We start from the raw sequence: 57671 nt of genomic DNA on the forward strand, positions 1-57671 counted from the left end.
GCCTATTTTAATTTAGCAACATGTAGTGATTATTGGTCAAGTTATGCTGAGGTATTTAACCCTGATACTCATCGCTCTGTGGGTAAACATACAGGCTTAACTAACCATGTTGAGCGATTCAATGCGACATTAAGGAATCGCTTGGGACGTTTTACACGGAAAACTTTAAGCTTTTCGAAGAAGAAAGAAAATCATGAAGCTGTCTTGCATATGTTTTTATTAAAATACAATCAAGACATGAAAAAGAAATGGCTAACACGTCATATTTGAGCACTACCAAATAATTTAGATATTCATGTTCAATCAGAAGAAGTATCTAGCTCTTCAACTTACGATCAAGAGAAGTTTGATTGGGATATATTTTTTGAAAAATATACAAATTCAGTCCAAAGCGTCGATTTCGATTCTGCTTTTAATGATTTTCAAGAATTAGAAAATAAGTATTGGATTAAAAGAGCCTTTTATTCACAGCTTTTTCAAAGAATAAGCGCTTCACAAGCGATACCATTGATCAATTGGTGGTTCGATGATCCTAGAAATGGAATGTATGACTTAGGTGATATCTTACAAGCTATACCTCATCGGTTTAAACAGAGAATGTCGTTTAGAAATGTTTTAGATACAAGATTAAAAAAATTTCTAAAAATACATTATGCTGATTTTTATATAGATACTTATGGAAGTAATCTAAAATTAGATGTTTTAAGCGAATTAACAGGAAAATCCAAGACTGATTATCTTAAATGCCTACTAGAGGGAATGAGCGAAAGCTTTGTTAGCTTAGAAAGTGAAAGTTTATTTAGGATAGCTCATTTACTCACACCTATGATTGAACCATCTCGATCCGTCGAGATTTTAGAGTATGGCTTAGACTTACTAGAAAGCGATCTAGGAAATGATATAGCTGATGGACAATGGCATGATGAATTAACACCACCTGAGAATATGATAGAGTCTATCGCTGGTTATATTTGGTCTAGTCTAGCATCTCCTTTTAATACTGTTAAATGGCAAGCTGCTCATGCCGTTAAGTTGCTTTGTGATTTTGATCAAAGAGAATTGTTGTCTAATCTAATTAACTTTATTAATTATAAAAATTACCGAAGTTTTTATGACCATAAATTTGAATTTTATCAATACTCTGCTACACAATGGTTACTTAATGCTTTATTAAAAGTATCATATAGCCCTAATAATTTCTTGAATGAATATGTTGAAACATTTAAGCAGTTAGCAGATCCAAATCGACCGCATTTGATGATTCGACTTCTAGCTTCAAAAATCCTTCTAAATTTATTTAGTTTAAAGATTATAGAGCTAAATGAAGAAGAAATTACAGTCTATCAAGGAGTTGGTAAATCCACTTTTAGTAAAGTCAAAAGAGAAACTGTGGATCTATCAAATTACTCAAATATCAATCAAGAAGATGTTGATTCGTTTGGTATTGATTTTGGTCCTTATTGGCTTGATCCATTAGGGGAAATGTTTGGACTACATCCCTCACATATTTATTTTGAGACGACGCAAACTTTAAGGAATGAAATTGGTTTTGCTGAGAAGAATCGTAGACTCAATGATATGCGTCAAAAAATGAAAATTTATAACTGGAAGCAGACAAATCATGATCATGGATCTAGCCCTAAAGTCGAAGATTTAGATTTTTATCTGTCTTACCATGCAATGATGATTACAGCTGATAAGTTACTGCAAACAAGACCATTACTTGTAAATGAAGATTGCTGGAGAGATTTTGATGAATGGATTAAACGACATGATTTATCCTGTATAGAACCCTATTGGTTAAGTGATTTTAGAGATCCATGTCCTCGAATAACTACAGAATGGCTTCCAAGAGATAGAAAGAATCCTTCAAATTGGTCTTACAGTTGCTCCCTAATTGATTATCAAGATGCAATACATCTCAGCGATATAGAACTTTGTTTATGGGGAGGATGGTCAGAAGTGCATAACTCTGATCAAGCAAAAGATATTCATATCCGTTCAAGTTTAGTGAGTCCGGAAACATCTAATGCTCTTTGGAGAAGTTTACAATGTGCTGAATCAAGCTACTCTTATCATTTACCTAGTGCTAATGATGAAAGGCTTGAATTTGAAATAGATAATTTCAACTTAAAAGGATGGATTGTTGAACAGGAAATTGATCTATCAAATTTTGATGAGGATTTATGGGGAGCATCTTTGAGATATGATGCAACTAAACCATCAAAAGAGATTATTTCCTTAATGAATTTACATTCTGATTTTTTGGGTAAAAATTGGTTTTGTGAAAATGAAAAAGTTTTAAACCTCACTCTTTGGGGGGAATATAAAAATGAAAATTATGAGTATTCAAATGGTTACAAGTTAAAAGTGAATAAAAAATTTATTCTCGATCTTCTTGGTAAAATTAACATGGATATGGTTATCTCTGTTGATATTGATCGTAGATATAAATATGGTAGTTACCAATCAAAAGAAGATTCAAAAGGACTTGACGAGTATTTACCTAGCAGCAAAAGAATTTATTTAATGAAAAATAACGGAGATATGTATGTCTACTGAAAGTCTTATTGAACTAGGGAAAAAACTAGTACAGGAATTCAATTTAGAGGATAGAACCGATACATTATCTCAATGGTTACTGCACTACTTAGCAGAATTATTTGAACAATATAATTTATCGACTTCTCCTGAAGAAAAGCGTATAGCAGCTTTAGAAATCAAAGATACAATTTTTAAGCTATGGGAATTTCGCTATAAGCATTCTCATCCAAAAAGTAGCTTTAAGAATATTGAATTACTTATTTCAACATTAAAGAAATTAAATTTAGATAATGATGATGTGTTCTACACAGGACTAAGTAATTTTAGAAATGCAGAAAAAACCACAGATCAGACTAGTCCACAATATTGGTATAACTACGCTCTTAAAATTGATAAAACATCAAGACTTTTGATAAGGAATTGCATACTTAAAGGTTATGAACTTAATGAAACTGATAATCAAGAAATTGCTGAACTTATCAGGAAAATTGAGGGATTTGATGCTTATGAAAATTTGTTCAATAAATTTTATGGTGATCAATCTAGCCAAGATCACGAGCATGAGACCATCAAAAATAATATTTCAAAAATAGATGAATTAATTAGTGCTTTAACAGAATTAAAAAATGCTTATGAGGAAAAGCTAAAGTCATAGTTTTAAAGTATCCAAGTAGGATAAGAATAGATATTTAATTATTTACGAGATTACCTATTTAAATTCATAAGAATAAGCAATTAATGAACTACCGAACTTTATTTTAAGGATGATGGAATTATATGGGTATTAAATGTAGTTTGGCTGTGCTGCATTGTAGGTATGAATTTATTGAGTATGTATAAAAAATAAATAATGATGTAAAAAATAAGTGAATAAAGTTTTTAGCTATAGCTTTATAATTTAAGTTGTAATAATTTACATTTTCTTCATAATTTTATAATTTGGGGGCGACTATAGTCGCCCTTCTTTTATTCGTGCTTCCTTCGCTTTTTCAAAGCAATCCATCATAATTGATATAATATCATATTCATGTTTATTACCTTTAACTTCTGCATAATCCATGGCATTAACTAATATAAACTCCTTATTTTTAATAGCAAAATCTGTTAAATCATCAAAGTATTCTTTACTAATATTATGATTTCTTTGACGAGCCTTAGGATTTTTTCTGATGTAATCATCATAATGTTTGGCTATACCACCAACACCAAGCTCAAGCTCTGCTAATCTTTCAAAATAATGGTAATCAATTATTACACTTTCAGCTGTAAGATAGTCCCTAATTGCCGTATGTATTTGGCACATTGGTAAAAATCGAATGATATCACTTTCACTACTTCCGCTAACGTGCATTCCCATTAATTTAGATTCGCACGAGAAACCAACATATAAAATCAGCCCACCCGACATTCCATTTGTGCATTTTATCGAAGCTGTATTTAATTTCTCGAAATAATACCCAAGTTCATCTTTATTAAGCTGCCCACCAATATAATCTCTATGAAGAATAGTACTGCTTGTATATACATTTTCATCGTATGGATGAACTTCATTGTTTGCTTCATGGAAATATGGATTACTTTCCTCAGAAAATCCAATATCGGCTAATATATTTTCTTTGAAGATACTTTCATATTCACTTAATTCCAAAATTTTCATTTCATTAAAATTAATACAATGATCAACCATTTGACCAAATTCTAGATTAAATAACTCTACTAAGACTACGTCTTCAAAATTATAATGTTCGTGTGGAGGAATTATTTCGCCTATTTTCCAGATTTTTTTAGGATAAAGGAAGTCGTCTATATTATCAAAGCCTTTAGAGCTATGGCTAGTTATTCGAAACGGGGATGTATTGGGAAGTTTCTCTGTTTCAAGGTAGTCTTTTAAAACATGCTTCGCAGTTAACAGAAAATACTTCATACCTATTTTAATTAATGTGCCTGACCCCCATTGACCAAAATATAAATCTTTAAAATCCCATTTTTCATCTCTGGTCACATCTGTAAAAATATGAAAAATGCGTCTGGTAGATAAAATATTATGTTGGTGTCTGGCTTCATTAATAGTTATTTCATCTGGATTAAAATTAATTCCAAGTTGTTTTAGTCTTTCTAGCATAGGTAAGGTAGTTCTATAAAATTCTTGATTATAATAACTATTTTAGTAGAAAAAAGTATTAGTTTATATTTTGGAATAGATAAAATAAATTAATTTTGTTAGTTAAGATGTTGATGTTGATGTTGATGTTGATGTTGATGTTGATGTTGATGTTGATGTTGATGTTGATGTTGATATATAAATAAAAGACGATGTGTTTGAATTTAAAAATGATATTTTTGATCCATTCTATAGCCAGTCAAAATTTCAGACAGGTTTGTTGCTATAGAGATGAGTTGTTAGAAAAAACCGAATTACTTTAATGTACCTGTGTAGTTATATCAATAGGAGATGGGTATTTTATCAAAATTGATTCATCTCCTATTATTTAGAGCTTGTTAAACTGAAGTAATGTTTTCAGACCACGTAATATCACCTCTATAAATCTCTTGTGTCTTAGCAATTTCCCAAGCTTCAATCCAGAGGCTAAGCATTTTATTATAGGGAGGAAATTTGATGCCTGAACCTCCCTCATAATTATTTGTGATTCGGCAATGCCAACAGCTTGTATCACTTGCAAAACCATATTTGTCGTCTTTGTACCAAAAAACTGCTTCTTCTACTTGTGAGAAAATTTCAAATCTATCTAGCCATCTACTTCTTTCAACAAGCCATCCTAATCGTGGACCTTGATGAATATCGCATTTTTTATAAATGTCACTCCCTAATAGTAAAACTTCATCAAACTGATATTCTGTGTTGATTAATGATCTATCATATTTTGTCTCATATAATTCTTTAAATTCCTGAAAAGTTGTAAATGGCTTGACCTCAACCAAAATGCGTTTATTACCATATCCTTTGATAAGGAAATCAGGAAACCATACTGCTTCAGTGTTCTTTACACCAAATGGCTCATATTCCCATTCCCAACCTAACATATCAAAAAAGATTGCCCACCTTGTTTCCAGTGTTGATCGAAACTTGATCGTCTTATAAATGCGCTGTATTGGAACTATAGCTTCATCTTCAAGGTTTTCTAGTTGGTTTTGTTCTGGCATATACTTGCTTTGAATGATTGAAAACTATGAATTATATATGAAGAGAATTGTGTAACCACGGAAATAGAGATCAATTACTAATAAATCACATTAATTCGAAATTGAACTTATATTGCCGTCTATTAATCTTGAGTTGTATGATATTTCTTAGAGACTATTAGTTGAGGCAAGCATTAGGAATGCTATCTGTAGAACATTCAACAGGAGTATGATATTTATTTAAAAACGAAATGTATTGTTTGAACAATCAAGCTAAAATTTACATCGTCAGTTATATGGGCATGTTACCCAATCAACATCCATGAGTATTTTGCATTGTTTAATGTTTGTTGAAACGCTGCTGATAAAAAAGAACCTTTGCCTAACCAAGCTTTTATTGAGTTTGTATTAAAGGGGATGTTTGAGACCATCAATAACTTGCATGATCAAAGTAATGGCTTGATTAGCTTTCTTTAAGTTTTGATTAAGAGGACATCACTTAATAATGCTTTAATAAATTTAGATATTAAAAAGTTGTTGAATTTAATTTTGAGCTTTATAGTAAGATTATTTTAATTGTAATTATTTATAAATCTTATATTTGTTATCTTATGAATTTTAGAGGGAAACTATGATAGAAAGCTTATGTACTCTAGCTGAAATACAGTTAGATCAACATAATTTTAAGGTTCTAGAATTAAAGGACGAAAATTTTGATGCCTTAAAAAATATATTAGTTTCAGAATTTCCTGAAACTTATTTGTCGAAATCTTCTTTTGAACGAACAATGAGCTTATTAGGCCAACAAGCAGCATATAGCAAATTAAAATCAAAATTCCCCAAGGGAAAAAAACTTCGTTCGGGTGATGTTGGTGAAGTAATATCAAGAACCTATATTGAAAAACATTTAGATTACGTTGTACCAATAAAAAAACTTCAATGGCGCGATCATCGTGAAATGGCTATGAGGGGAGATGATGTTATAGCAATAAAAATCGATGGTGATGATATAAATTTTATTAAATGTGAAGCTAAATCAGTACAAAGTCTGAATAAAAAGACTTTATTGGAAGCTAGGAAAGAACTAGACCAGCATGACGGTAAACCATCACCACATTCTCTAGACTTTATAATTGAGCGTCTGTATGAAATAAAAAATGATGAATTAGCAGAAAAATTAGAAACTCACAAATATCATAAAAGAATTAGAAAACAGGATTTTAGTCATCTACTTTTTGTATTTACAAAGTCTAACCCTAACTCGCTCCAAAAAGATGCTTTTGAAGCTTATAAAGGTGATTTTTGTCAAATTTCAGTTGGATTAAAAACAGCAAAACATCAAGAACTTGTCACATCAGTATTTGAAGAGTTAAATAGTCAATATGAATAAAGAGCTAATAGAAGAATTAATCAAAAATCATTTAAAACCAGAATTTAGAGGGAGATTGATTGACAGAGGGTTATCTCGGTCAATGATTTGGGATAATGGTATTTTGCCTGAAAATTCCTCTGATTTCTCAGATGAACTGACGTATGATTTATTATCTTATGGCTATTCATTGTTATCTCTTGCAATTAAAAGTATCGACAATGATGTTAATGAAACGCTAAAAAATCAGGCATTTGAAAAAGCTGCTACAGCTTTAATGACTGTAATTTATAATGGTTCGACTAACTATAGTAAATATTCATTTCATACATTGATGTGTGCTGGTGCATATCATTTAGCTCATTTTTCAGCAAAAAGTTATAGCCTACTAAATAGAGTAGAAGAACACCTTAGTAATAACATTTTAGAAAAAAGCTTGAGCCTACTTTTAACTAGGGATTTTGATAGGCTATTAGATATTATTCCTGTTTGGAAATTTGATTTAAAGAATGATTTAGATTCTTTAGTTAATAAAGATATCCATAATGAGTTAGACGAAACTTCAGTACATTTAACCTATTTGAATAGTGTTTTAGTTAATAGATATTTAGAAGTAATTTATGAGTATTTGGATCTTCTCAAAGTTGGAAATTCTAGCCGATTAGAGTCTATTAATAAAATATTAAACGAAAATATCTCAATTAGTTTGAAGTACAATTTTATTGAGGATTGGTGGATTTATAGAATAACCCTCTATCTTTTGAATGACTTATGGGATCGCACATATCACAACATTCTACCAATTGAGAAAAATAATCCTGAATGGAATGGTTATAGAACTAAATTTATTGAGCATTTAATGAATAAGGATAATGCTGAAATTGACTTATGGCCTTCACAAATTGAGGGGGCAAATAGAGCTATATATGATCTCGAAAATTTAGTGATATCCCTACCAACTAGCGCAGGAAAAACTAGAATTGCTGAACTATGCATTTTAAGAGCATTATCAAAAAAAAAGAAAGTAATTTTCATCACTCCACTTAGAGCCTTATCAATTCAGACTGAAATTACTTTGATGAACACCTTTACATATTTAGGTAATACAGTATCTTCATTGTATGGTGGAATGAGCTTATACGGTTATCAAAGAGAACAATTTTCAGATAGTGATATATTGATTGGTACACCAGAGAAGCTTGATTTTTTAATCAAACATGATCCAGAACTCTTAAACGATGTTGGCCTAATCATAATGGATGAGGGGCATATGATAGGTCCGGCTGAAAGAGAGGTTAAGTTTGAAGTACTAATACAATGCTTATTAAATAGAGAGGATTCAGATTCAAGAAGAATAGTTTGTTTATCCGCTATTTTGCCAAGTGGTCAAGAACTAGATAATTTTGTAAGTTGGATAAGTTATGATAGACAAGGTCAAGCTATTACCTCCTCTTGGAGGCCTACTGATCTAAGATTTGGAATTATTTATCCAAACAACTCAGATACAGGCTTTAGACTAGATTACGTAATAGGTGCACAAAAACCATTTATACCAAACTTTATTCCTAAGATTGTAAATAATAGATCAAAATATCCTAATTCTCAGCAAGAACTATGCTTATCCATAGCTGAGAAATTTGTTCATGATGGTCAGAATGTCCTTATTTATTGTCCAATGCAAAAATCTGTAAATGCTTTGGCCAAAAAATTAGTTCAAATGACTAGGAGCCGTAAATTAGATTTCAAAAATTTAAATATTGACTCAGAATATTTCCATAATGCTGTAAGAGTGGCCGATGAACTATTCGGTTCAAATCACTATATTGTTGAATGTTTGAAATTAGGGATAGTTGTTCATCATGGAAAACTACCAAAAGAATATCGTACAGCTTTAGAGTTATTGATTAAAAACTGTAAAGTAGGTCTTATTATTTCCTCACCTACTTTAGCACAAGGTCTTAATTTACAGGTTAATGTTGTTCTATTTCAGTCTATATATCGGATGCGAGATACAATACCACAAACTGAGTTTAAGAATGTAATTGGACGAGCAGGAAGGTCATTTGTAGATCTACAAGGAATAGTTCTATATGCAAATTATGATAATAGTAGCTATAAAGCCCAAACTTGGGAAAAATTAACCAAAGGCGAAGAACAGCTCCCTTTGGTGAGTGGTCTCAAAGATATCGTATTAAATTTACTAATAACACTAATAAAATCTCAAACAGAAAAGGATATTGAGAAAATTTATGAGCACATAGTAAACAGTAGTTTTAAGTTTGATTTTTCTTTGGATAATTCCAAAAATCAACTAAGTGAGAAAGAATTAGAAAAATGGAGTGAACGACTAAATTTACTCGACTATTCAATAATTAATCTTGTGGGTGATAAAGATTTCGATATTCTAGAGTTAGCTGAACAGATAGACATCGCTCTACAACACTCACTTTTTTACAAGCAAATTCAAGAATATAGCACTGATGAACAGTTAATGTTTAAAAAATTTGTTCAAAAAAGAGCTGAGTATTTATGGAATAAAACAACTGAAAGTACAAGAAAACAATTATATCTTTCAGGTGTTAGTTTTGACACTATAGAAAATCATGACCCTATAATTGAAGAGATATTTGAAATTATAAAAAATATTGAATCTATTTTAACGGGGTCAAATATAGATAAAGATAAAATAATTTTGAACATAAATGAATTGGCTGATAAGTTGTTTTCTATAAATGAGTTTTCGCCTAATGATTTACCTGAAAAACATGCTGATATATTAACTAATTGGTTAAGTGGTAAAAAATACTTAATGAATGATGATATTGATAAGATAGTTGGTTTTATTGAAAATGATGTTTCTTATAAACTGGTTTGGGCTTTAGAGTTTTTAAAATCTAGACATAATATTTGTGCTAAAACTGAAATTGAGGTTGAAACTTTTGATTATATTAGTCAAGCACTCGAATATGGTTTAATAGATAAATGTGCAATGACTTTGATGCAACTAGGGATTGGGTCACGTTTACAAGTTCAAGAATTAACTGATTATTTAGATTTCATAGACCCTAAGCACGTCATTAAATGGTTATCTGAGCTTAACCTTGATGATATACAAAATCAATTCAGTACGGGATTGATTAATTCATTAAGAAAGCTTCGTACAAAAATAAATCCTTTTGATAAGAAGAAGATAATAACGACTCTTACTGAAGAACCAGTAATATGGTTAATTGATGATCCAGAAAGCTATATGTTTTCAAATTTAAAATTGATAAACATAAATTTGGAAACTTTTATATTATCCAATAAGGCTGAAGCTATTGGTAAGCTTAAAGAATTTATCGAGCTAAGTTCAATGAAGATTTTACATATCTATATTGAAGATTCTACAGTAGACATCAAATATGAGTATTTTGAGTAGTAGCTTGTCTTCTTCAGAAGCTTTAGATATATAAAATTTCTTAGATTAAGATTCGAGCTGGTACTCTTATCTTATTGTCCTTATAGACAGCTCTATTTTTAACAGCAGAGTTGTCTTGTCTACTTCTTAAAGATGTTTAACTGTCCAACTAAATGGAGAATAGGTGTCTATGTTTGCTATCCACTCAGTGTTCACTTAATTAAGAATATGCACTAGACGGTTTGATTGTTGTAGGCGATTAAATTTAGATCGTAATGCGCCTACTAAAATGTGAGTAATGAACTAATTAGCAAGCTTTATTTTGTATCATGGTGTGTATCATATGAAAATATTTTATAAATAATTCATTTTAAATCAATGTTTTAATATTTTTTTTGGTATTGGATATACCTACCAAAATTCACTGATATATCAGTAACTTAAAAACCGCCGTAATTGGCGGTTTTTTATTTGGGGGTTAATTGGGGGTATTTTGGGGGAACTCATTCACGTTCTAATGTTGATAAGTATAAAAAATAATCAAATTTAGAGTTTAAAAATTAGCGAAAACTAACCCTTTGCGGCTTCGGTTCTTCATGCCCCTGTAGGTAGTGATCAGTCATTTTTTCAGTTGCATGTCCAGCCAATGCCTGAGCATAAGGTTTTTCATATTTCTCGGTAATATTAAAATACCCAACGCTCGCAGATCATGAAATGATGGTCTTTGTCTCGGCTCTAAATGATCACATGCACCAGATAAATCACGATACTTTTGGAACTGCTTTGTTAAATGATCCTCGGTAACTGCGTAAGGATGTAACTTAGTAATCCTATTTTGTTCGGTAAGCTGCGTATATGCTCGCTACGCCGTGGCTCGAAACAGATCGGACAATACAACCAATCACTGAGTACGGTAGTGTTAAATATTTTGAAAAGTATGATTCAGGATCTTTAGCCAAACGTCTTGGCAATATCCAAGCCCTAGATGGTGATGGTTTTAAATATAGCGGTCGTGGCTATATACAAATCACTGGTACTGATAACTATAAGCGAGTAGGTAAGGCATTAGGCGTTGATTTATTCAACAATCCAAACTTGGCGTTAAAGCCTGAAATTGCTGCAAAGATAATGGTGTATTGCATGAGGAATGGGGTATTCACTGGTAAGAAACTTTCTGATTATATCAATTCAAAAACTCAAAAGTATCTCTCAGTTAGACGGATCATCAACGGCACAGATAGAGCGGAAGATATTGCATGCTTTGCAAAAGTATTTGAGAAAGCTTTGAGGTGTCCTTGATATGAAAATTCATTATTGCAAACGCTCATTATCTTCACTGATAGTGAGCGTTTTCTTTATTATTTTGCCCAATTACATTGATCATATGGCTAGTCTAATTACACAAGTGTACCGCTGCAGTCGTTATTATTCTAATAAATTGACATATTATGATTCTGACTTGGTATAGCAATGTCAAAAAAAAAATAAAAAAAGAAATTACTATCCCTGTAATAAATATCTTATAGGGATAGCAGTTTTAGCAATAAAAACTTGCTAACCATCAGTTTTAAGGACGGGAGCTTATGCATTTTTCATTACCAACTAGAATTACCAATAGTATTGATCGTTCGGGATTAATAAATAGCAATCCTTTTGATCCGAATACTTCGTTGAGTATTCCGCAAGGTAAATATACCTGTGTTCATTATGGAATCATGATTCCGAACCTACCCGAACCATTTAATTTTCTGAATTTAATTGTTGTAGTGGGGCAGCCTTTAGTTAAATTGTTTAGAAATGATCATTTGATTAAAACTAGTGCAATAGATACAGCAAATGTTTTAATTGGTACAGCCACAGGAACGCCAGAGCATTTTAATGGCTATAGCGTAGAAAAAGACTGCACTTTAGTAAGTAATGGTAGTTACTTAAAGTTTGGTAATGACTTAGTTATTGAAGGGAAATATCCAGACTTTCATGCATATCGAGTAGGTCATAATTTTAATTTTGATTTAAAACTTCGCGCCACTGACAAAATTGCTCATTTCGTCAAGATGATGGGCGGAATGTATGAACATTGGGCTTTACTATGTGAGTATGAGGGATTTGTAGAGCAGGCTGGTGTGAAAATTGAAATTAAGGGGTTATGTACTTACGAATATGCCCGTGGAATCAATGTGAATGTTCCAATAGGCTTTTTTACTTATCAAATTTTAAATATCGATGATAAAATCCAAGTGCTATTTGTTGATACGTTTGGACCCTTAGGTGTAACACTACAAAGCAGAGTGTATGTGCGTTCCGTAGACGATCATGGGGGTATTTATTCTAAGGGTTTTAAATCTATTGTTCATGAATATGAGCCAGAAAGAGTAACGAATCCAGATGGTATTAGTATGCGTTTACCTCATAAATTTAGTTGGCAAGTAAATGATGATAAGGGAAATCTTCTTATTCAAATTCAAGGTATTACTAATCGTGACTTCAAATATGGCATGGCTGGTGGGTATGCAGGAAGTTATCAATACAATGGGATATTTCGAGGTAAAACAATAGAAGGTAAAGGTTATATCGAATACATTGATCCACAATGATTTTAATGCGCCCTGGTTTTATTAAAATCTGGGCGATTTACTGAAATTACATCTCAACGTATTGGAAGCCTCAAATTCATGACTGGAATTTAAGAAAAATTTTATTGTAAACTAAGTAAGAGGGTAATTTACGCAGCCTTTACTTCGTTTTCGATAAATGTTGGTAGTCATGGGTATGTCTTTAAAAGAATCAAAAATTCGTAGTGATGCTGGAGTTTTTCCTTGGCTAACTTATCTGGCTATGAAAGATATGGGATTAGATACTGATGCTATATTCTCCAGCGTGAATTTTTTAGAGCATTCACTAAATATCCCAAATAAAAATGTAAGATATGACAATCATATTCAGGAAAAATTTTGGGCTACTGCCGAAAAGGTTAGTGCTAATAAAGATATTGGTCTAGTAGTAGGTGGACTAATGCCTGTGCTACGTGGTGATTTGTTTGGATATGTATTTTTAAGTAGCTCAACTTTTGGTCAGGCTTTAAATACAACGATAAAATATTATCAATTATTTACTAGCGCTTTTGATGTTTTAAAGCTTGAAATAAAGGGTGAAGAGGCTTATCTCATAGGCTTAGAGCACCCAGTTAGACATTATTTGGAATGTGCTATCTCGGTTTTATTATCTTATTTAAAACATGTCTCTAATGAAAAATTTAAGCCCTTGGAAGTTTGGCTAACATATTGTGAAGGTGCTGATACTCAGAAGTATCATGAGATATGGGGCTGTCCCGTATATTTTAATATGCCTGAAGGATGCATCAAGTTTAATGCTGATATTTTAAATGATTCTTCTGCTACAGCTAATAAGATATTAAATAAAATCCATGAGACGACTATAGAGGAGTCTTTAACTATAATTGAAAAACATGAACTAGTTTTTAAAATTGAGAATATTCTGGAAGATCAATTAAAAGTAGGAAAATTTAAAATAAATGATATAGCTAAAATACTAAGAATATCATCAAAAACCTTAAGAGCTGACCTAAAAGAAGTTGGTACTGGGTATGAAAAAATTTTAAATGAGTATCGTCAGAAACGCGCCCGAGACTTATTGGAAAACAAAAAATTAAAAACTGATGAAGTGGTCTACTTATTAGGGTTTTCTGAGCCTTCAGCTTTTTCTAGGGCTTTTAAATATTGGACTGGTGAAACTCCTTCACAATTTCGTAAACGTAAAAGAGAAGTTGAATAAATTAGGGGCTTATGAAGTTAAGCATATTAAACAGTATGGTAACTTCCTTTTTAACTTCCTTTTTAACTTCCTTTTTAACTTCCTAAGCCCCTACCTATATTTTTATCTTGTGAGATTGATACTTGCAATCCTATTTGTAAAGCTTTACAGCTAGATTCTGGTTATTTATCCGCGTGTTATTTAGATGGAGAAAATAGATGGAAGCTAATGAGTTAGTAGAAAAAGCAAAAAATATTGCTAATCAGGATAATCCAGATAATGAGCAAGCTTATAAATTGTTATTAAATGCTTATGAAAAAGGTTCGCCAGAGGCAACCTATGCAATAGCTACATGGTATTTACATGGTTACTATGTAGAGAGAGATTTAAAATTAGCTTTTTTATTTTTAAAAGAAGCTGCTGGTAAAAGTTGGCCTGATGCTTTATTTGATTTGGCATTTAGCTATGAAGAAGGTATATATGTAAAGAAAAATAGAAAAAAGCTTTTTATCTGTATCTACAGGCGGCTATAAGAGGAGATTCCGATGCTATATCAGAGGTAGCAAAATGCTATTACTATGGGATAGGAACTAGGAAAAATCGCAAAATAGCTGAAATTTGGTATGATAGAGCAGAAGAATTAGGAAGTATTCGTACAGATTAAATTAAAAAATTAGAATAGAGCAATAAAAGGTCGTGGTCTTTACCCTATTGACCAAACTTTTTATTGGTGCTAATGTAAACAGTAAGGAAGTCATATACTATTTGGGATTTAAGAGAAATCTTGCCTAAATGAACAAAGATATGACAACCTGAACACAAAGCTAACAAGGAACGAAACGATTCAGATCGTTTTTAAAAATGTTCAAGGTTGTAGAAAAGCCCGTTAATCGGGCTTTTTTAATGCCCATCATTTTTAAATCAAATTTACGTTATAGTTTGTCATAAGGATTGGGGTAGCAATAGGGAATTGTGATGCTGATATTTATTATTGTAGTGATTATTATTGGTTTGATTTTATTGTTCTTTTTTGCCAAGAAAACTGATTCTACACAAGATAATTCTGATTATAGCCAGCCGTATTCTTCAACAACCTACTCGTGTGATTCTTCTCAGGATAATGATGCTAGACGTTCTGATGAATGTAGTTCAAATGAGGACTCAAACTCAGACTCAAGTAGTTGTGATAGTGGTAGCAATAATGATTAAAAAGCTTGTACCCCCTGAGGGGCAAGGGATACAAGATAAACCGAGTTTAAGGTAGGTCAAACCAAATCATTTGGCTGGCTTGTAATGCAGTAATCGTTGCAGTCTCATCAAACACTAAAGCATCACCCGCTTTAACCAAATGATCGGCAATCATTACTTCGCCTGAAATCACATGTACATAGTTTACTTTTTTCTGTGCTGTAATCTCTAAATGTTGATCTTTCTCAATGACTGCAGTTTTCACTTCAGCATTTTGACGTATTGACATTGGTGCAGATTCATCACCCGCGATTAAGTGCCATTGGTTTGGATGATCTTTCGGATTCAGCTGAATTTGCTGATAGGTTGGCTCAGCATCTTGTACATTCGGTTGAATCCAAATCTGTAATAGATGCACCGCTTGATCATGTTTGTTCATTTCACTGTGGGTGACCCCAGTTCCAGCACTCATCAATTGCCATTCACCCGCATTGATCTGACCTTCATTCCCCATACTGTCTTTATGAGAAATGGTGCCATCAAGTACACAGGTTAGAATTTCCATGTTGTCATGGGGATGTGTGCCGAAACCATTGTGCGCGGCAACCGTATCATCATTGATCACGCGAAGGGCACTAACCCCCATATATTTCGGGTTGTACCAACTACCAAATGAAAAGCTATGATAGGTGTCTAACCAACCTGCTTTGACATGACCACGGTTTTCACTACGATGTAGATAAGCATTCATCTTTCATCTCCCAATTATTATGTTTTGCTTGATGCTTATATTATCGATTCATAATAGAGATAAATAGTCTTTTATTGCGACATATTGTCCTAAAAATGAAATGATTGAGTATTTAACTTTTTATTTCAAATAATAAAAAAAGGCTGAATCAAATATTCAGCCTTTTCAAGTTGGTAAACGAATTTACCAATCTTTTATTTTGATTTATTTTCTAGCTGTGGAATTGCAGAGCCTTGGCCAACTGCAAGTAAACCTGTTTCAGTATAGATACCCAATTTTGCACGGGTATCGGTAATGTCGAGGTTACGCATGGTTAATTGACCGATACGATCCATTGGCGTAAATACAGAATCACCTTTCTCCATAGTTAAACGCTCAGCTTCATACGTGAGGTTAGGAGATTCAGTGTTCATGATGGTGTAGTCATTGCCACGACGTAATTCTAAAGTCACAGTACCTGTAATGGCTTTAGCCACCCAACGTTGTGCAGTTTCACGTAACATAAGTGCTTGTGAATCGAACCAACGACCTTGGTACAGTAAACGACCTAAACGTAAACCGTTAATGCGGTATTGTTCAATCGTATCTTCGTTATGAATACCAGTCACCAAACGCTCATAAGCGATATGTAACAAAGCCATACCCGGTGCTTCATAGATACCACGAGATTTCGCTTCGATGATACGGTTTTCAATTTGGTCAGACATACCAAGACCATGACGACCGCCGATACGGTTCGCTTCTAAAATGAATTCAACTGGATCTTCGATACGTTGACCATTCAGCGCAACTGGCATACCTTGTTCAAAAGTAATGCTGACTTGTTCTGGTTGGATTTCAACTTCTTCTTTCCAGAATGCAACGCCCATGATTGGATCTACGATTTTAATACCTGCATTGAGGTATTCTAAATCTTTGGCTTCGTGGGTTGCACCCAACATATTTGAGTCGGTTGAATACGCTTTTTCTTTTGACATTTTATAGTCAAAACCGTTGTCGATGAGGAATTGCGACATTTCGGCACGACCGCCTAACTCATCAATAAAGGTTTGGTCTAACCAAGGCTTGTAGATTTTAAGCGCAGGGTTAGTCAATAAACCATAACGATAGAAACGCTCAATATCGTTACCTTTATAAGTCGAGCCATCACCCCAGATATTTACATCATCTTCTTTCATCGCAGTTACAAGCATCGTACCTGTAACTGCGCGACCTAATGGCGTGGTATTGAAATAAGGAACACCACCAGTGCTGATGTGGAATGCGCCACATTGAATCGCTGCAATACCTTCAAGGGCAAGTTGTAAACGACAATCGATTAATCGAGCTTTGACTGCACCGTATTGTTCAGCTTTTTTTGGAATCGCATCATAGTCATCTTCATCAGGCTGACCTAAGTTTGCAGTATATGCATAAGGCTCTGCACCTTTTTGCTTCATCCACAATAAAGCTGCTGAAGTATCGAGACCACCAGAAAAGGCAATCCCAACTTTTTTGCCTACAGGTACGTGCTGCAAGATAGTTGCATTATCAGTCATTGCTTGTCCTAACGTTTATTAGTAAAGACCCCTAGTCGGTAGTCTTGGAGAATAAAAAATCGGAACTATTGTAACACTTTTCATTGAGCTTGTTTTCTTCAAAGAAAAACTAAGCAGAAAAATTATGCTCTAATGCATTTGTTTTTAATTTTTAAGCTGAAAAACATATTCGTTACATTAGTCTTGACTTTAGTGTCAGCATTTTCTCAAAAAGAGTCATAAACTCATATAAAAATTCAGTTAAAGTACTATGCAACAAGTTGCAAAGCCAAAAATATAGAAGGAATACCATGACTAGCTATGCAAATATCTTAAAACCATTACATTTAGGGTTTACGACAATTAAAAACCGTGTGGTAATGGGTTCGATGCACACCGGTTTAGAAGATCGTTTTTTTCATTATCCTAAACTTGCAGCTTATTTTGAAGAAAGAGCGAAGGGTGGTGTTGGTTTAATCATCACGGGTGGTATTTCTCCAAATCGTCAAGGTTGGTTATTACCCGCTGGCGGTACAATGAATAGTTTGGTTGATATTCCGCATCATCGTTTAGTAACCCATTCGGTTCATAAGCATGGTGCAAAAATTTTAATGCAAATCTTGCATTCGGGGCGCTATGGTTATCAACCTTTTGTTGTTTCTTCGAGTGCAGTAAAATCGCCAATTTCACCATTTAAACCGCGTGAAATGAGCAATCAAAATATTTTGGATACCATTCAAGATTATGCACGTTGTGCAAGCATTGCGAAGAAAGCAGGCTATGATGGTGTTGAAATCATGGGTTCAGAAGGGTATTTGCTGAATCAGTTTTTAAGTCGTCATGTCAATCAACGTACTGACCGTTGGGGTGGTGACATTGAAAATCGTATGCGTTTTACTGTTGAAATTGTAAAAGCGATTCGTGCCAAAGTAGGTGAAAAATTTATTATTTGTTTCCGTCTGTCTTTACTTGATTTAGTTCATGACGGAAATACCATGCAAGAAGTGACGATTATTGCGAAAGCATTGGAAAAAGCGGGTGTCACTTTATTAAATACAGGGATTGGTTGGCATGAAGCGCGTGTTCCGACCATTGTGACTTCTGTTCCACGTGCTGCATTTGCGGACTATACCGCATTTGTAAAGCAGCATGTTTCTATTCCTGTGATTGCCTCAAACCGTATTAATATGCCAGATGTTGCCGAAGAGATTATTGCTTCTGGCAAAGCTGATATGGTGCAAATGGCACGTCCATTTTTAGCTGATCCATATTGGGTCAATAAAACTGCAACTAATCGTGTAGATGAAATTAATACGTGTATCGCATGTAACCAAGCATGTTTGGATCATAGTTTTAAGAATCAACGTGCAACCTGTCTTGTAAATCCACGTGCAGCATTTGAAACTGAATTGGTTTATATCAAGACCAAAAAACCAAAACGTATTGCTGTAGTTGGTGGTGGTGTTGCGGGTATGTCAGCTGCAACAGTTGCTGCAAGCCGTGGTCATGCCGTCACTTTATTTGAAGCAAGTACTGATGTTGGTGGTCAGTTTAATTTAGCGAAAGTCGTTCCTGGGAAAGAAGAATTCCATGAAACCATTCGTTATTTTAAAGTGCAAATTAAACAGACTGGCGTAGATTTACGTTTGAATACGCGTGTAAGCCGAGAACAGCTTGAGCGTGAAGGTTTTGATGAAGTTATTGTGGCTACAGGTGTCGTTCCTCGTGCATTAAAAATTCAGGGCAGTACTGCACCACAAGTATTATCTTATGCTGAAGTGTTACGTGGCGCTAAAGTTGGACAAAAAGTTGCTGTGATTGGCGCGGGTGGTATTGGTTTTGATGTGTCTGAGTTTTTATTAAAACCACCACATCAACCTCAGCCACAACCTTTAGCAGACTGGCAGCGTGAATGGGGTGTTGATCCAGATCCTAACTATATCTCTGAAGGTGGGATGCAACGCCCAGAAGTGGAAATGCCAATTCGCCAGATCTATTTATTACAACGCAAAACCACACCACTAGGTATTGGTTTGGGTAAGACATCAGGCTGGGTACATCGTGCACAATTGAAAAAGCACGCTGTTCGTATGCTTCGTGGTGTGCAGTATAAAGCGGTGACTGATGAAGGATTATGGGTTGAGCATAATGGTCACGATCAGTTATTGCGTGTAGACACAATTGTTGTGTGCGCTGGGCAAGAGTCTGTAAAAGATTTAATGCCTAAAGATGGTGAAAATACTTTAGCGAACTATCATATTATTGGTGGTGCGAAGCTCGCTGCTGAGTTAGATGCGAAACGTGCAATCCGTGAAGGCGCTGAATTAGCCGCTAAACTCTAATAATTGATGAAACATTATGCATTTGAATACATTGCAGTTAAATTTCTCTTGAATAAAGAGAGTAAGCTTTGTATTCTTACGCACATGGAAGCGTGGCAGAGCGGTTTAATGCACCGGTCTTGAAAACCGACGAGGGTGTGAGTCCTCCGTGAGTTCGAATCTCACCGCTTCCGCCAAATTCAAATTTCTGACACTGTTTAACACTGTATAAGTTTTTGATTTATAAGGTTAAAGTTGGGAATTTACAATATGACAAGCCGTGACGCACTATACCAATCGGCAGTTATAAAGTAGTAAAAAATGCAGTAAGATTATTTCTTACTGCATTTTTTTATGTCTGAATTATGGCAACTCGTGGAATCAATAAACTTAGTGCTTTACAAGTTAAGAAAGCCAAACCTGATCCTGATAAGATGTATAAGCTGTCAGATGGGGGAAATCTGTATCTGCGTATTGACCAAAGCGGTAGCAAGTACTGGATATTCAATTACACACGCCCATTCTTAGGCAAGCGTAACGATTTATCTTTGGGTACTTATCCTGAAGTTTCACTGGATGATGCTCGCACTATACGTGATGAATATAAAAAACTCATCAAGCAGGGCATGGACCCAGCAATGGAGCGGATTGAAACCAAGTCTCAGAAACAGAAAGAAGCAGAAAATACCTTTCGTATTGTTGCTGAAGCATGGTTATATAAACGTGAGTTGGAACAAAAGCAGGATGACGAAACGATCCGTCGCTTAAAGCATGATGTTTATCCTTATATTGGTGATTTAATCTTTCCACAACTTACCCTTGAAGTACTTGAGGCTAAAGTCTTTAAACGGATTATTGATCGTGGGTCTTTATCTGTTGCCAAGCGTCTTAAATCAGACCTCAACCAGATTTTTAAATCGGCACGTAAAAAGAAGCTGATTCAATATAACCCGATTGAGGATATTGACCTACCTAAACCGCAAGGTGGTAATTTTGCAGCAGTGACAGAGGAACAAGACCTAGCACCGATGCTGAATAAAGTCTGGAATTACTCACAGATACATGCACGCTGTTTGCTCACCACACAGGTGGCGTTAAAAATCTCTGTGCTGACCTTTCAGCGACCTGGCGAAATACGTCAGCTTAAAAAAGAGTATTACTACCCTCAAGAACGCTGTTTTAAATTTACTGCCAGTAAAACCAAGCAGCTCCATATTGTTCCCCTGTCAGATCAGGCATTTGATTTGATTGAATCAATTATTGATCTACACCCTTATAGTGAATATATCTTTGTTGGTCGGGATGGTAAAACCTGTATTTCTGATAATACAGTCAATTCAGCTCTGAAACGATTAGGCTATGGTGGGCAGCAAACTGCACATGGATTGAGGGCAACCGCACGTACCATGCTGGATGAGATTCTGGAGCAGCGTGTGGACTTTATTGAACATCAACTGGCGCATAAGGTAAAAGACAACAATGGTACAGCTTACAACCGAACCAAGTTTCTGAATAAACGCCAAGAGATGATGCAGGAATGGGCTGATTATTTGGAGTCCCTGCTTGAGCCTATATGATAATCAGCAAGAAGAAAGCCTGTCATGTGAGACAGGCTATTTCAATTTATGCAGCTTTCAATGTCTTTTGTTCAAGCCAAGCATTGATTTGGCTTTCCGTCCACGTTGGCATACTGGCGGTTAAGTATGTCGGTTCAGGAAAATCACCCCGACGGATCATCTTCCAGAAAGTTGATTCCGCAACATTCAGCAAGCCTTTGGTTGCAGGCTTATGAGACAACCGACGTCTGCGACCACTACGATCTACATAGTCCTTTGCTGGACGTTCAGGATAATTCACCAAATCCTTGACACGATAGCGAGCTTCTAACATTTTAATCTCCCTCGTCCGTGTATTATTCTTTAGGCTTGGTTGATTTTTGCACGGCTGATTTAAAGCTCTGATGATTTTTTAGATAAATTTCATCTATAGCTCTAGCCAATTCGTGTATCTCCACAAAAAAATGACCTTTTTGACTGCCTTCATCAATCCGAAAGCATGTGAAAGGCAATTGCTGCTGACGAGCTTTTTCTTTCATTTTCTCTGGGCATAAATGTGAGTAATACACAGTTCTGATGTCCTCCAGTTTGATATGGATTGATCGGAACTGTAAAAATAAATAATCGATTGTGTTTAGGTGATTCATAGCGACTCCATTAAATTTGATTTGAGACAAACCTAAGCAAGACGAAAAAAATGCAGCAGGTGCAGCCTGACACTTTTCTGTGTTGCTTTGTCAGAGGGGATTGTAATGCGGCATGTGGTATGTAAAAATGCAAAAAACAAGGGGACTTTTTTTTGCAAATGCCAAGAATAACCGATACCCAAACTGCTGTACTCAATATCATGGATTACCTATTTATTCAGGATGTTGAGTCTCTTGCATCTTTTAATGATGCCAAAAATACTTTCAACGCTGATCTATCGGCTATAATTAAGCGTATCAATTCAGTTAGACGAAATGAGGGAAAAATAGCGCAGTTGTATAAACACTATGTATTATGTGGTCTTGAGATGATGTTAAATCTTCCATTTGAAATAGAAGACCCAATTGAACAAGAACAATTAGATAAATCCAATTATGTTTTAGATAGAATCATTTATAACGTTTTATTAAATGATTTTTATGATGATGAATTTTTAGATGATATGAAGAATTTATTTAACTATTTTCAAGAATTAAGGTTAGATAAAGGAACGATTTTTAAAGTAGTGAGACAAAGTCTTTATTTTGATTATGACAATGTTTCCATTGTGGCATATAAAAGATTTATAGATTTGGGCATACTTACTACTGAACAGTATGACTGTGATCTATCAACAATAGATGAAGATTTTCTTGAAAATTCATTCATTAGATCAATGTTGTTTATTGAATTTGATATTTTAAAAAGACAGTTTGATACTGAAAAAAAGTTTAAAGATAAGAAAATAGAAATAGATTTAAATAACTCACTAGAAGAAATAGAGCGTATTTTTTTAGCGATTCGGTCAGTAAAAAAAATGCAGCTTAAAGAAAAATTTGGTTTTATCAGTATATTAGATATTGATATAAATAATAAAAAAGATGTAGGGCGATATATAGTGAACCTAAGTGAGGTTTTGGGTCACGAAACCTCATTTTTAAAAAAAATTCCAGACTGCATTGGCTTCATAGGTTGTTGGTATTTAATTCACTCTAAAGAGCTTAACCCAGATAGCCCAACGTATTATGAGCTATATGATGACCAAGCTGTTAAGTCACGGCATAAGAAACCTTGTGATAATAAGGCACTAGAAGAAATATTGAAATATGGTTTTGAATTAAAGAACAGAACTTTACATTCACGCTATATTGATTTATATAGTTTTTATGACAGGATGAGAATGTCATTAAACTTTTAAATAATTAGTTGGGTTGTATTGAAATATTAATACAACCCTAAGTGGAATTATGCAAAACTAATTGTTAAACGGAATATAAGTATTTTTCATTTATAATGATACCTTCCTCAATTGCACATTTATTAATTAAATGTTCAATCATTCTATCTTCAGTTTTCTTATGTTTTGCTGCAAGTATTATTAGTAATTTTTTCGTTTTATCTGTTAGGAAATAATGATGTTCTCTTCCTTTCCTATTTTTTTGATAAGATTTTTGATACCAAGCATTAGACAATTGTTTCTTTAAGTTGATATAAGCATGTTGATTTGCATAGTACATAATATCAAAAATTGAATTAACCCAAATGCCAAAGTCAGCATCTTGTAAAGGCGTAAATTCGATCTGATTAAAATCCCTAAAGTCTGATGTATTTTTGTCGATGTAAGTTTTTGCCCATTTATAGAACTCAGGATGATCATAATTTTTAAAGTGCAAAGATTTTGCACTAATAATTTCGCTATGCTTTCTTTCTATTCGTTCAAGTTCTCGACTGCTTCTATAATATTTTCTATAGGTGAAAATAATATAAAGGAATCGAACATAGGTGTTTGCGATAGATTGGTTTTGGCGATAAATATCACGATTATCAAATGATATTTTATAAAGTGCAAAACTCAATAATCGCCTATCTGTTTTATATTTTGAAAAATCACGACTTCTAATCATGAGCGATTCTTTATAACTGTTAATCAAGTCCATGAAAATTTCAGAAGTAGTCTCTGTTTTATCCTTTAGCTCATAAATTAAATGGCTTTTCAACTCATTAAGGTCTTTGATTGAGTTTAATTTATCAATGTCCTTATCCATTAATTGTGGATCATGTTCATCCTCTATATCCATGCGTGATTCAAACTCAATAGCGTCCTTATTGATCACATGAAGTAACCAGACACTATCTTCTGTATTCAACTCTTTAACCAGTTTGATTAGATCATCATTGCGTGATGTGTAGCTCATGGTGCTTTCCTTTACTAAGATTTATATAAACTTTATTAAAGGTGAGTATGAGTTTCAACGAGTTTTTCTGTATGTTTTCCCACGATTTAGCGTGATTTTTTAATAATTTTTTTATAGCCCATAGAGAGCATGCCAAAGCACAATTTTGTACCCACTACCTCCAATGACACATCACGAAATCCTGTATCATTTGGCTTTGTCATTCAGATGATGGAAGTGACAAAATTGAAGTTATACAAAAGGCGTTTCTGCAATAGTTCACGACCAGATATTGTAGATAACCACAATAATAGGTCTCTAATATTGGCGAGACAATAAAAGAATACTGATGAATGATACCAGATTTTTGATATATTTACCATCGGATAACTTTAACTGGATTTATCTTGTTTTATTTTAAGGCTGACTATGCTAAAAGCCTTGATATTATTGTGTTTGGATGGTGCTTTAATATATTTTAATTTGATTTTTTAGTTATGTGTAATGACTTTGTTTATAAATATATAATCAACTTATTAAACTATTCATTAAAAGAACTTAATTTAATAATCTCTAATCTTAAATTTAATTATTAAAATAATTGTCACTTCATATAGTTCTAAACTATAGGTAAGTGACCATGAAGTTTGAAAACACCTCATCAAGTAAAATATGTGAAGCAAATCTATCTATTGAGATAGAAGATTTTATAAAATCCAGTTTATATGCAACAAGACAGCCTCGCTCTTTTTATAAAAACTTTTGTGAATTACTCCTTGATTTTGATCAAGTCTATAATCCTGATTTTAGTTATTCAAGTTTATTGCAGTTATTTTGTAATTTATTATATGAGTATCATCTTGATTTAGATTCACCAACAGACTTATTGAGATGTTTAAAGCGCAGATCATTTGATGAATGGCAAAGATATTTCAATACAATGAAAAGTGCTCATTTAAACGAAAGACGACAACACCGTTATAATGAAAGCCTACATGCTGAAAACCTAGATGGGCGATTGACTGAATTAACCAAAAGCTATAAAGCTCTATTGGTTGTCAGTATCGAGTTAAGTTATATCACCAATGTTAATATCCAGAGAGTACAAGATGATCTGGAGCGTTTCCTTAGAAAAGTAAACCGCTCTAAATATGGAGATGATGTATTACTACTGGTATGGGCTTTGGAACAAGGCAGTAAGAGCAAAGGCTATCATTACCATGTTGTATTTATTTTTGATGAACGAGACCGTATAGGGGCATGGACGATTGCGAATGATATGGGTGAATTATGGCAAGATATTACAGATGGGGATGGATGTTATTTTAATTGCCATGATCGTCGTTATTTAAAGCAATATGAAGAAAATGGAATGGTAGGGATTGGTATTATTTACAGTAATTTAAAGTACCAAGTGGATAGGATGCGTGCGGTTTTATTATATTTAGCCCGACCCAAGAAAGAACAATATCTCAGGATTAAAGCCACCAAGAAGATGAAGACCTTTGGTATGTCACAACGTTGATCCCAAAAAATCACAGATATATATCATTAACATGAAGATTGAATGTTTCTTTTATCCCTTACATTCAAAAACACAGGCTTGCCGATTGGTAAGCCTTTTTTCATTTAATGAGGATTATCTTATGAATATTACATGTCCATATTGCTATTCAGCCAATGTTAGCCGTGCAACTACACAGCCATCAGGCAATAACAGTTTTTCTTCAATGGCAGGTGCAGGGATTGGTGCAAGCCTTGCCAAGAGTTTCCCTACGCCATTTTCACCATTACTGGGTGGGCTTGCAGGTGCAGTGGTTGGTGGTTTGCTGGATAGTCTGGTTCAACCCTCACAGCCACAGCAGCCTACCGCTTATTTCCATTGCAACAATTGCCAGCACAATTTCAACTAAGGACAGGAGAAATCATCATGGCACATCAACTTGAACAAATGGCGTACGTCGGTGAAACCCCGTGGCATGGTCTGGGTAATCAACTCAGTCCACATCAACCGATTGAAGTCTGGGCGCAGCAGGCAGGCATGGACTGGCGGATTGAATCATCCGATGTCAGTTACATGGCAAAGAATGATCGGGGACAATCTATTATTCTTCCTTATGAGGAACAGCGTGTTTTATACCGTTCTGATACCCATGCACCTTTATCGGTAGTCAGCCAGCGTTTTCAGGAAGTTCAGCCCAAAGAAATCCTTGAGTTTGTGTGACATGAGGTTGTTTGAGTAATTGTTCCAACGAGGAAACTTGTTGAGGAACCTGATGTTCCGTCATCAGTAGCCTACTGGCACATGCAGGATTGGTAACGATTCTGTGTGAAACTGCTGGGACAATGTAGCTGGGCTTAAAGCCCATATCGATGCTGTGAAGCAAAGGTATGACCTGCGAGCATCAATGCGGGTACAGCGCTAGGCTAGATGGTATGACCAACATAAGTGAACTGCTGATAAACATCGTTAGGATTAACAAGCCAAAGATGCTGATAGGCTTGAACCAAAAGGTATGCGACTGGTTATTCCTTTGAATTCTAGGAATACACGGACAATAAGGTCGCCGGTGGAAAGGCAGGGTCTAACCCATTTCGTTACTCAAATGAAACATGGTAAGCCCGTATCATTGCCTTAATTAGGGCAGGCAAACTGTAAAGGATGCTGTTGGTGGTGCGGGTAAAGGAATGTGGAGAAAGCGAATGCCACTCGGTAATGGAGAGGATAGGGATTGAGTGATTTAGCAATATTATCCCACGCGAAAGCGGGCAGACTTCCACAAGGTCTTTCTTTACGAGAGAACTTTATTAACCTTCTAAAAGAGGGAATAGCAGATGACTACGCAACAAATGATTTGCGCGGGTGCACCCTCACACCAAGTGATAGCATGGTCCAATATTAATTGGGCAAAATGTCATCAGGAAGTGCGAAGGCTCCAAGCGCGTATCGTAAAGGCAACACAGGAAAGGAAACATAACAAGGTCAAAACTTTGCAATGGATTCTTACCCACTCGTTCAGTGGCAAAGCATTAGCCATTAAGCGAGTTACTGAAAATCAAGGCAAGCAAACCTCAGGGGTAGATGGTGTTATATGGTCTACTCCTGAATCCAAATCTCAAGCAATCCTGTCACTCAAGCGGCGAGGGTATCAGCCTAAGCCGCTTAGGCGTGTCTATATTCCCAAAGCCAATGGGAAGAAAAGACCGCTTGGAATACCAACCATGCACGATAGAGCAATGCAGGCACTTTATCTACTTGCGCTTGAACCCGTGGCGGAAACGACTGGGGATCATCGTTCATTTGGTTTTCGAACCAAGAGATCCACTGCGGATGCAATTGAACAATGCTTCATCGTATTGTCCAGAAAACATGGTGCTCAATGGGTACTCGAAGGTGATATCAAAGGTTGCTTTGATAATATCAGCCATAACTGGCTATTGAATCATATTCAAACGGATCGCATGATTTTGAAGAAATGGTTGAAAGCTGGTTATATGGAAGACAAACAACTTTTTCCAACTGAGGCAGGCACTCCACAAGGTGGGATTATTTCACCTACGTTGGCGAATCTTGTCTTAGATGGGTTGGAAGCTAAATTAGAGGCTGCTTTTAAACAAAAGCGGTACGCTAATAGAATCCAGACTCGTCTGAAGGTCAATTATGTACGTTATGCGGATGATTTTATTGTAACAGGTTGCTCGAAAGAGTTGCTGGAACAAGAAGTCAAACCAATCATTGAGGACTTTATGAGAGAGCGTGGACTTATGCTTTCGCCAGAAAAGACCAAGATTACGCATATAGATGAAGGTTTCGATTTTCTAGGTCAAAACCTACGTAAGTACAATGGAAAACTATTGACTAAACCCTCCAAGGGAAATGTGGCAACATTTCTGGAAAAGGTTCGTAAAGTCATCAAAGGGAATAAGACACTGGATCAAGAACATCTGATTTATAAACTTAACCCAATGATCCAAGGCTGGTCAAATTATCATAGGCACATCGTAGCGAAAGAAACATTTGCTCGCGTAGACCATGAGATTTGGTGTGCTTTATGGCAATGGGCACTTCGTCGCCATCCTCAAAAAGGAAAAGGCTGGGTTAGAAACCGTTATTTCCATACTGTGGATACTCGTAATTGGGTATTTGCAGAAGCGACAGGAGAACGATTTCCAGATGGAAACCCGATTCTGAAATCACTGAGGAAAATGGTTGATACTCCTATTCGAAGACACCATCCGATTAGATTAGAAGCTAATCCTTTTGATCCTACATGGAATGGGTATTTTGAGGAGCGTATGAATCTCAAAATGCAGCATTCGTTGAGAGGGAGGAAGCGGCTTAATTATATCTGGTCAAAACAGGATGGTTGTTGCCCAATTTGTCGAAAACTGATTAACAATGAATCTGGGTGGAAGTTGCATCGCAAATCTTTACCCTTTCAAGGTCAGCAACACGGATTCACTGATACCATTATGGTGCATCCTCACTGCTCTAATCAGATCAATGCCTTAGATTTAAAAGTTGTGAAGCCGGTTCGCGAAAGTGGACTTAGGAAGGCTTGAGCCGTATGCGGGGAAACTCGCACGTACGGTTCTTAGGGGGGAATGGTGTAGTAATACAGTGTTCCTACCCGACTATCGTGATCTGACCGAACAATCAGGCTTTGAACTGGAAACCGCAGGCGTATTGAAAGGTGGCAAGAAATTCTGGGCATTGGCACGGACAGGACAAAGCACCACTCTCAAAGGTAAGGATGTCAGCAATGGCTATATTCTTCTCGCAACAGCATGTGATGGCACACTGGCAACCACAGCACAATTTACCTCTATCCGTGTGGTGTGTAATAACACTTTGGCGATTGCCTTACGTAATGGCAGTACCAGTGCAGGCGTAGTGAAAGTTCCACACAGTACCCGATTTGATGCGGAAAAGGTCAAACAGCAACTGGGTATTTCCGTTCGTGCATGGGATGAGCATATGTATGAAATGAAACAACTGAGTCAGCGTAAAGTCACCCAGCAGGAAGCGGCAGCCTATTTTGATGCGGTATTTAACAATACCAGTCTCAGCATTGCTGAACAGGATGACAGCATTATCCAGTTCTACCGTAATGTGGCAAATGAAGCCCAAAACGCTGCGACCAATAAAACTGAACCGAATGGACGAGCCATGTCGAAAGTCATGGATATGTTTAATGGTCAGGGACGGGGTGCAGAACTCAGTTCAGCCAAAGGTACAGCCTATGGTTTACTGTGTAGCATCACTGAGTTTGTTGATCACGAACGTCGAGCCATGAGTACCGATCACCGACTGGATTCAGCATGGTTTGGTACAGGTGCAGCCATGAAACAGCGAGGACTGGAACAGGCACTCAGAATGGTGGTCTAACTTTGGCTGGATTTAGAACCAGTCAAATTAGCCTAAGGAATATACCGATTGCTTAAATCCTTTGTTTCCCTCTACCCAAAACTCCCTTTTGCCACATCGCCCTGATGTGGCTTTTTTTATGCCGCAATTTTAATTTTTACAGACATGGAGTATCTAATGAACCATATTGTTGAACCACAAACCAGTAAATCCACAGCCTCAGCATATTTAGCATCACTCCCACAATCTGCTAAACCACACCGTTCCCATGCCAAACGTCTTGCTAAAACCAAAGGTATGAGCCGTGAACAATGGCTACAAGTCAGAAAACAGGGGATTGGCAGTAGTGATGCCGCAGCAGCCTGTGGGCTTAATCCCCACATGAGTATGCTGGAACTATGGATGATTAAAACAGGTCGGATGCAGACACAGCCTGATCAACCCACCCAAAACAGTTATTCACCCTTATATTGGGGCAATCAGCTTGAACCTCTGATTGCCAATTATTACCAGCACAAGACAGGTCATAAAGTGCGTAAGGTCAATGCAGTGTTACAGCATCCTGATCCTGACAAACACTTTATGTTAGCCAATTTGGACTATGCCGTTGTGGGCTGTGATGAAGTGCAGGTATTGGAATGTAAATCTGTCGGTGAATGGGGAACCAAACTCTGGCGTGATGGTGTGCCTTTATACGTGATTATTCAGGTACAGCATCAACTGGCAGTCACAGGCAAACAGGCAGCGCATATCTGTGTCTTGATCTGTGGACATGAAGCCAAGATTTTTAAGGTTGAACGCAATGAAATTGTGATTGACCAAATCATGACTTCTGAACGGATATTCTGGAACTGTGTTGAAAATGACATACCACCGAGTGTTGATGCCAGTGAATCAGCCGCCAAAGCCCTGCAACTGCTTTACCCCCAACATACACCTTTGCAGAGTGTTGATTTCTCTATGTTAGAGGGAGTCGATCAACTGTTTACCGACCTACTGCATGAGGAAAAACAACTCACCGACCATCAAACCAAGTATGACTATCTCAAGCATCGGATTCAGGCATTAATGAAAGATGCCGAAAAAGCCATATTTACTCAAGGCAGTGTGACATGGAAGAAGTCCAAAGACAGTGTGGTGCTGGATCAAAAGGCATTGTTACAGGCACAGCCTGAGCTATTGCAACAGTACCCACAATCCCGTCAGGGTAGCAGACGATTTAATGTTTATTCTGCAACGGCATAAACCACCTGTCTTGATCTGCTTCTACCACATCAATCTATTTTTCATTCCCTAAATTTGTAATAAGGACAATCACCATGATTAAAGGTCTCGCAATTACACCACCCGTTTTAGGACGTATCAGTATTGGCAAAATTGTCGAAAAGAATGGCAAACGACTCCCTGAAAAAGATGACCAGTTTACCATTACCAGCCAAATCCAAAACAAGGATGGATGGGTGAAACATCCACTGGATGAGCAACTACGTGCCAAAGCACCTAATCAAAACCAAAAGCTGAGAAGCATTCCAGTTCGTATGATTTTTAATGATCCTGAGTTGAACCTACGGGCAGAGTACAGCTTATTTGACCGACAAACAGGGCGTTTAATCTGCTCAGGCAATGGAGAAACTTGTCAGCGACTCGGACAAAACGGTATTGAACAACATCCATGTCCATCACCTGATTTATGTCCATTGGCGCAAGGTGGACTGTGTAAACCCTACGGACGGCTGTATGTGAATCTAGATGAATCGGATGAGTTTGGCACATTCATCTTTAGAACCACAGGCTTTAATAGCATTCGTACCTTGGCAGCACGGCTTCGTTACTATCATGCGGCATCGGGTGACTTGCTTTCATGTTTACCATTGCAACTAACGCTAAGAGGAAAGAGTACCACTCAAAGCTACCGTACCCCGATCTATTACGTGGATTTAACTTTACGTGATGGTGTGAATTTGCAGGAGGCAATTACGTCAGCCAAACAGATCGATGAACAGAGCAAGGCAGCAGGGTTTTATCAGGAGGCTTTGGATCATGTGGCACGACAAGGTTATGGCAATGCCAGCTTTGAGGTGGGAGGTGAGGAGGGGCTGGATATTGTTGAGGAGTTTTATAATTCAAATGAGAAAGAGGAGCCTCACCAATGTGGTGCTTTATTGGGTGTAACGACAATGGGACAAGAGTTAGCTCGTAGTGTTAAAGCACTAAATTAATAGCTAAGGGAACTTTTAGGTTCCCTTAGCAACTAGCTCAAGCTAAATTTTTTAATACGCCACATTTATCAGCAGTACATAAACCGTCACAGGTTTTCCGAATTTCTAACAACTGCTCGATGAGTTTCTGTTGGTTTTTAATACTATCTTGTACATCTCTAATATGAGAATCAATAAGTTCGTTTACTTCAGAACAATTTTGGGCAGGCGTATCTTTATAAGTTAATAATTTCTTGATTTCACTAAGATTCATGTTCAATGTTCGACAATTGACAATAAATTTTAATCTATCAATATAGTTTTCAGAATACAGTCGATAGTTACCCTGATTTCTTTCGGGTGGTGGGATTAAACCTTCTTTTTCATAGAACCTGATTGTTAATACTGAACAAGAGGTTTTCTCAGATAACTCACCTATTTTTAAGAACATGGTAATCAACAAAAACTAGCTTGACTCTATAGTAGCTATAGGGATTTTAATATGCAATAAGTAAAGATATGACTATAGGCACATCAATGAGTGGTTGCGGTTGTAATAAAGAAAGTTCTTGCGACGATACCAAGCAAAAACAAAATGAATCAGAAACAGATTCTTGTAAAGGTAAAGATTCAGCTACTGAAGTAAGTAAAAGCTCTTGTTGTGGTAATGAGTTACAGCAAGGAGCTAACTCTGATGAAAAAGATACTTGCGGTAGTAACCAGCCGTGTTCTACGCAGTCGAATTCATGTTGTGGTTCGGATTCGATAACTTCACCTGAAACGATTCGGGGGAGTGAAGATACAGCGACTTTCATCAGTGACTATAACATCCCGAAAATGGATTGCTCCGCAGAGGAACAAATGGTTCGGATGACTTTATCTTCATTAGTAGATGTTAAGAGGCTGGTATTTGATTTGCCAAACCGAAACCTAAAAGTTCTGCATAATGGTGAAAATAATGAAATCACTGCAAAACTTGAAGCTCTTGGATTTGGAGCAAAATTAAATAAAACTGAAGCTTATGAAAATAAAGAGCACACACAAGAAGCCAGTACTTTTCTGATTCCAAAGATGGATTGTTCGGCAGAAGAGCAAATGGTCAGAATGGCTCTTTCTCCCTTGCATGAAGTTAAAGGTTTATCATTTGATTTGGCACAAAGACAGTTAGTTGTTTTCCATACAAATGGGATTAATGAAATTACCACAAAACTTGAAGCCCTCGGTTTTGGTGCAAAGCTTGTGGAAACAGTAAAAGCCACTGGGGAATTGCCTGAAACGCCAGATCCGACTAAGCAGGCGAAAGTCCTAAAATTATTACTAGCGATTAATGGTGTTCTTTTTTTTATTGAGTTCATAAGTGGCATCATTGCTGCATCGACGGGGCTTATTGCGGATTCTCTTGATATGTTTGCAGATGCTGCCGTTTACAGTATAGCACTTTATGCGGTAGGGAAAGCAGCTAAATACCAATTAAAAGCAGCTCATTTTGCAGGATGGATTCAACTTTTATTAGCTTTGATCGTTATTATTGATGTTGTCAGACGTTTCATGTTCGGTAGTGAACCAGAGTCAGATTTGATGATCATTATTGGCTTTTTAGCACTTATTGCCAATGTGACGTGCTTGTATCTCATTTCTGGGCATAAAGATGGTGGAGCCCATATGAAAGCGAGTTGGATCTTCTCTGCTAATGACGTGATAGTAAATATGGGAGTAATTTTAGCAGGTGTACTGGTTGCATGGACGGGCTCAGCTTATCCAGATTTGATTATTGGTATTCTTGTTTCATTATTTGTGCTGAATGGCGCTCGAAAAATTTTGGCGTTGAAATAAGGTACAGACAATGAATTTATTTCAAGTAAAGCAAGATCAGACTGTAAAAATCATTGATCTTAAAAAGGGTGAACAGTATCAAGATAAAAATGATCCTGTTCTGGAGCGTTTAGAACTGCTGGGCTTTAGAGTAGGTGAAACCTTACAAGTGCTTGCGAAAGGGCTTTTTGGTGGTGATCCTGTGTTGGTTCAAATCGAAACCTCACGTTTCGCCTTAAGAAAAAATGAAGCAGAACGAATTTTTGTAGAGATTACCAATGGACACTAAAAATATTGCACTTGTTGGTAATCCTAATTGCGGGAAAACATCACTTTTTAACACCCTCACAGGGACTCGTCAAAAAGTTGCAAATTATGCTGGGGTAACAGTTGAACGTAAGGAAGGTTTTTTTAAACTACCTTCTGGTGATACCGTTCGAGTATTGGATTTGCCTGGGACTTATAGTTTAAAACCGAGCAGTTTAGATGAGGAGGTCACTAGAGCAGTATGCTTTGGTGAATTAAAAGGCGAAGTCATACCTGATATTTTTGTATGTGTTGTCGATGCTACGAATCTTCATCTTCATTTAAGTCTTGTACTTGAAGTCAGAGCTTTGAACAGACCAATGTTACTTGTTCTTAACATGATGGATGAGGTTAGAAAGCGTGGGATTGCAATTGATACAACGAAGCTATCTCAGCTTTTAGGTATTCCTGTTGTTGAGTCAGTAGCTGTAAAAACAAAAGGCATTCAGGGACTATTGACCCAATTGGATCAAAAGAATTTGTTTGTTGCCCCTTATCATTCTGATCTGAGTCACTTTGACCAAATCAAATATATTACAAAACAAGTCATCTTGAAAAATGATAATGGTGATAAACGAACGGCTTTCTTGGACAAAATATTCTTACATCCAGTTTTTGGATTATTAATATTGACCTTTACCATGTTTGTAATGTTTCAGGCAGTCTTTATTTGGGCTCAACCATTAATTTCCTTTGTTGAGGATTCGATTACATGGTTTAGTGGTGTTATTGGACCTTTAATTTCGCACCCACTTCTAAGAAGTTTGATTGTTGATGGTGTGATTGCGGGTGCAGGTAGTGTCCTTGCCTATATGCCTCAAATTCTTATTTTATTTTTCTTTATTTTAGTTTTAGAGGAATCAGGTTACTTACCTAGAGCTGCTTTTTTATTGGATAAACTGATGTCTAAAGCAGGTTTAAGTGGGCGTTCATTTATTCCACTGCTTTCAAGCTTTGCTTGTGCCATCCCAGGAATTATGGCAACACGAAGTATCAGTTCAGAAAGAGATCGTTTAGCAACGATTATGATTGCACCTTTAATGACGTGTTCTGCACGATTACCTGTATATGCTTTGCTGATCGCTGCATTCATTCCAAACAAGTTGGTTTATGGGTGGCTCAGTTTACAAGGTCTAGTTCTATTCGGGCTTTACATGTCAGGAATTGTATCCGCTTTATTGGTTTCTTTATTCCTGAAATTAGTCAGAAAAGATAAAACTGAAAGTATTTTCATTTTTGAATTACCTACATACCGTATTCCAGATGTTCGAAATGTAGCTTTGGGGCTTTATGATAGAGCAACTATATTCTTAAAAAGAGTTGGTGGAATTATTGTCGCGCTGTCTATTTTATTATGGTTCTTGGTAACGTTCCCATTACCACCCGATAACCCAACAATGCCACCAATCAATTACAGTATAGCTGGACAGTTAGGGCATTTGATTCATCCAATATTTGCTCCGATTGGATTTACTTGGGAAATTTGCATTGCTTTGATTCCTGCAATGGCAGCTCGTGAAGTGATTATTGCTGCATTAGGCGTGATTTATGCAATGTCTGGCGATGAGGATGCAGTTACCCAAACTCTATTATCTCAAATATCAGGTCCTGATGGATGGGGATTAGCAACAGGTATGTCATTGTTGGTTTGGTTTATTTTTGCCCCACATTGTTTAGCAACACTAGCGACTATTCGAAGAGAAACAGGAAGTTGGAAACAACCAACCATAATGGCTGTTTATCTCTTTTCGTTGGCTTATCTATTCGCTTTTATCACTTATCAAGTTGTTAGTCGTTTAACGGTTAATTAAAGATGAGTCTGACTGATATCACGTCAAAAATCGTGGCGAAGCGAGAGAAATATGCCTAATACTCTACAAATAAATTCAACCAAAAAAATGTTTCAGTTTTATCCTCGCAATTTATTTTGGCTTGGGCTTTCCGTTCTTGCCATTGTTTTGGATCAATGGACAAAATGGATTGCCTTAGAAAAAATTCCTCACATAGATTTACCATGTCAGGATAGCGTAGAAAAAATTTGTGCTTATTCTGATTCTATTCAGGTCATTCCACAAATTCTTGATTGGACATTGGCATATAACCACGGCGCAGCGTTTAGCTTCTTATCTGATGCAGGTGGTTGGCAACGTTATTTGTTGACAGGTTTAGCTGGTATCTTTTCCCTGATCTTTATTTTTTGGCTAATGCGTATCCCAAAGAAATTAGTCATTTTACCTATTGCTATTTCGCTGATTTTAGGTGGTGCCATAGGTAATTTAATTAATCGAATGGTTTTGGGTTATGTGGTTGATTTTATACATATCTACTATGAGAAAACTTGGAGTTTTCCAGTATTTAATTTAGCAGATTGTTCGATTACTTTAGGCGTGATTTTTTTGCTGATTGATACGTTTTTTCTTGAAAAGAAGCGTACTCAAAGCATGAGTAATAAACATGTCTACTATTTTGATTAGTTGTGAGGCAATCGCTTAGGGCAAAAAGTTGATTTTGAATTAAAGGCTGAGGGTGAAACTTACACAGTGGTAACTGTTAAGTTAAAAAAAATAGAATGAGTTAGCAGATAGCATTTTGAGAGTAATAAGGTTCTTTTCAAGAGGACCTTGTTCTCTTCTAAAAGGATTAAAAAAATTAAATATACGGTATTGCATATATATGTTAATTCGCATATAAAGATATAAGAATATATCAACAGAGTCTAGTTTGATGACAGCTTCATTAGATGTAAAGATTTATCACAACCCTGCCTGTGGGACATCTCGGAACACTTTGGCTTTGATTCGTAATACAGGAATTGAGCCAACGGTGATTGAATACCTCATTACACCACCGAGTCATGACGAATTAATTAAATTGATTCAGGGTGCAAACTTAACGGTCAGAGAGGCGATTCGGCAGAATGTTGATCCTTATCGTGATCTGGAACTTGATCGCCCTGATTTGAGTGATGAACAATTACTCAGTTTCATGCTTGAACATCCTATTTTAATCAACCGCCCATTTGTGGTGACTGAACGAGGCACTTGCTTAAGCCGTCCATCAGAAGTCGTTTTAGAAATTCTGCCATTACCTCAAAAGGGTGCTTTCATTAAAGAAGATGGTGAACAAGTGATTGATGAAAATGGTCAGAGAGTGAATTAAAAAATTTAATTTTTGTATATGATTATCTGCATATCCAAATGAATAAATAGGTAGCAAAGATGGATCAAGTTAATTTTTTTAAATGTTTATCTGATGAAACCCGTCTCAATATCGTGACTTTAATTGCTGAGAATAAAGAACTCTGTGTCTGTGATCTGACAGAAAAGCTACAACTGAGCCAACCCAAGATTTCTAGGCATCTGGCGTTATTACGTTCTTCAGGATTGTTGCAGGACAGACGACAAAGCCAATGGGTGTACTACAGCATTAATCCACAACTACCAGCTTGGTGTTTTGAAATTCTAGTCACTTTACAAAAAACATCATCCAGTCAAGTTGTGGTCGATACCAACACGTTTCCTATCAATAGTTATTGTGAGTAATAGATTATGAAATTCCTTTTTTTGTGTACTGGAAATAGCTGCCGTAGCATTTTGTCTGAAGTGCTGTTTAACAGTCGTGCGCCTGAAAACTGGAAAGCGTACAGTGCAGGCAGTAAGCCATCTGGACAGGTGCATCCATTAACGATTGAAACCTTGCAAAACTTAGGTCTGTCAACGGATGGTTTATGGAGTAAAACGATTGATGACTGTGAACAATATCAACCTGACGTGGTGATTACAGTCTGTGATTCAGCAGCGCAAGAAGCTTGTCCACTTTATTTAGGTGGAGCGATCAAGGCGCATTGGGGTTTAGCTGATCCATCACACCTAGACTTGCCTAAAGAAGAAAAATTACAGGCATTCCAAGTCACTGTAGACCACATCAATCGTCGTTTAGATGCGTTATTTGCACTGGATACAGCAAATATGACACGCCCTGAATTGATTGCTGCAATCAATCACATCTCAGATATTGAATGAGAACGTCATGGCTCAACAAAGACTGTCATTTTTAGATCGTAACCTGACGCTATGGATTTTCATTGCGATGGGATTAGGGATAGCAATAGGTGTGTTCTTTCCGCAAGCTTCCGTTACTTTAGACAAAATGAGTGTGGATTCCGTCAATATTCCAATTGCGATTGGTTTGATTCTGATGATGTATCCACCTCTAGCCAAGGTGGACTATGCTACTTTGCCACAAGTGTTTAAAGACAAGAAAACCTTAACTTTGTCTTTGGTGCAGAACTGGGTGATTGCGCCTGTATTAATGTTTGCATTAGCAATTATTTTTTTACATAGCTATCCAGAATACATGACAGGCTTGATCCTGATCGGTTTGGCTCGCTGTATTGCGATGGTTTTGGTGTGGAACGGTTTAGCCTGTGGTGATAACCAATATGTAGCAGCGTTGGTGGCATTCAATAGTATTTTCCAGATTCTGTTTTTTAGTACCTATGCTTGGCTGTTCCTCACATTCTTGCCACCCTATTTCGGTATCGCAGGGCAAGTGATCAATGTTGATTTCTGGACGATTACCCATGCGGTGTTGGTTTACTTGGGGATTCCATTTTTCCTCGGCTTTATGACCCGATTCACTTTAGTGAAAGCTAAAGGTTTAGATTGGTATCAAAATGTCTTTTTACCCAAGATCAGCCCACTCAGTTTATTGGCACTTCTTTTTACCATCGTGGCAATGTTCAGCTTAAAAGGTGGTGATGTGGTGAGCTTACCATTGGATGTTCTGCGTATCGCAATTCCACTCACGATTTATTTTATTGTGATGTTTTTCATTAGCTTCTTTATGAGCAAATGGATGGGCAATGACTATCCTAAAACCACCGCAATTTCTTTCACGGCTGCTGGTAATAACTTTGAGTTGGCTTTGGCTGTAGCGATTGCAACCTTTGGTTTGGCTTCACCTGTGGCATTTACCACCGTGATTGGTCCTTTGGTTGAAGTACCTGTATTGATCGCTTTAGTCAGTGTGTCGTTATGGCTCAGAAAAAAGTATTTTAAATCGGTGTAATTGTAATGAATCTTCCTAATGTTGATATGGAGCTACTTGAACAGCCAACTTTGGAAAAAGTTCAAGCTAAATCGTTAGATCATGCGCCACGTATTTTGTTGTTATATGGTTCTAACCGTGAGCGTTCGTATAGTCGTTTAGCCGTGATGGAAGCAGGTCGAATCTTGGAACAGTTTGGTGCCGAGGTTAAAATTTTTCATCCGAAAGGGCTACCTTTGCCAGAAGATGCGGATATGGAACACCCAAAAGCAAAAGAACTACATGAGCTTTTGGCATGGTCAGAGGGCATGGTGTGGTGTTCGCCTGAACGTCACGGTTCAATGAGTTCGATCTTTAAGTCACAGATCGATTGGATTCCATTGGCAGGTGGTGCGATTCGTGCCACTCAAGGAAAAACACTGGCACTAATGCAAGTCAGTGGTGGTTCGCAATCTTTCAATAGTGTCAATCAAATGCGTATTTTAGGGCGTTGGATGCGGATGATCACGATTCCGAATCAGTCTTCAATTCCAAAAGCATTTTTAGAGTTTGAAGAAGATGGGCGAATGAAAGCATCATCCTATTACGACCGTATCGTGGATGTGATGGAAGAGTTATATAAATTTACGTTGCTGACACGAGGGCAAAGTCAGTATTTAACTGATCGTTATTCTGAGCGTAAAGAATCTGCTGAAGAATTATCAAAACGTGTTAATCAGCGAAGTTTGTAGAATGCTGGAGAAAATTAAATGCAAAATCAACATTCTCGTTTAATTATTTTAGGTTCGGGACCTGCGGGTTATAGTGCAGCCGTATATGCAGCTCGTGCCAACCTTAACCCAACATTGATTGCTGGACTACAATTAGGTGGGCAATTAACAACAACGACTGAAGTTGATAATTGGGTTGGCGATGCTGAGGGCTTAACTGGTCCTGTACTCATGGAGCGTATGCAGATACATGCAGAACGCTTTGGTACAGAAATGGTCTATGATCACATCAATGAGGTGGATCTCAAAACTCGTCCATTCGTACTCAAAGGTGACATGGGTGAATACACTTGTGATGCACTGATTATTGCAACAGGTGCAACAGCTCAATATCTAGGTCTTGAGTCCGAGTCAGCTTTCATGGGGCAAGGTGTGAGTGCCTGTGCAACCTGTGATGGTTTCTTCTATAAAAACCAAAATGTCATGGTGGTTGGTGGTGGTAACACTGCGGTTGAGGAAGCTTTATATCTGTCAAATATCGCTGCACATGTGACACTGATACACCGTCGTGACAGTCTGCGTTCTGAAAAGATTTTGCAAGACCATCTTTTTGCCAAAGAGAAAGAGGGCAAAATCAGCATTATTTGGAACCATCAAGTTGATGAGGTTTTAGGTGACAACACAGGTGTAACGGCGGTACGTATTAAATCCACTCAAGATGCAAGTATCCAAGATGTTCAAGTGCAAGGCTTGTTTGTTGCGATTGGACATAAACCCAATACAGGAATGTTTGAAAGTCAATTGAACCTACGTGATGGCTATATCCAAGTCCAAAGTGGAACTGCGGGTAATGCAACGGCTACATCTATCGAGGGTGTATTTGCTGCGGGTGATGTGGCAGATAGTATTTATCGTCAAGCGATTACCTCCGCTGGTTCGGGTTGTATGGCGGCATTGGATGCTGAGAAATATTTAGACAATCAAGAATAATCAATACATTCACTGAAAAAATAAAGCTAGCTCTACCTCTAATTGGCATAGTTGGTTTTATATGGTCTATGATTAAGAAGACAATAAGTTAACTCAACTTATTGAAATATAAAAATAAGGGAATCGGTTTCCCTTATTTTTTTGTTCATGGGTGCAGTTTTTATTGTGTATAGCTTTAGTTATTGACATATCGCATCATAGCTAATACGAACCTCATTAATAGGACGCTTTACTTTCGTCTTTAAATCAAAATCATCATCAGTGATATTAAAGATAACTTGATATTCACCCTCTGCTCCTGAAAGAACGGCGTATGAGTAAGAAGAACCTTGTTTACCATCAGTATAGTCGTAACAACCTGATTTGATTTTAGCAGCAATAGAACGAAGACTATCTTTCCCTAGCGTAATAACCTTGCCATCTACATTTACTGTTACAGGTGTAGGTTTAAGCTGACTAACGCTAAAATTATTTACTCCGTATTGATTATAATTTGCGTAAATGGATAATCCATTCACAGTCCATTGACTGTAGCTGTTATCACCATATTGGGGTTTGCCGAGCTTTTTGATCAATGAAGCCCGAGTATCTTCTACAGTGACCTTTTTGCCAGCAAATGAAACAACAGCATGATTTGCGAAAGCAGAAGTTGTACAAACAGTGACTAAAGCAGCGACAATAAACTTTTTCATTAAATATTCCTTTAAAATTTAAATAATTATAGACAATAGCTAATATGCTATTGTGCCCAAGTACAGACTTTGAACCAATCACCAACCCAGCAGGCTTTCTCCTTCTGTGAGCGAGTCGCCTCACCCCATGTAGATGCGCCACCACTCAATTTTGTTGCTTGAACAACAGCTTGATCTTTACTTTCAATCCAAACCATGATGCCTTCAAAGTTTAATTTTTTAGCAAAACTAGGGTGGCTAATATAAAAGCTGCCGTTACCTTGTGGATCAAAATTACACTTACCCTTATATATGGTTTTACCACTATCTTCGATTTGACAGGTTGCTGGTTTGGCTTGTGCAATTGCGGGAACTGCAATACTTAAAAGTATTGCCATGATTAATTTCTTCATAAGTCTTTTCTTGAATATAAATGGTTGAATTATTTAGAACGCAATACCAGTGCGCCAATAATGATGAGGATTAGAACACCACCAATAAATTTACCTACGGATGGGAACATGACCGCAGGCCAGACGATTCCCCGACCAATGTGATAGGCGAATGACTTGTAGCTGTATTGACCCCAGAAGTTCTGGTAAACCGTAAAAAAGAAGCCAATAATAAAATAGCCACCGATAGCCCATGCCTTAATATTTTCTTTCATTATTTATCTCCCCCAGTTGCAAAGTTCACCAGTAGCATGAACAGCCCCAGTAAAATCATGAATCCAATAAAAGGTAAGCCCAGAAACGCAATGGCAACGATGACAACAATAATTCCTGCAATTGCTCGCATGGCTTACTTCTTCATACATTGCATACCGTAACGCACAATTTCTTCCTGAAATTCTTGCGTTTGGCTGATGATATAAAATTTTTCTTCCAGTCGATCTGCGCCATATTGATCTTCAATTTTTTCATAGACACATTCACAGGTAGAGCTATCAGCACCGCCCATTTTGCAACCCTTAACGAATTCACGTTCAGATTTGCTGGCACAGCCTGTTAAAGTGATTGCAGTAATACTGATCAAAAGAAGAGATGAGAGTATGTTCATGTTTTTCCCCGATATTTAATTTTTGGAATTGTTTTAATGTTTTTGATTCAGCGAATTTGTGCAGCCATTAAACAGGCAGGCGTAATACCCTCAATACGGATGGGTATTAAGATGACATGATAAAATTGGCTGAATAAAAATCAGATAGCTAATTTAAAAGCCTGAATTCAATCAAAAAATGAATGGGGATTGGGTGTAACAGAGAATGATAAGTCATAGTGACTACTCCTAGATGTACTTAGAAGTTCTACCAAATCACTGTCAAATGATGGTGGCAGAACGAAAGGGGGTTGACAGACTGGACATCTAGTAACCAGCACGCACGAAGCGTCCCCCTCCCGTTCTACCGCAAAGGGGGTACGAGAAGGTTTCGCACAAAATCCATATTTAGAAAATATGAACCTGATACGCTAGATGAACGGTCTGTCAAAACCGACTGACCATGTGGGTCAGCAGAGGAATGATAAATTTATGTGGGAATTGAGTCAATTGATATCAGTATGTTTTATCGAATTAAATTTTGAATTGTCTTAAATATATTGGTTATTCCATTTAACATTATTTTAGTTATACATTCACTTGGAATATTTTTTTACTTTTTTCCCTCTATTCTCAACGAATTACTCTTATTTCACCGCCTTGCTTGAGATTGAAAATTCAACTTGATAAGGTGCTTTTAATGATGAAAAAGTAGAGTTTTTACGATGGCTAAAATTACAGTTTATGTATGCCGTGATTGTGGCAAGGAGGAGGATATTTGGATTGGACAGTGTCTTAAATGTGGGGCATTCAATAGTATCAGCAAAACAGTAGTTGAACGAAAGACTCAGCATCGGGCTACAGCAGGTTTAAGTCATTCTGGTTATGCAGGACAGAAACATCACATTACTAAATTAAATGCAGTTAAGATGAGTCAGGAGATTCGATGTTCAACAGGCATAGGAGAATTTGATCGTGTCTTAGGTGGTGGTCTGGTCACTGGATCAGTGGTATTAATTGGCGGTGATCCTGGCATTGGCAAATCAACGCTACTTTTACAAACCGCCACGCATATCGCAGAAAATCAATCGGTTTTATATATCACAGGAGAGGAATCACTGTCACAAGTTGCTATGCGAGCTAAACGATTGGGTTTGCCACTGGACAGACTGGATGTCATGGCAGAAACGAAAGTAGAACGCATTTGTGAGATATTAGCGGAACAAAAAACCTCTATGGTGATTTTGGATTCCATTCAAACCTTATATACGGAGGCTATTCCTGCTGCATCAGGCAGCACATCACAAATTAAAGAATCTGCTGCAATCTTAACCCGACTTGCAAAACAAAGGGGGATATCTTTACTTATAGTTGGTCATGTGACTAAAGATGGTGTATTGGCTGGTCCTCGTGTATTGGAACACATGGTTGATTGCGTATTATATTTTGAGGGACAAAGTGACTTACAGTATCGAATGATGAGAGCTGTTAAAAACCGCTTTGGGGCTGTAAATGAATTAAGTGTTTTTGAGATGACTGATCAGGGGCTGAGGGAAGTTATAAACCCAGCAACGATTTTTTTGGATCGTTATGGCGAAGCAGTCGCAGGGTCTGTTGTCATGGTTAGTCGAAATGGTGTACGACCATTTTTAGTCGAAGTACAGGCTTTAGTGAGTGAAACAAAAACTACACCTAGACAACTTATTTTAGGTCTGGAGCATAATCGCCTTACTTTCCTGTTGACCATTATGAAAGAACAAGCCAACGTGGATATTCTTGAACATAATGTCTATGTCAATATTGTGGGTGGATTGAAAATTACAGAAACAGCGTCAGATTTAGCCGTGCTATTGGCTTGTGTATCGAGCCTAAAAAATCAACCCTTACCTCACGATATGGCTGTGTTTGGTGAAGTAGGCTTGTCTGGTGAGATTCGGTCTGTACCCAATGCACAGGAACGTATAAAGGAAGCCCAAAAGAACGGATTTAAAACTGTAGTTATCCCTAAAGTGAATCAGCCCAAACAGCCGATAGAGTCTATGAACGTGATTGCTGTGGAATATTTGTACCAAGTATTACAGGCAGTTTTTGAAAATGATGCTTTGGTTGTAAATTGAGCAGCAGTAAAAATCCTTTGGTTCAACGTATGCTATGCTTTTATCTCATCATGGATGATTAGCCTAAAAGGTTTTTAGAAAGAAACCAGAGTAGGACGTTAGATTTCTGTAAAAAATATCAATAAGATGAAAGTTTGCCACAGCCTGTGGCAAAATTGCCGTATTCTTTGTGCTGATAAAGATTATTTAGATATGGAAATTGCTTTGCAGGATGAGGGTAAGCCTATGAGGGGGCGAGTACCAACTCTTATTTATTACCTCAAGATAAACTGCAAACTTTAGTATCCAATGAATTAAAAAAATGGAGTCGTTGGATTAAAATTGATGATTAAGGGTAATGAGGCGAATAAAGTGACTGATGTAGATAACCCAAAAGATTTTTCTGATGTTTTACAACACATTCAACGGTCACGTCAGAAGATTTTTGCCCAGATTAATACAGCTCTTATCGAGCTGTATTGGCACATTGGTCAGATTATTAGTTATAAAGTCAACTCTCAAGGATGGGGGAAAAAAGTCGTTACAGATTTGGCACAATACATAGCACAACAAGACCCTGAACTTAAAGGATTTAGTGATAAAAATCTGTGGCGTATGAAACAGTTTTTTGAGACATATCAAGGAAATGAAAAACTCTCACCACTGGTGAGAGAATTGTCTTGGACACATAACACCATTATTTTTTCACGTTGCAAGACCGCAGAAGAACGTGAATATTATTTAAGACTATGTATTAAAGAAAGATATTCAACACGAGAGTTAGAGCGTCAGATCAGTACATCACATTTTGAACGTACCATGCTAGGTAATCAAAAACTCTCAGCAGTGCTGAGAGAATTGCATCCAAGCATTAACAATACGTTTAAAGATAACTATGTATTGGAATTTCTAGGCTTGCCCATGCAGCATGATGAAAGTCATTTGCAAAAAGCCTTAATTCAAAATATGAAGCAGTTTATTCTTGAGTTAGGGAAAGACTTTATTTTTGTTGGTGAAGAATATCGGTTACAGGTTGGTAATCAAGACTTCTTTATTGACTTGTTATTCTTCCATCGTGGTTTAGCTGCTTTAGTTGCGTTTGAATTAAAGATTGCCAAATTTAGTCCTGAACATTTGGGACAGCTTAGTTTCTATCTTGAAGCATTAGATCGTGATGTGAGGAAACCTCATGAGAACCCAAGTATCGGGGTGTTGTTATGTCGGGATAAAGATGAAGATGTGGTAGAGTATGCACTATCACGCCATTTGTCACCGACAATGGTAGCTCAATATGAATTGCAATTGCCTGATAAAAAATTGATTCAGGCAAAATTACATGAGCTATCTGAAAATGTATCCTTTAATGATGATAGTGATGTAAGCCTATAGTAAACAGAAAAATAATAGGTAGTGGTTTATTTAGTAGTTCCATGTTCTGATATATCATTTAAAATTTGGTATAGATTAGTTTCAATCCACTTCAATATAAACCCAACATAAACGAGGTATTGAAGGCTATGAGAGAATAGAATGACGGACATATTTCATTATCCACCTGATGTATTCGAATTGCTAGTTGAAACGATTCCAAGGTTATTCCGAGGAAAGAAAGCTGTTGTGCTTTTTCTGCAAGGAGCAGGTGTTCCACAAGAGGATATAATCGGTGTTGCTAGAATTGTACAGACCGATCCTAAGTCAATTAATAAATTTGAAATTGTTCGTAACGTTTTAACGAAAGTGAATTCACGAGGGGATAGTGGGCTTAGTGCCCGTCGTGAAATAATTAAGCGAGTTATAGAGTTTGAGAATTTTGAAACTTGTTGGCCAGCCGACCAACTTAAAGCTAAAGGGTTAGTCGTAAGTATTCGGGAAGCAGTAAACAAGAAAGATTCATTTACTCGGATGAAGCAGGAAAGAAATGCCGAGAGAGATGAGCGTCAATCTAGGCAACAAGCAGAACGCATCGCAGCAGCAAAACGACGTGAAGATATTAATGCTATTAGCCTACGTCTTGCTGCACTTTTTGGAATGGATGACAAACCACAGGAAAGGGGTAAACTTTTAGAAGGAGTGCTAAATGATTTATTCCGTATCTATGGAATTCTTGTGCGTGAAGACTTCCGTCGTCGAGATCCTGATACTTCCGTTGTTGTCGAACAAATAGATGGTGTAATTGAACTAAATGGAAAGATTCATCTTGTTGAAATGAAGTGGCTTAATACATCAGTAGGTATAGGAGAGTTTTCACCACATTTGGTTCGCCTATTTAGCCGTGCGGATGCTCATGGAATTTTCATTGCAACAAATGGTTATGCCTCATCAGTTGTGTCTGAATGTAGAAATGCTCTTAATCAGAAGACTTTATTCTTATGCTCATTGCGAGAATTTGTTATGCTGTTACAACGTCAAGATGATCTTGTAGAATTACTTCGTAAGAAATCGCAAGCTGCTATCGTGGATAAAAACCCATTCTTAGAAATTCTGTCGTAATACTTTATGTATAATGAAGAAGTTTTAAACAAACGATTTACAGAATTGTTAAGTGGTAAAAATAGCAGTAAAAAACTGAATATATGTTTTATTTATTATTGTTTTTCAATTTCTTATGTTTTTAATGTGACTGTCACCGCTTCCGCCAAATTTTGAATTAAGCCCTTGTTTTTACAAGGGCTTATTTTTTATCTATGATTTTACCCCTCAACCTACCCCTCATCAAATATTGAATGTAAAAAGCAGAGATGGGATGATCTTGGACTGAATAAGAAATCAGTACAAAAATATTAAATAATTCTAAACTCAATTTTGGCTTTGAAAAGATATTTTTAAAATATAAAAAGGCTCACGAATGAACCCTTAGATGACAATAAAAAGGCTATAGGTTGTGAACATTACTTGAGTATTTTTTTCACATACAGTGAGCTTATAACGATAAAAAACCAAGTGGCTCATTAACTCGTTTAATAAGTTGTAACTATGTTTTTGAACGATACCTAATTAAAGCAATTGATGTGCCGAGGTTCAGGAAAAAACACCTTGAAGTTGATAATCCAAGCATCTGTTTACCGATTGTTCTTTACGTAATAGTTAAAAGAAAAATTGATCGTAATTTAGACATTAGAGGATTTTTTTTTTATACTTAATTCAATTGTTTAAAAATACTATTAGAGATTTCTTGATGAAAATTGAAATTTGTGTGCCAAGTTCTGCCACAACTAAAGAGAGAGGGGATTTACTAGAAACTTTAAGTAGAGAAATGCTTGAGATTCAAAACTTCAAAGTAGAAGAAGAAGTTAAAAAGACTGGAATGGAGTTAGATTTGCTATGTAAACATAATGTTGCGGACAGAACAATCTATGTTGAATGTAAAGCTTATCGAGACGGGAAAATTGATGCTCCTATTATTAGGCAACTAATGGGTACTATCGTCTTACAAGGATATTCAGAAGGTTGGTTAATTAGTACTAGTGAATTGGGTAAAGAAGCTAAAGGGATTGAGGATGAATTAGCATCAAAAGGCTTAGCTGGAAAGTTAGTCATTTATACACCTAGAAAAATTATTGATTCTCTATTGGCTTCAAAAATTATAAATCCTCCTCCTCAAGCACAATTAATACAATATTTGCCTGAAGAGAATATAGGAGAATGGAGTTTACTAATCACACCTTATGGTAAGTTCTGGGCTGTTGCAATTCTGGAGGGAGGAATGCCTTCTAAAGTAGTTTGCTATCATGCTAAATCCTTAAGTTTAGTTGATGACCAAGCTCTTTTAGATAATATTGCTTCGACGGACTCAAACTTATCAAAATTAGATTTCTCGAAAATAATATTATTTACAAAGAAGGAGAAAAAGTTAAGTTTAGAAGAGAGCCTAATTGAAGTTGTTGAAGTCCAAAAAGGTGATGATTGGAACGACTATCGTCCTGCTAGACCTGAAGACTTTGTAGGGAGAACTAAAGATATTAATGATATCTTTGATTTTTTTAAAAAAATTAAAGAAAAGGAAACAACTAGACGTTGTTTTGCTATTACAGGAAATTCAGGGTTAGGCAAAAGCTCATTAATCATAAAATTGCTTGAGAAAGCAGAAAATAGACATCAAAAACACAAAGTTTATATATGTGCTGTAGATGTTCGAGCTGCTAAATCATCAGAATATATTTATGCTGCATTGCTTAAAACGTTAAAGAATGCTCAAAAAAAGGGATTTGGTGATCCTGAAATTAATATTTTGATTACAAATGCTAGTCATCCGTTAGATTCGGAGTCGATTACTGAATATTTAGAAAGTGTGGATAAGGCTAATCAAATAATAGTCTTAGTATTTGATCAGTTTGAAGAATTGTTTAGTAAACCAGATCTATCTGATCTATTTACTAATACTTCCAATATGTTAATGGATGCTACTAGTTTACAATTTAATTTTTGTATTGGCTTTGCATGGAAGACAGATAGTACTACACATACGGAAAATCCTGCATATTTTTTCTGGCATAAACTTTCCGAATACCGTATGGTAAGGAAATTAAGCCCATTCTCAGATAGAGAATCTCATACTGTAATTAGTAAGTTTGAGGATGTGATTGGTCAAAAATTAGATGGTGATTTGAAACATAATTTAACAGTATCAAGTCAAGGTTATCCGTGGCTCTTAAAAAAATTATGCATCCATTTATATGACAAATTAGAACAAGGTGCTAAACAGGAAGATTTGTTAGAAAATAAATTAGATATCGCTAGTTTATTTTCGGATGATTTAAGTGAACTAAGTATATCTGAACAAAAAGCACTAAGATTTGTTGCAACAAAGGCACCTGTAGACTTGATAGAAACTATTGAAATTTGTACTGATGAGATAGTTCAAAGTTTATTACATAAAAGATTAATTGTTAAAAGTGGCAATAGGCTAAATCTCTATTGGGATATTTTCCGAGAATTTGTTCTGACAGGAAATGTTCCAATTATCGCTCTTAGATATTTACCATCACATGATTTTTCAACAATTTGGAATGTTGTGAAATATTTATCTAAGTCACCTGTAACTATCCATTCTTTACAAGAAAAGACAAACTTTTCTGAAGGTACAATTCAAAATGTTGGGACTGATATTTTACTTTTTGGATTAGCTACACGAGAAAACTCTCAATATGTTCTATCTGAAGATTTATTAGAGGATGGAAATACTCAAGAAAATCTACTGAATATAATTAGAGAAAAATTTAAAAAACATATTATTACCTTACATTTGAAAGATTTACCTAGCGGAACTTTTTTAACAATTACTAGTATTATTGATTTAATGAAAGAAACATATTCAGAGAATAAGTACGCTGATAAAACTTGGCGATTATATGCTATTAGGCTTATCCGTTGGTTAGAATTAACGGGTTTTTTACAACCAACAACAGAGCCAAATACATGGATTTACCGAGATCTAGGCAGTTCAAAAACTTCCGTTATGAATAGAAGACGTACTTCTAATTTCTTTGTTCCTAGAATTTCACCTCAATTGTTTATTTCAATTTATAGTGAAATAGTAGGTAAAAGTCTTCAACAGTTACCGAATGATAGTAAGACAAATAAAACAGTAGAGATTTTGAGAAAGTTTGAGTTAGTAGACAATGATCGGGTGATGGAGATCGATGATTTTGATTCAATTCTTTATGCTAAGGCTAGTTCAGAATTTAGTATACAAGCTATATTGGAAATAAAAGATTTGTATTCAACTGATAAATTATCAGGGCAGAATTTAGGCATTCTTTTGAAAGAAAAATATGATCTGAAATGGACAGATGTTACAACGCAGCATTCAGGTAATAAGCTAAATAGCTGGGCTAAATGGATTAAAGCCTATGAGATGAAAAATGAATAGGAATTTTGAATAACAAGGAAATTGAGAACATCAGTTTCGTTCAACTTTTTAATTTTTATTCATAAATTTCTTTTTATTTCTAGGACTTCCTTCTTTTGAGGAACTTTTAGTGAAGTTCATCTTAAGTCCATAATGGAAAAATTTAATAAGTTATAGCATCAAAGTTACAATCTGTGAAAAATAAAAATAGCCTTAACTTAAGGCTATTTTTTTATATCTATTTTTAGCTTTATTTACTATACATTACCTGTGTAGGTTTTCCATGCATAAGTAATACCATTGCCTTTATAGCGATAAAAACCAAGTGGCTCATGGACTCGTTCGATAAGTTGTAACCATGCTTTTTGGACGATACCTTGTCCATCGTAGCAATGGGTGTGCTTAGGCTCTGGAAAAATACCTTGAAGTTGATAATCATGGCAGACCCATTCCCATTGTTCTTTGAGTAAGGGCATATAGTTTTCTTCATTCCCAATGATGTAAACAAATGCCTGTGCAGTTAGCCCTTGATCAAGACCTTTGACGATGCGCCATTGAATATCATAAAGTTTCTCTGTGAGTTGCCCAGCTTTATGTAACCACTGGAAGTATTGCTTTAACACTTTTACAGATATTTTCTCCGCATCTTCCTGAGTCTCATAATGAGGTGGATCAGTTTGTGCAATCAAAGGTAGCTCTAGGAAAATACAATTAGCTTGGTCTTGTGTTTGCATTACACGTCGGAAAACAGTTTTTTGTTCATTACGAAGTTTTTGCACTTGCGCTTCATATTTATTGGCGTGAAGCTTAGCTTTGGCAACGTATAGTTCACCACGAAAACGATTGAAGTTATTTTGAAATATAGTGATAGGAATGGGTTGGGGGGAAGTCACCAAACCAATATTTTGAACTGCAAACTGATGAAAGACTTTTAAGTGAGGGTGAGCTTCAAAGCCTTGAAAAAGGTCGATAAAATGAGCAAAATTTTTTACTTGATCTAGAATCCAAACACATAATTGATTCATCTGCGGATAAGGTATAGTTGGCGTAGCTTTAGGAAGCACCTTAATTTTATCTTGTTCTAACAGTTTCGTAGCATTGATCAAACCGAATGCGATTTGATTAAACATTGGATCTCCATAAATAGGTCTGACCATTGTGCCATTTGTAGGAAAGCCAACACTTCCATTCGGATATACATGGGGTGGTGTTTGTACCATGTTAAAAAAATTAGGTTGTGTATTTTGTACAAAAACTTGGTTCATTTGGGAATACTCTGTAATTCGGTTAAATGGATTAATAATGTTGAGTTAGGTTTGGGCGACCTATTTCTTTACGGTGATGAGGCAAGATGCCAGTGTTGAGTGTTTTGACTCGTTCTAAGTTGCTATGTAATACGTACTGTTCAAACTTGGCAAAGTAGTGAATAACTTTTGCAATATTGTCGTATTTGGCTTGATCATCACGGCTGATCACACCCAAGGCATCGTATTTGTACTTCTTACGATTCTTGCTGGTATTACAGTTAAAATAGCTATGATTCCCATCAATTTGTTGATCCCACATCTCGCCAATCATCCGACCTAAGCTAATGTCTTCACGGTGATGACTACCATTGAAAAAGAAAAAACAGTGGATGTGTAAGGCCTGATCTACGCCATATTCCAGCTTCGTGACGTAGCCTGCTAAATGTACAGACTCTCTACGACGCAGTTTCTGCATTAAAGTATGGAAATTACTCACGATTTCTTTAGGCGTAAAATTTTTCTTGTCGTCGGGTAGATACAAGTCAACACGTACACCAATTAAACGTGAGTAATGTTTACGAAGTTTATTGATATATTGGAGTACTTTTTTTTCACGCCGCCTCGCTACCTTTCGACGATCATTCACACGCTGTACATATTTTGGAGAGCGTAAATATTCAAATAGCGTTTTAATAAAGAAATTAATGAGCATCGCGACAGAGATTTTCTGACCTGTAGGTACACCATTGGCATCAATTTCATTCAATTGGTCATATGGATATGCAATTAAGTCATAAATACAATCTTGATATGGTCTCAATACCTTATTAAAAGCCGCCAATACAGCATCATATTGCTCACATCGATATGCTATCGGTGACTTTATTTGTTTTGAATTAACTAGAAAGTTTCGGATTAGTTCCAGTATTGGAGGATATATAAGCATCCATTGATCATTGAATAAGCTTCCTGATTTAGGCTTATCTTTTTGATATAGGTAGGTAGCTTTCTGTAGATTTACTTCGTGACATAAGCGAATCGCATGACTGCAAACGCTCATTGCAGGATTCCATGGTTTCTTCTTAAATAAGCTGATTGTATGATGTTTTGAGAATTCTTCATGATCATCTGTTTCAGGGTAACAGTCATATAAAAATTGATTAGCTTCATTAACTTCATCTATCTGTCCTGATAGATATTCTTCAGTATCATCATTAGATGATGATTCTTCCCGTTCAGCTAAACTTGATCCTACAATCAAAGCATGAGGTTCAAGTCGAAGTGCCATTTCTTCTGTCGTAGACCTAAATTCAATTATCTTTATATCTGGGTATTCTTGTTCCATAGATATAGCTCCAATTAGTAAAAAAATACAATTGTCTAAATCTGACCTATAGTATGTGTAGAATAGAGATATGATGAATTGATCTAATATATTTAATGAATTTAAATAACCTATTGAATATATTAGGTATATATATTAATCATATAAACTACATCAGCAAAGATCAGAGACAATAACGGTGTATCAGGGGACTTGAGATCAAGCCCCATCCTTAATATCGGTAAATTACTGTTTCTGCGTGATTGAAAAGATAAGCACTTGGTGCTTATGCTTTTTTCGATAAAAGCCAAGCATTAAGCTCGTGTTGAAACCAGCCTACGGCAGATACTGAAATTTTGATGGATTTAGGGAACGTTGGATCATAACGAGGTGACTTCTTGTTAAGAAGCTCATAGATACTTGATCTGGAAATACCCGTGATATCTACAACTTCTTTGATCCGTAGAACTTTTAGTGATGGCTGATTGTTTTGCATGGGAAAACCCTCCGATTACGAGAGTATTCTGTGCTAATGTAATTCGAATTAAGTCCATTTCGTAATTCTATTTTTTAATATGAGCTCAAAAAACATACAATTCCCAAAGGAAATCATTCATCACGTATTCAGAAACCTGATTGTTCAATCAATTACAATTCAAAAACTTGATAAAAGTCACCCTAAACTTATAAGCAATATGAAAAGGTTAAGGGATGAAATGCATAATGATTTTGTTAATGATTTTTTTGAATTTTATACATGTTATAAATTAGATTCAGAGCGGAAGAAAACACTGATATCTTCATTGTTTAAAAATAATCGTTTTATAGACCATGCTTTTAATTATTTTGAAACGGGAGCCCTAGGTATATCTGAGGATATTCTAAAATCTCATGCACTTACGCTCGAGCAAGTCGTGAATATTATTAAATATAGAGAGCCTGAGTTTTTAGAAAATGTAAGTAGGATTAGTAAGCATCTTGAAATCGAAAATTTCCTTGCTGACACAACACGTGAATACTACATTTCGGATTTGTTGATTGATTTACCTATTGATCAACTGGTTTATGACTACATTTATTTTCAGTTACTTATTGAAAAGTATCAATATAGTGCTGACGGCGAATATCAAGCAGAACTGAGCAATCCAATTGATATCGCAAAAATGTTCAGGCCACTCAATCATTATTTACGCTTTTTTTCACCAAAGTTTACAACCTCATTTGTGGAATACAAAGAAGTAAAAAAAGGGCCATTAAGGTATGATTACTTAAGCTATAACCTAAGAATTGATGAACCCACTGAGAATATTGCGGATAGTATGACGACATTTTTTCTGCAATACATTGCACATCGGGTCTGGTTTTATCATGACGTTGCCGATGTTGATAATGGTCAAAAGGGGATCAAGATTGAAGAATTACACGAAATCAGTAAGATTTTACAGACACTGGATTTGAGGTCGAATGTAGAACATAACTATGAAAAAAATATTTCAGTGCAGACAGATTTAGTCGCATTGTGGTTGTATGAAATAAACAAAGAGAAAAAAGCCAATAAACGCAATGAGATTTGTAGGCGGGAATTTGCCAAACTTGAGAACTTAAATCCAGAGGAGAGGCCTGATAAGGCTAAGTTTTTTAATACAGTTGATTTGTTACTTCAACAAGAAAAAACGGATATGAAGCCGTTGGCATTCTTGCAAGAAATATCTGAACGATTAAAAAAAATTAATGCTCTTAGTAGATATGATCTAGATATTAAATTCAGCGTGACAGATAGACTGCTCAAACCAGAGAACAAAACAGAAACCAAGGTGTTGTTGTGTTCTGCCTATACACCAGTGAGTGGAAATTCAGAACGTACAAAATGTGTAGAATATATGATCTTAAACACAACAATTAGCTCGCAATATAAAGATTTACTGCAAAATATGGAAAAATAATCTAACCGTAAAAAAGCATTATTTTTCTAAAATAAAGACTAATCTTTTCAAAGCCTGAGCTTATCAAAATTGCCGTTTTTAGTATCAAATTGGCTACACTGCTGACTGGAATCAGTCAGCAGTTTTGTCGGGCATAACATCAAATTTTACGTTAGCAAACGCATCAGAATTTGATGTTTTGAGTGCCTAAAAATTATAGGTATAGGTCAAACCGCTATTGGTTGTAACCGTCACTTCACGAACATATTCAGCCGAACAGCCTAAGTAAACTTTTGCCACCGAACCATAACGCATATTTTGGTAATCATAAGTACCTTTACTTCTGCAATTACCACGATTGATTAAAACCCCTGTGATGGTGGTTGGCGCATCGTTCAATGACATGATGTTTAATAAATCACTATAGCCTGTCATGGAGTATTGTGATTCTTCACGACGGACACGTACCTCAAATTGTTCCTGTGGTGCTGCTTGTACCGGTTCAACAGGTGGATCATTCAAGTCGTATTCAGAGCTATCCACCATCGTGGTTTTAAACTTATCATCACTTGGATCTTCAGTAATTGGTGAGGATGTTTCAGTTGCATGGGTTTGAGCAGTCGTCGGTTCAGGGGCTACTTCTTTTTTAGAGGGTGGACTGCATGCACTGAGGCTAGTGATTAGCAAGCCTGAGTACAGCAATGACTTGGCCAGATTCATTGTTCAATTCCTATTCTTAAATTCTTTATTGATTGCATTGGTTGAGCCGCATGGCTCAACCAATCATTTGGTTTTTGCATTATTGTTTTGATGATTGAGATCGTTATTTACATTGACCTGAGCGGACCGACTCAACCAGACGTGGTTGAGTTTGCTCAGCACTCAGGCGTAGGCAAATCACCTTTTTTGATTTGGCAGAACTGGAAATCAATTCCTCACCCTGAATTGGGTTTGCTCCACCAGCGTTATACACCATATAGCGTTTGCCTGAAGTCGTTTTAAACGTAAATGCATCACCTGACTCGCTAAAGCCCTCAATTGTCTTCACTGTTACAGTGATCGCGTTAGAATTAGATTTAGCGAGGGCAGAAGCACACAACACACTGAGCCCCAAAGCTAAAAATAGTTTCTTCATCTTGAATCTCCTTATGCTTATTTATTTCCTAAAAATGGTGACAGGCCAGACCGCTGCTTTACCGAGATTGTAGGAATAAGGCAGGTGAGCGGTGCTGCTACAATTTTTGAAATAGACTGAGCAAATCACTGCGATAACGATGTAGCCGATAATTAAATAATTTTTCATTTTTGATTCCTGATTTATTCTTTACATTGTTGTACGGCATTCGCCATCACCGTGTTAAATTCTGGTGGTGGTTGCATGGTTTCCCGAGTGGTGACATCTGCCATGCTTTCCATAAACTCAGGCGAGTAGTGCGCCTCAACCTTGTCGTAAATACAGGAGCAGGTTGAACGATCTAGACCACCTGCCTGACAGCCTGCTTTAAAATCACGTTTGACCTTGCTGTCACATGCGACGAGTAGATTGCTAATTAAGACAAGAGTGATGACCCCGAACCACGTTTGATATTTCATAGATATTCCAATTCATGGTGATGTGTTGTTTTTAAAATCGTGATGGATTGCCTATTTATGCCAACCTGCCAGATAGACCAGCAGCCATAAAAAACCCAGCAATAAAATAAAGCTTGGTCCAAGAGCCACCACGACGATGACAACCAAAATAAGCTGTGCAATGAATTCCATGATTTTTATCCAGCACAAAACACCACTGACCAAAATGGATGCAGCAGTTAATTGATGCCTTGAATCAGTCAGGACATAGCGAAAGCGTGTGATAAATGAATGGGAATAAAATGCTTGAGAGGCGGAGAAAGTGCAGGGGAATAAAGCACAGTAAATTGCGTCATGGTTGACTCCTTAGGTATTAAGAAGTTCTACCGAATCACTGTCAATTGATTATGGTGGCAGAACGAAAGAGGGTTGACAGACTGAACCTAAGAATCAGCACACCCGAAGGTGTCCCCCTCCCGTTCTACCGCAGAGGGAGCACGAGAACTCACACCAAAAGAAAAATATCTTTTAGTGCACTTAGGAAACGGTCTGTCAAAACCGACTGACAATGTAGGTCAGCCCTTGCATCATAATCGCTGCTAAAAAACAGGTCAATTGATCTGTTTAATCATCATTCAAAAATCGCCTAAAACTGATGATAAAAAACGCATTCTAAAAAAATACAAATACATAGCATCTAGATGAGAACGGTGTTTCTCCATTTGAGACCGCACCAATACATGCTTTAGCTACATCGCAATCACTTTGCCTGCTTCCTCAGCAGGCTTTTTTTATTCATTTACAGGAAATACCACAATGAGTTTGCCATGTCCTTACTGCCAGTCTAGAGAGACGGTACAAATGCAATCCCCCCAACATTTACCCACTATTTCAACCAATAACCCTATTTCCAATAGCGTGATGTCACCGATGGCACTTGCCACTTTAGGAGTCAGTGTTTCCAAAAGTCTGAATATTCCTCCGATTGCAGGCGCAATCGTTGGGGTACTGATTGGCGGTATCTGGATGTTGATCACTGAAGATGAACAGCAACAACCACTACACCCAACTTATCGCAGACAGTATTACTGCAACAACTGT

At 36.4% G+C, this 57671-nt stretch carries 53 protein-coding genes, 1 tRNA gene and 4 pseudogenes (1 of these 58 running past the window's edge); 39 read left to right on the forward strand and 19 right to left on the reverse strand.

Annotation, left to right across the window (positions count from 1 at the left end; genetic code table 11):
• From C502_RS0114380 to C502_RS0114390, 3 genes are all read left to right on the forward strand, one after another.
• Positions 1-270, forward strand: a 270-nt coding sequence (locus C502_RS0114380; RefSeq protein ID WP_018679510.1) for an IS1 family transposase, incomplete at its 5' end; no start/stop codon positions are given.
• Positions 271-543: 273 nt separating this feature from the next.
• A complete protein-coding gene (locus C502_RS0114385) occupies positions 544-2562 on the forward strand; it encodes a hypothetical protein (protein ID WP_018679511.1) in 2019 nt (672 codons plus the stop codon).
• Positions 2552-3199, forward strand: a complete 648-nt coding sequence (locus C502_RS0114390) for a hypothetical protein (RefSeq protein ID WP_018679512.1) — start codon at positions 2552-2554, stop codon at positions 3197-3199. Before C502_RS0114385 ends, C502_RS0114390 begins: the two co-directional genes overlap by 11 nt.
• Positions 3200-3493: 294 nt before the next feature.
• Here C502_RS0114390 and C502_RS0114395 read toward each other — a convergent pair whose 3' ends face one another.
• Both C502_RS0114395 and C502_RS0114400 read right to left on the reverse strand, forming a co-directional pair.
• The gene (locus C502_RS0114395; protein WP_018679513.1) at positions 3494-4666 is read right to left on the reverse strand and encodes a hypothetical protein; all 1173 of its coding nucleotides are present in this window, start codon (positions 4664-4666) and stop codon (positions 3494-3496) included.
• A 377-nt stretch (positions 4667-5043) separates the two neighbouring features.
• Positions 5044-5706 carry a hypothetical protein gene (locus C502_RS0114400; RefSeq protein ID WP_018679514.1) on the reverse strand — a complete coding sequence of 221 codons (663 nt, stop codon included), beginning with the start codon at positions 5704-5706 and terminating at the stop codon, positions 5044-5046.
• A gap of 255 nt (positions 5707-5961) precedes the next feature.
• Between C502_RS0114400 and C502_RS19695 the strand changes: the two are divergent.
• The 9 genes and pseudogenes from C502_RS19695 to C502_RS18970 all read left to right on the forward strand — a co-directional run.
• Positions 5962-6159: pseudogene (locus C502_RS19695) on the forward strand (Fic family protein); the annotation flags it as partial.
• Positions 6160-6316: 157 nt separating this feature from the next.
• Positions 6317-7075, forward strand: a complete 759-nt coding sequence (locus C502_RS0114405) for a Hachiman antiphage defense system protein HamA (protein WP_018679516.1) — start codon at positions 6317-6319, stop codon at positions 7073-7075.
• Positions 7068-10475, forward strand: coding sequence for a DEAD/DEAH box helicase (locus tag C502_RS0114410; RefSeq protein WP_018679517.1), 3408 nt, complete (start codon positions 7068-7070; stop codon positions 10473-10475). Before C502_RS0114405 ends, C502_RS0114410 begins: the two co-directional genes overlap by 8 nt.
• An 834-nt stretch (positions 10476-11309) precedes the next feature.
• Complete coding sequence (locus C502_RS18390) at positions 11310-11753, forward strand: glycoside hydrolase family 19 protein (RefSeq protein WP_018679518.1); 444 nt, start codon at positions 11310-11312, stop codon at positions 11751-11753.
• 284 nt (positions 11754-12037) lie between these two features.
• A complete protein-coding gene (locus C502_RS0114420) occupies positions 12038-13048 on the forward strand; it encodes a DUF6670 family protein (protein ID WP_018679519.1) in 1011 nt (336 codons plus the stop codon).
• Positions 13049-13223: 175 nt separating this feature from the next.
• A complete protein-coding gene (locus C502_RS0114425; protein ID WP_026315810.1) occupies positions 13224-14246 on the forward strand; it encodes an AraC family transcriptional regulator in 1023 nt (340 codons plus the stop codon).
• Positions 14247-14443: 197 nt separating this feature from the next.
• Positions 14444-14758, forward strand: a complete 315-nt coding sequence (locus C502_RS18395) for a tetratricopeptide repeat protein (RefSeq protein ID WP_018679521.1) — start codon at positions 14444-14446, stop codon at positions 14756-14758.
• Between the two features lie 50 nt (positions 14759-14808).
• Entirely contained in the window at positions 14809-14889 is an 81-nt protein-coding gene (locus tag C502_RS19585; protein ID WP_244877213.1) for a hypothetical protein, read from the forward strand.
• Positions 14890-15200: 311 nt separating this feature from the next.
• The gene (locus C502_RS18970; RefSeq protein WP_023274810.1) at positions 15201-15434 is read left to right on the forward strand and encodes a hypothetical protein; all 234 of its coding nucleotides are present in this window, start codon (positions 15201-15203) and stop codon (positions 15432-15434) included.
• A gap of 46 nt (positions 15435-15480) precedes the next feature.
• Here the strand turns inward: C502_RS18970 and C502_RS0114440 are convergent, their stop codons facing one another.
• Together C502_RS0114440 and argG are read right to left on the reverse strand one after the other, a co-directional pair.
• Positions 15481-16164, reverse strand: a complete 684-nt coding sequence (locus C502_RS0114440) for a pirin family protein (RefSeq protein WP_018679523.1) — start codon at positions 16162-16164, stop codon at positions 15481-15483.
• A 194-nt stretch (positions 16165-16358) separates the two neighbouring features.
• Positions 16359-17702: an argininosuccinate synthase gene (argG, locus tag C502_RS0114445; RefSeq protein ID WP_018679524.1), complete on the reverse strand. Its 1344-nt coding sequence runs from the start codon at positions 17700-17702 to the stop codon at positions 16359-16361.
• Between the two features lie 290 nt (positions 17703-17992).
• Here argG and C502_RS0114450 point away from each other — a divergent pair, with 290 nt between their 5' ends.
• The 3 genes from C502_RS0114450 to C502_RS0114460 all read left to right on the forward strand — a co-directional run bounded on the left by C502_RS0114450 (position 17993) and on the right by C502_RS0114460 (position 21579).
• Positions 17993-20023, forward strand: a complete 2031-nt coding sequence (locus C502_RS0114450; RefSeq protein WP_018679525.1) for an NADPH-dependent 2,4-dienoyl-CoA reductase — start codon at positions 17993-17995, stop codon at positions 20021-20023.
• Positions 20024-20109: 86 nt separating this feature from the next.
• Positions 20110-20199: transfer RNA gene (locus C502_RS0114455), tRNA-Ser, on the forward strand.
• A gap of 168 nt (positions 20200-20367) precedes the next feature.
• Positions 20368-21579 carry a tyrosine-type recombinase/integrase gene (locus C502_RS0114460; protein WP_018679526.1) on the forward strand — a complete coding sequence of 404 codons (1212 nt, stop codon included), beginning with the start codon at positions 20368-20370 and terminating at the stop codon, positions 21577-21579.
• 46 nt (positions 21580-21625) lie between these two features.
• On the opposite strand, the gene C502_RS0114465 is transcribed toward C502_RS0114460, so the two are convergent.
• Both C502_RS0114465 and C502_RS0114470 read right to left on the reverse strand, forming a co-directional pair.
• Entirely contained in the window at positions 21626-21892 is a 267-nt protein-coding gene (locus tag C502_RS0114465; RefSeq protein ID WP_018679527.1) for a helix-turn-helix transcriptional regulator, read from the reverse strand.
• A 22-nt stretch (positions 21893-21914) separates the two neighbouring features.
• Positions 21915-22205, reverse strand: a complete 291-nt coding sequence (locus C502_RS0114470) for a pyocin activator PrtN family protein (protein ID WP_018679528.1) — start codon at positions 22203-22205, stop codon at positions 21915-21917.
• A gap of 158 nt (positions 22206-22363) precedes the next feature.
• Here C502_RS0114470 and C502_RS0114475 point away from each other — a divergent pair, with 158 nt between their 5' ends.
• Entirely contained in the window at positions 22364-23443 is a 1080-nt protein-coding gene (locus C502_RS0114475; protein ID WP_018679529.1) for a hypothetical protein, read from the forward strand.
• A 64-nt stretch (positions 23444-23507) separates the two neighbouring features.
• On the opposite strand, the gene C502_RS0114480 is transcribed toward C502_RS0114475, so the two are convergent.
• Positions 23508-24440, reverse strand: coding sequence for a hypothetical protein (locus tag C502_RS0114480; protein ID WP_018679530.1), 933 nt, complete (start codon positions 24438-24440; stop codon positions 23508-23510).
• 619 nt (positions 24441-25059) lie between these two features.
• Here C502_RS0114480 and C502_RS0114485 point away from each other — a divergent pair.
• The 7 genes and pseudogenes from C502_RS0114485 to C502_RS0114515 all read left to right on the forward strand — a co-directional run.
• Positions 25060-25944 (forward strand): YagK/YfjJ domain-containing protein, encoded by an 885-nt coding sequence (locus tag C502_RS0114485; RefSeq protein ID WP_018679531.1) that lies wholly within the window; start codon positions 25060-25062, stop codon positions 25942-25944.
• Positions 25945-26065: 121 nt separating this feature from the next.
• Entirely contained in the window at positions 26066-26332 is a 267-nt protein-coding gene (locus tag C502_RS0114490; RefSeq protein ID WP_018679532.1) for a hypothetical protein, read from the forward strand.
• 17 nt (positions 26333-26349) lie between these two features.
• Positions 26350-26637 (forward strand): annotated as a pseudogene (locus C502_RS0114495) (DUF932 domain-containing protein); the annotation flags it as partial.
• A gap of 632 nt (positions 26638-27269) precedes the next feature.
• The gene (gene ltrA, locus C502_RS0114500) at positions 27270-28982 is read left to right on the forward strand and encodes a group II intron reverse transcriptase/maturase (RefSeq protein WP_228129346.1); all 1713 of its coding nucleotides are present in this window, start codon (positions 27270-27272) and stop codon (positions 28980-28982) included.
• Between the two features lie 70 nt (positions 28983-29052).
• Positions 29053-29808: pseudogene (locus tag C502_RS18400) on the forward strand (DUF932 domain-containing protein); the annotation flags it as partial.
• 156 nt (positions 29809-29964) lie between these two features.
• Entirely contained in the window at positions 29965-31032 is a 1068-nt protein-coding gene (locus tag C502_RS0114510; protein WP_018679536.1) for a YqaJ viral recombinase family nuclease, read from the forward strand.
• Between the two features lie 74 nt (positions 31033-31106).
• Positions 31107-31911, forward strand: a pseudogene (locus tag C502_RS0114515) (recombination directionality factor); the annotation flags it as partial.
• A 132-nt stretch (positions 31912-32043) separates the two neighbouring features.
• Here the strand turns inward: C502_RS0114515 and cadR are convergent.
• Entirely contained in the window at positions 32044-32436 is a 393-nt protein-coding gene (gene cadR / locus C502_RS0114520; protein WP_018679538.1) for a Cd(II)/Pb(II)-responsive transcriptional regulator, read from the reverse strand.
• Positions 32437-32522: 86 nt separating this feature from the next.
• On the opposite strand from cadR, the gene C502_RS0114525 reads away from it, so the two are divergent.
• The 10 genes from C502_RS0114525 (at position 32523) to trxB (ending at position 40852) form a co-directional block, all read left to right on the forward strand.
• Positions 32523-33818 (forward strand): cation transporter, encoded by a 1296-nt coding sequence (locus C502_RS0114525; RefSeq protein WP_018679539.1) that lies wholly within the window; start codon positions 32523-32525, stop codon positions 33816-33818.
• 10 nt (positions 33819-33828) lie between these two features.
• Entirely contained in the window at positions 33829-34086 is a 258-nt protein-coding gene (locus C502_RS0114530; RefSeq protein ID WP_018679540.1) for a FeoA family protein, read from the forward strand.
• Complete coding sequence (gene feoB, locus C502_RS0114535) at positions 34076-35914, forward strand: ferrous iron transporter B (protein WP_018679541.1); 1839 nt, start codon at positions 34076-34078, stop codon at positions 35912-35914. The genes C502_RS0114530 and feoB overlap by 11 nt, the downstream gene beginning before the upstream one ends.
• A 51-nt stretch (positions 35915-35965) precedes the next feature.
• Positions 35966-36577, forward strand: a complete 612-nt coding sequence (gene lspA / locus C502_RS0114540; protein ID WP_018679542.1) for a signal peptidase II — start codon at positions 35966-35968, stop codon at positions 36575-36577.
• Between the two features lie 250 nt (positions 36578-36827).
• Entirely contained in the window at positions 36828-37262 is a 435-nt protein-coding gene (gene arsC / locus C502_RS0114545; protein WP_018679543.1) for an arsenate reductase (glutaredoxin), read from the forward strand.
• Positions 37263-37321: 59 nt separating this feature from the next.
• Positions 37322-37645, forward strand: coding sequence for a metalloregulator ArsR/SmtB family transcription factor (locus C502_RS0114550; protein WP_018679544.1), 324 nt, complete (start codon positions 37322-37324; stop codon positions 37643-37645).
• Between the two features lie 6 nt (positions 37646-37651).
• Positions 37652-38125, forward strand: a complete 474-nt coding sequence (locus C502_RS0114555) for an arsenate reductase ArsC (RefSeq protein WP_018679545.1) — start codon at positions 37652-37654, stop codon at positions 38123-38125.
• A 7-nt stretch (positions 38126-38132) separates the two neighbouring features.
• Entirely contained in the window at positions 38133-39173 is a 1041-nt protein-coding gene (arsB, locus tag C502_RS0114560) for an ACR3 family arsenite efflux transporter (RefSeq protein WP_018679546.1), read from the forward strand.
• A gap of 5 nt (positions 39174-39178) precedes the next feature.
• Positions 39179-39883: an arsenical resistance protein ArsH gene (gene arsH / locus C502_RS0114565; protein WP_004699742.1), complete on the forward strand. Its 705-nt coding sequence runs from the start codon at positions 39179-39181 to the stop codon at positions 39881-39883.
• 18 nt (positions 39884-39901) lie between these two features.
• Positions 39902-40852 (forward strand): thioredoxin-disulfide reductase, encoded by a 951-nt coding sequence (trxB, locus tag C502_RS0114570; RefSeq protein WP_018679547.1) that lies wholly within the window; start codon positions 39902-39904, stop codon positions 40850-40852.
• A gap of 179 nt (positions 40853-41031) precedes the next feature.
• On the opposite strand, the gene C502_RS18405 is transcribed toward trxB, so the two are convergent.
• Genes C502_RS18405 through C502_RS0114595 form a run of 5 tightly spaced genes read right to left on the reverse strand, consistent with a single transcriptional unit; the run spans position 41032 to position 42582 of the window.
• Positions 41032-41544, reverse strand: a complete 513-nt coding sequence (locus C502_RS18405) for a hypothetical protein (protein ID WP_018679548.1) — start codon at positions 41542-41544, stop codon at positions 41032-41034.
• A gap of 47 nt (positions 41545-41591) precedes the next feature.
• Positions 41592-41921: a hypothetical protein gene (locus C502_RS0114580; protein WP_018679549.1), complete on the reverse strand. Its 330-nt coding sequence runs from the start codon at positions 41919-41921 to the stop codon at positions 41592-41594.
• Between the two features lie 44 nt (positions 41922-41965).
• Positions 41966-42190: a hypothetical protein gene (locus C502_RS0114585; protein ID WP_018679550.1), complete on the reverse strand. Its 225-nt coding sequence runs from the start codon at positions 42188-42190 to the stop codon at positions 41966-41968.
• On the reverse strand, positions 42190-42321 hold the full coding sequence (locus C502_RS19660) for a hypothetical protein (RefSeq protein ID WP_018679551.1): 132 nt from the start codon (positions 42319-42321) through the stop codon (positions 42190-42192). Before C502_RS19660 ends, C502_RS0114585 begins: the two co-directional genes overlap by 1 nt.
• Before the next feature lie 3 nt (positions 42322-42324).
• Positions 42325-42582 (reverse strand): hypothetical protein, encoded by a 258-nt coding sequence (locus C502_RS0114595; RefSeq protein ID WP_018679552.1) that lies wholly within the window; start codon positions 42580-42582, stop codon positions 42325-42327.
• Between the two features lie 704 nt (positions 42583-43286).
• On the opposite strand from C502_RS0114595, the gene radA reads away from it, so the two are divergent.
• The 4 genes from radA (at position 43287) to C502_RS0114615 (ending at position 50526) form a co-directional block, all read left to right on the forward strand.
• On the forward strand, positions 43287-44678 hold the full coding sequence (radA, locus tag C502_RS0114600) for a DNA repair protein RadA (protein ID WP_018679553.1): 1392 nt from the start codon (positions 43287-43289) through the stop codon (positions 44676-44678).
• Between the two features lie 324 nt (positions 44679-45002).
• Positions 45003-46046, forward strand: a complete 1044-nt coding sequence (locus C502_RS0114605; RefSeq protein WP_018679554.1) for a PDDEXK nuclease domain-containing protein — start codon at positions 45003-45005, stop codon at positions 46044-46046.
• 141 nt (positions 46047-46187) lie between these two features.
• Positions 46188-47147: a hypothetical protein gene (locus tag C502_RS0114610; protein ID WP_018679555.1), complete on the forward strand. Its 960-nt coding sequence runs from the start codon at positions 46188-46190 to the stop codon at positions 47145-47147.
• 685 nt (positions 47148-47832) lie between these two features.
• Positions 47833-50526, forward strand: a complete 2694-nt coding sequence (locus C502_RS0114615; RefSeq protein WP_018679556.1) for an nSTAND1 domain-containing NTPase — start codon at positions 47833-47835, stop codon at positions 50524-50526.
• A 236-nt stretch (positions 50527-50762) separates the two neighbouring features.
• Here C502_RS0114615 and C502_RS0114620 read toward each other — a convergent pair whose 3' ends face one another.
• The 3 genes from C502_RS0114620 to C502_RS0114630 form a co-directional block, all read right to left on the reverse strand.
• Positions 50763-51770 (reverse strand): hypothetical protein, encoded by a 1008-nt coding sequence (locus C502_RS0114620; protein ID WP_018679557.1) that lies wholly within the window; start codon positions 51768-51770, stop codon positions 50763-50765.
• Between the two features lie 31 nt (positions 51771-51801).
• Complete coding sequence (locus tag C502_RS0114625; protein ID WP_018679558.1) at positions 51802-53097, reverse strand: YagK/YfjJ domain-containing protein; 1296 nt, start codon at positions 53095-53097, stop codon at positions 51802-51804.
• A gap of 265 nt (positions 53098-53362) precedes the next feature.
• Positions 53363-53572, reverse strand: a complete 210-nt coding sequence (locus C502_RS0114630) for a helix-turn-helix transcriptional regulator (protein WP_018679559.1) — start codon at positions 53570-53572, stop codon at positions 53363-53365.
• Positions 53573-53792: 220 nt separating this feature from the next.
• On the opposite strand from C502_RS0114630, the gene C502_RS0114635 reads away from it, so the two are divergent.
• On the forward strand, positions 53793-55019 hold the full coding sequence (locus C502_RS0114635; protein ID WP_004912979.1) for a hypothetical protein: 1227 nt from the start codon (positions 53793-53795) through the stop codon (positions 55017-55019).
• Between the two features lie 186 nt (positions 55020-55205).
• Here the strand turns inward: C502_RS0114635 and C502_RS0114640 are convergent, their stop codons facing one another.
• The 3 genes from C502_RS0114640 to C502_RS0114650 form a co-directional block, all read right to left on the reverse strand.
• On the reverse strand, positions 55206-55718 hold the full coding sequence (locus C502_RS0114640) for a hypothetical protein (protein WP_018679561.1): 513 nt from the start codon (positions 55716-55718) through the stop codon (positions 55206-55208).
• A 103-nt stretch (positions 55719-55821) separates the two neighbouring features.
• On the reverse strand, positions 55822-56133 hold the full coding sequence (locus tag C502_RS0114645; RefSeq protein ID WP_018679562.1) for a hypothetical protein: 312 nt from the start codon (positions 56131-56133) through the stop codon (positions 55822-55824).
• Between the two features lie 182 nt (positions 56134-56315).
• Positions 56316-56591, reverse strand: a complete 276-nt coding sequence (locus C502_RS0114650; RefSeq protein ID WP_018679563.1) for a hypothetical protein — start codon at positions 56589-56591, stop codon at positions 56316-56318.
• Between the two features lie 795 nt (positions 56592-57386).
• Here C502_RS0114650 and C502_RS0114660 point away from each other — a divergent pair.
• On the forward strand, positions 57387-57671 hold the 5' portion of the coding sequence (locus tag C502_RS0114660; protein WP_023274813.1) for a hypothetical protein. The gene runs 33 nt beyond the window's last position; only the first 285 of its 318 coding nucleotides appear in the window; the start codon lies at positions 57387-57389; its stop codon lies beyond the right edge, outside the window.

The sequence above is a fragment of the Acinetobacter tjernbergiae DSM 14971 = CIP 107465 genome (assembly GCF_000374425.1).
Lineage (GTDB): Bacteria > Pseudomonadota > Gammaproteobacteria > Pseudomonadales > Moraxellaceae > Acinetobacter > Acinetobacter tjernbergiae.

Excerpts from the sequence above, each read along its gene's own strand:
- C502_RS0114395 (WP_018679513.1), bottom strand. The coding sequence starts at position 4,666 with ATGCTAGAAAGACTAAAACAACTTGGAATTAATTTTAATCCAGATGAA.
- C502_RS0114480 (WP_018679530.1), bottom strand. The coding sequence starts at position 24,440 with ATGAGCTACACATCACGCAATGATGATCTAATCAAACTGGTTAAAGAG.
- C502_RS18390 (WP_018679518.1), top strand. The coding sequence starts at position 11,310 with ATGCTCGCTACGCCGTGGCTCGAAACAGATCGGACAATACAACCAATC.
- lspA (WP_018679542.1), top strand. The coding sequence starts at position 35,966 with ATGCCTAATACTCTACAAATAAATTCAACCAAAAAAATGTTTCAGTTT.
- C502_RS0114605 (WP_018679554.1), top strand. The coding sequence starts at position 45,003 with ATGATTAAGGGTAATGAGGCGAATAAAGTGACTGATGTAGATAACCCA.
- C502_RS0114510 (WP_018679536.1), top strand. The coding sequence starts at position 29,965 with ATGAACCATATTGTTGAACCACAAACCAGTAAATCCACAGCCTCAGCA.
- C502_RS0114420 (WP_018679519.1), top strand. The coding sequence starts at position 12,038 with ATGCATTTTTCATTACCAACTAGAATTACCAATAGTATTGATCGTTCG.
- trxB (WP_018679547.1), top strand. The coding sequence starts at position 39,902 with ATGCAAAATCAACATTCTCGTTTAATTATTTTAGGTTCGGGACCTGCG.
- C502_RS0114400 (WP_018679514.1), bottom strand. The coding sequence starts at position 5,706 with ATGCCAGAACAAAACCAACTAGAAAACCTTGAAGATGAAGCTATAGTT.
- C502_RS0114635 (WP_004912979.1), top strand. The coding sequence starts at position 53,793 with ATGCATAATGATTTTGTTAATGATTTTTTTGAATTTTATACATGTTAT.
- C502_RS0114595 (WP_018679552.1), bottom strand. The coding sequence starts at position 42,582 with ATGAACATACTCTCATCTCTTCTTTTGATCAGTATTACTGCAATCACT.
- C502_RS0114475 (WP_018679529.1), top strand. The coding sequence starts at position 22,364 with ATGCCAAGAATAACCGATACCCAAACTGCTGTACTCAATATCATGGAT.
- C502_RS0114385 (WP_018679511.1), top strand. The coding sequence starts at position 544 with ATGTATGACTTAGGTGATATCTTACAAGCTATACCTCATCGGTTTAAA.
- C502_RS0114630 (WP_018679559.1), bottom strand. The coding sequence starts at position 53,572 with ATGCAAAACAATCAGCCATCACTAAAAGTTCTACGGATCAAAGAAGTT.
- feoB (WP_018679541.1), top strand. The coding sequence starts at position 34,076 with ATGGACACTAAAAATATTGCACTTGTTGGTAATCCTAATTGCGGGAAA.
- C502_RS0114585 (WP_018679550.1), bottom strand. The coding sequence starts at position 42,190 with ATGAAAGAAAATATTAAGGCATGGGCTATCGGTGGCTATTTTATTATT.
- C502_RS0114555 (WP_018679545.1), top strand. The coding sequence starts at position 37,652 with ATGAAATTCCTTTTTTTGTGTACTGGAAATAGCTGCCGTAGCATTTTG.
- radA (WP_018679553.1), top strand. The coding sequence starts at position 43,287 with ATGGCTAAAATTACAGTTTATGTATGCCGTGATTGTGGCAAGGAGGAG.
- C502_RS18405 (WP_018679548.1), bottom strand. The coding sequence starts at position 41,544 with ATGAAAAAGTTTATTGTCGCTGCTTTAGTCACTGTTTGTACAACTTCT.
- C502_RS0114450 (WP_018679525.1), top strand. The coding sequence starts at position 17,993 with ATGACTAGCTATGCAAATATCTTAAAACCATTACATTTAGGGTTTACG.
- C502_RS0114610 (WP_018679555.1), top strand. The coding sequence starts at position 46,188 with ATGACGGACATATTTCATTATCCACCTGATGTATTCGAATTGCTAGTT.
- C502_RS0114390 (WP_018679512.1), top strand. The coding sequence starts at position 2,552 with ATGTCTACTGAAAGTCTTATTGAACTAGGGAAAAAACTAGTACAGGAA.
- C502_RS0114620 (WP_018679557.1), bottom strand. The coding sequence starts at position 51,770 with ATGAACCAAGTTTTTGTACAAAATACACAACCTAATTTTTTTAACATG.
- C502_RS0114650 (WP_018679563.1), bottom strand. The coding sequence starts at position 56,591 with ATGAAATATCAAACGTGGTTCGGGGTCATCACTCTTGTCTTAATTAGC.
- C502_RS0114465 (WP_018679527.1), bottom strand. The coding sequence starts at position 21,892 with ATGTTAGAAGCTCGCTATCGTGTCAAGGATTTGGTGAATTATCCTGAA.
- C502_RS0114470 (WP_018679528.1), bottom strand. The coding sequence starts at position 22,205 with ATGAATCACCTAAACACAATCGATTATTTATTTTTACAGTTCCGATCA.
- cadR (WP_018679538.1), bottom strand. The coding sequence starts at position 32,436 with ATGTTCTTAAAAATAGGTGAGTTATCTGAGAAAACCTCTTGTTCAGTA.
- C502_RS0114625 (WP_018679558.1), bottom strand. The coding sequence starts at position 53,097 with ATGGAACAAGAATACCCAGATATAAAGATAATTGAATTTAGGTCTACG.
- C502_RS0114550 (WP_018679544.1), top strand. The coding sequence starts at position 37,322 with ATGGATCAAGTTAATTTTTTTAAATGTTTATCTGATGAAACCCGTCTC.
- C502_RS0114530 (WP_018679540.1), top strand. The coding sequence starts at position 33,829 with ATGAATTTATTTCAAGTAAAGCAAGATCAGACTGTAAAAATCATTGAT.
- C502_RS18395 (WP_018679521.1), top strand. The coding sequence starts at position 14,444 with ATGGAAGCTAATGAGTTAGTAGAAAAAGCAAAAAATATTGCTAATCAG.
- C502_RS0114640 (WP_018679561.1), bottom strand. The coding sequence starts at position 55,718 with ATGAATCTGGCCAAGTCATTGCTGTACTCAGGCTTGCTAATCACTAGC.
- C502_RS18970 (WP_023274810.1), top strand. The coding sequence starts at position 15,201 with ATGCTGATATTTATTATTGTAGTGATTATTATTGGTTTGATTTTATTG.
- C502_RS0114405 (WP_018679516.1), top strand. The coding sequence starts at position 6,317 with ATGATAGAAAGCTTATGTACTCTAGCTGAAATACAGTTAGATCAACAT.
- C502_RS0114410 (WP_018679517.1), top strand. The coding sequence starts at position 7,068 with ATGAATAAAGAGCTAATAGAAGAATTAATCAAAAATCATTTAAAACCA.
- arsB (WP_018679546.1), top strand. The coding sequence starts at position 38,133 with ATGGCTCAACAAAGACTGTCATTTTTAGATCGTAACCTGACGCTATGG.
- ltrA (WP_228129346.1), top strand. The coding sequence starts at position 27,270 with ATGATTTGCGCGGGTGCACCCTCACACCAAGTGATAGCATGGTCCAAT.
- arsH (WP_004699742.1), top strand. The coding sequence starts at position 39,179 with ATGAATCTTCCTAATGTTGATATGGAGCTACTTGAACAGCCAACTTTG.
- C502_RS0114440 (WP_018679523.1), bottom strand. The coding sequence starts at position 16,164 with ATGAATGCTTATCTACATCGTAGTGAAAACCGTGGTCATGTCAAAGCA.
- C502_RS0114525 (WP_018679539.1), top strand. The coding sequence starts at position 32,523 with ATGAGTGGTTGCGGTTGTAATAAAGAAAGTTCTTGCGACGATACCAAG.
- C502_RS0114645 (WP_018679562.1), bottom strand. The coding sequence starts at position 56,133 with ATGAAGAAACTATTTTTAGCTTTGGGGCTCAGTGTGTTGTGTGCTTCT.
- argG (WP_018679524.1), bottom strand. The coding sequence starts at position 17,702 with ATGACTGATAATGCAACTATCTTGCAGCACGTACCTGTAGGCAAAAAA.
- C502_RS0114485 (WP_018679531.1), top strand. The coding sequence starts at position 25,060 with ATGAAGTTTGAAAACACCTCATCAAGTAAAATATGTGAAGCAAATCTA.
- C502_RS0114425 (WP_026315810.1), top strand. The coding sequence starts at position 13,224 with ATGTCTTTAAAAGAATCAAAAATTCGTAGTGATGCTGGAGTTTTTCCT.
- C502_RS19660 (WP_018679551.1), bottom strand. The coding sequence starts at position 42,321 with ATGCGAGCAATTGCAGGAATTATTGTTGTCATCGTTGCCATTGCGTTT.
- C502_RS0114460 (WP_018679526.1), top strand. The coding sequence starts at position 20,368 with ATGGCAACTCGTGGAATCAATAAACTTAGTGCTTTACAAGTTAAGAAA.
- C502_RS0114615 (WP_018679556.1), top strand. The coding sequence starts at position 47,833 with ATGAAAATTGAAATTTGTGTGCCAAGTTCTGCCACAACTAAAGAGAGA.
- C502_RS0114580 (WP_018679549.1), bottom strand. The coding sequence starts at position 41,921 with ATGGCAATACTTTTAAGTATTGCAGTTCCCGCAATTGCACAAGCCAAA.
- C502_RS0114490 (WP_018679532.1), top strand. The coding sequence starts at position 26,066 with ATGAATATTACATGTCCATATTGCTATTCAGCCAATGTTAGCCGTGCA.
- arsC (WP_018679543.1), top strand. The coding sequence starts at position 36,828 with ATGACAGCTTCATTAGATGTAAAGATTTATCACAACCCTGCCTGTGGG.